The sequence below is a fragment of the Alteromonas sp. AWQ4_252 genome, assembly GCF_056158205.1.
Genome location: NZ_JBSWSV010000001.1, coordinates 1 through 57,671, shown reverse-complemented (window position 1 = coordinate 57,671; position 57,671 = coordinate 1). Strand labels below are relative to the sequence as shown.

The 57,671-nt window shown below is 43.2% G+C and carries 50 protein-coding genes, 2 tRNA genes and 3 rRNA genes (1 of these 55 running past the window's edge); 54 read left to right on the top strand and 1 reads right to left on the bottom strand.

Annotated features, from left to right (window positions below):
- The 49 genes from rnr to ACXACM_RS00035 form a co-directional block, all read left to right on the top strand.
- A protein-coding gene (rnr, locus tag ACXACM_RS00275) for a ribonuclease R (RefSeq protein ID WP_474819003.1) crosses the window boundary here: on the top strand, window positions 1-936 show its 3' portion. Its footprint begins 1,425 nt before the window's first position; 936 of the gene's 2,361 nt are visible here — the last part of the coding sequence; its start codon lies off the left edge, out of view; its stop codon occupies window positions 934-936.
- On the top strand, window positions 937-1,680 hold the full coding sequence (rlmB, locus tag ACXACM_RS00270) for a 23S rRNA (guanosine(2251)-2'-O)-methyltransferase RlmB (protein ID WP_474819001.1): 744 nt from the start codon (window positions 937-939) through the stop codon (window positions 1,678-1,680).
- An 8-nt stretch (window positions 1,681-1,688) separates the two neighbouring features.
- Entirely contained in the window at window positions 1,689-1,883 is a 195-nt protein-coding gene (locus ACXACM_RS00265; protein WP_474819000.1) for a hypothetical protein, read from the top strand.
- A gap of 221 nt (window positions 1,884-2,104) precedes the next feature.
- Window positions 2,105-3,487: a DUF4397 domain-containing protein gene (locus ACXACM_RS00260; RefSeq protein WP_474818999.1), complete on the top strand. Its 1,383-nt coding sequence runs from the start codon at window positions 2,105-2,107 to the stop codon at window positions 3,485-3,487.
- Between the two features lie 330 nt (window positions 3,488-3,817).
- Complete coding sequence (gene rplN / locus ACXACM_RS00255; RefSeq protein WP_474818998.1) at window positions 3,818-4,186, top strand: 50S ribosomal protein L14; 369 nt, start codon at window positions 3,818-3,820, stop codon at window positions 4,184-4,186.
- A gap of 12 nt (window positions 4,187-4,198) precedes the next feature.
- Window positions 4,199-4,513 carry a 50S ribosomal protein L24 gene (gene rplX / locus ACXACM_RS00250; protein WP_474818996.1) on the top strand — a complete coding sequence of 105 codons (315 nt, stop codon included), beginning with the start codon at window positions 4,199-4,201 and terminating at the stop codon, window positions 4,511-4,513.
- 16 nt (window positions 4,514-4,529) lie between these two features.
- Window positions 4,530-5,069 carry a 50S ribosomal protein L5 gene (rplE, locus tag ACXACM_RS00245; RefSeq protein WP_474818995.1) on the top strand — a complete coding sequence of 180 codons (540 nt, stop codon included), beginning with the start codon at window positions 4,530-4,532 and terminating at the stop codon, window positions 5,067-5,069.
- 13 nt (window positions 5,070-5,082) lie between these two features.
- Entirely contained in the window at window positions 5,083-5,388 is a 306-nt protein-coding gene (rpsN, locus tag ACXACM_RS00240) for a 30S ribosomal protein S14 (protein WP_216026981.1), read from the top strand.
- Window positions 5,389-5,401: 13 nt separating this feature from the next.
- Window positions 5,402-5,794 carry a 30S ribosomal protein S8 gene (gene rpsH / locus ACXACM_RS00235; protein ID WP_474818993.1) on the top strand — a complete coding sequence of 131 codons (393 nt, stop codon included), beginning with the start codon at window positions 5,402-5,404 and terminating at the stop codon, window positions 5,792-5,794.
- Window positions 5,795-5,808: 14 nt separating this feature from the next.
- On the top strand, window positions 5,809-6,342 hold the full coding sequence (gene rplF / locus ACXACM_RS00230; RefSeq protein WP_474818991.1) for a 50S ribosomal protein L6: 534 nt from the start codon (window positions 5,809-5,811) through the stop codon (window positions 6,340-6,342).
- A 12-nt stretch (window positions 6,343-6,354) separates the two neighbouring features.
- Window positions 6,355-6,708 carry a 50S ribosomal protein L18 gene (gene rplR, locus ACXACM_RS00225; protein ID WP_474818990.1) on the top strand — a complete coding sequence of 118 codons (354 nt, stop codon included), beginning with the start codon at window positions 6,355-6,357 and terminating at the stop codon, window positions 6,706-6,708.
- Between the two features lie 12 nt (window positions 6,709-6,720).
- On the top strand, window positions 6,721-7,221 hold the full coding sequence (gene rpsE / locus ACXACM_RS00220) for a 30S ribosomal protein S5 (protein WP_474818989.1): 501 nt from the start codon (window positions 6,721-6,723) through the stop codon (window positions 7,219-7,221).
- A gap of 6 nt (window positions 7,222-7,227) precedes the next feature.
- Window positions 7,228-7,407, top strand: coding sequence for a 50S ribosomal protein L30 (rpmD, locus tag ACXACM_RS00215; RefSeq protein WP_474818987.1), 180 nt, complete (start codon window positions 7,228-7,230; stop codon window positions 7,405-7,407).
- Window positions 7,408-7,410: 3 nt separating this feature from the next.
- Window positions 7,411-7,845, top strand: coding sequence for a 50S ribosomal protein L15 (rplO, locus tag ACXACM_RS00210; RefSeq protein WP_474818986.1), 435 nt, complete (start codon window positions 7,411-7,413; stop codon window positions 7,843-7,845).
- 5 nt (window positions 7,846-7,850) lie between these two features.
- Entirely contained in the window at window positions 7,851-9,170 is a 1,320-nt protein-coding gene (gene secY / locus ACXACM_RS00205; RefSeq protein WP_474818985.1) for a preprotein translocase subunit SecY, read from the top strand.
- Window positions 9,171-9,195: 25 nt separating this feature from the next.
- Window positions 9,196-9,312 (top strand): 50S ribosomal protein L36, encoded by a 117-nt coding sequence (rpmJ, locus tag ACXACM_RS00200; RefSeq protein ID WP_073325329.1) that lies wholly within the window; start codon window positions 9,196-9,198, stop codon window positions 9,310-9,312.
- Between the two features lie 161 nt (window positions 9,313-9,473).
- Window positions 9,474-9,830 carry a 30S ribosomal protein S13 gene (gene rpsM, locus ACXACM_RS00195; RefSeq protein WP_119499874.1) on the top strand — a complete coding sequence of 119 codons (357 nt, stop codon included), beginning with the start codon at window positions 9,474-9,476 and terminating at the stop codon, window positions 9,828-9,830.
- A 16-nt stretch (window positions 9,831-9,846) separates the two neighbouring features.
- Window positions 9,847-10,239 (top strand): 30S ribosomal protein S11, encoded by a 393-nt coding sequence (rpsK, locus tag ACXACM_RS00190; protein ID WP_216026974.1) that lies wholly within the window; start codon window positions 9,847-9,849, stop codon window positions 10,237-10,239.
- Window positions 10,240-10,263: 24 nt separating this feature from the next.
- Complete coding sequence (rpsD, locus tag ACXACM_RS00185) at window positions 10,264-10,884, top strand: 30S ribosomal protein S4 (RefSeq protein WP_349583631.1); 621 nt, start codon at window positions 10,264-10,266, stop codon at window positions 10,882-10,884.
- A gap of 19 nt (window positions 10,885-10,903) precedes the next feature.
- Window positions 10,904-11,893: a DNA-directed RNA polymerase subunit alpha gene (locus tag ACXACM_RS00180; RefSeq protein WP_216027050.1), complete on the top strand. Its 990-nt coding sequence runs from the start codon at window positions 10,904-10,906 to the stop codon at window positions 11,891-11,893.
- Between the two features lie 41 nt (window positions 11,894-11,934).
- Entirely contained in the window at window positions 11,935-12,333 is a 399-nt protein-coding gene (gene rplQ / locus ACXACM_RS00175) for a 50S ribosomal protein L17 (RefSeq protein WP_474818983.1), read from the top strand.
- A 316-nt stretch (window positions 12,334-12,649) separates the two neighbouring features.
- Entirely contained in the window at window positions 12,650-14,503 is a 1,854-nt protein-coding gene (locus tag ACXACM_RS00170; RefSeq protein WP_474818982.1) for a hypothetical protein, read from the top strand.
- The gene (locus tag ACXACM_RS00165) at window positions 14,504-16,525 is read left to right on the top strand and encodes a hypothetical protein (RefSeq protein WP_474818981.1); all 2,022 of its coding nucleotides are present in this window, start codon (window positions 14,504-14,506) and stop codon (window positions 16,523-16,525) included. It abuts the gene before it with no gap.
- Window positions 16,518-17,480 (top strand): hypothetical protein, encoded by a 963-nt coding sequence (locus ACXACM_RS00160; protein WP_474818979.1) that lies wholly within the window; start codon window positions 16,518-16,520, stop codon window positions 17,478-17,480. The genes ACXACM_RS00165 and ACXACM_RS00160 overlap by 8 nt, the downstream gene beginning before the upstream one ends.
- Window positions 17,473-19,506 carry a glycosyltransferase family 47 protein gene (locus ACXACM_RS00155; RefSeq protein ID WP_474818978.1) on the top strand — a complete coding sequence of 678 codons (2,034 nt, stop codon included), beginning with the start codon at window positions 17,473-17,475 and terminating at the stop codon, window positions 19,504-19,506. The genes ACXACM_RS00160 and ACXACM_RS00155 overlap by 8 nt, the downstream gene beginning before the upstream one ends.
- Window positions 19,507-19,532: 26 nt before the next feature.
- A complete protein-coding gene (locus ACXACM_RS00150) occupies window positions 19,533-20,504 on the top strand; it encodes a hypothetical protein (protein WP_474818977.1) in 972 nt (323 codons plus the stop codon).
- 1 nt (window position 20,505) lies between these two features.
- On the top strand, window positions 20,506-21,465 hold the full coding sequence (locus ACXACM_RS00145; RefSeq protein WP_474818976.1) for a glycosyltransferase: 960 nt from the start codon (window positions 20,506-20,508) through the stop codon (window positions 21,463-21,465).
- A complete protein-coding gene (locus tag ACXACM_RS00140) occupies window positions 21,465-22,475 on the top strand; it encodes a glycosyltransferase family 61 protein (protein ID WP_474818974.1) in 1,011 nt (336 codons plus the stop codon). The genes ACXACM_RS00145 and ACXACM_RS00140 overlap by 1 nt, the downstream gene beginning before the upstream one ends.
- Window positions 22,465-23,055, top strand: coding sequence for a sulfotransferase family 2 domain-containing protein (locus ACXACM_RS00135; protein WP_474818973.1), 591 nt, complete (start codon window positions 22,465-22,467; stop codon window positions 23,053-23,055). Before ACXACM_RS00140 ends, ACXACM_RS00135 begins: the two co-directional genes overlap by 11 nt.
- 5 nt (window positions 23,056-23,060) lie before the next feature.
- Window positions 23,061-23,714: an SGNH/GDSL hydrolase family protein gene (locus ACXACM_RS00130; protein ID WP_474818972.1), complete on the top strand. Its 654-nt coding sequence runs from the start codon at window positions 23,061-23,063 to the stop codon at window positions 23,712-23,714.
- An 11-nt stretch (window positions 23,715-23,725) separates the two neighbouring features.
- Window positions 23,726-25,309 (top strand): hypothetical protein, encoded by a 1,584-nt coding sequence (locus tag ACXACM_RS00125; RefSeq protein ID WP_474818970.1) that lies wholly within the window; start codon window positions 23,726-23,728, stop codon window positions 25,307-25,309.
- 41 nt (window positions 25,310-25,350) lie between these two features.
- On the top strand, window positions 25,351-26,040 hold the full coding sequence (locus ACXACM_RS00120) for a hypothetical protein (protein WP_474818969.1): 690 nt from the start codon (window positions 25,351-25,353) through the stop codon (window positions 26,038-26,040).
- A 96-nt stretch (window positions 26,041-26,136) separates the two neighbouring features.
- Window positions 26,137-27,183: a GSCFA domain-containing protein gene (locus ACXACM_RS00115; RefSeq protein WP_474818967.1), complete on the top strand. Its 1,047-nt coding sequence runs from the start codon at window positions 26,137-26,139 to the stop codon at window positions 27,181-27,183.
- A gap of 210 nt (window positions 27,184-27,393) precedes the next feature.
- Complete coding sequence (gene gmd, locus ACXACM_RS00110) at window positions 27,394-28,509, top strand: GDP-mannose 4,6-dehydratase (protein WP_474818965.1); 1,116 nt, start codon at window positions 27,394-27,396, stop codon at window positions 28,507-28,509.
- Between the two features lie 614 nt (window positions 28,510-29,123).
- Window positions 29,124-30,083, top strand: a complete 960-nt coding sequence (fcl, locus tag ACXACM_RS00105; protein ID WP_474818963.1) for a GDP-L-fucose synthase — start codon at window positions 29,124-29,126, stop codon at window positions 30,081-30,083.
- Between the two features lie 251 nt (window positions 30,084-30,334).
- Window positions 30,335-31,273 (top strand): hypothetical protein, encoded by a 939-nt coding sequence (locus ACXACM_RS00100; RefSeq protein WP_474818961.1) that lies wholly within the window; start codon window positions 30,335-30,337, stop codon window positions 31,271-31,273.
- Between the two features lie 160 nt (window positions 31,274-31,433).
- Entirely contained in the window at window positions 31,434-32,093 is a 660-nt protein-coding gene (locus ACXACM_RS00095) for a hypothetical protein (protein ID WP_474818959.1), read from the top strand.
- An 89-nt stretch (window positions 32,094-32,182) separates the two neighbouring features.
- Window positions 32,183-34,882, top strand: a complete 2,700-nt coding sequence (locus ACXACM_RS00090; protein ID WP_474818958.1) for a glycosyltransferase — start codon at window positions 32,183-32,185, stop codon at window positions 34,880-34,882.
- A gap of 52 nt (window positions 34,883-34,934) precedes the next feature.
- Window positions 34,935-36,539 (top strand): tetratricopeptide repeat protein, encoded by a 1,605-nt coding sequence (locus ACXACM_RS00085; RefSeq protein ID WP_474818957.1) that lies wholly within the window; start codon window positions 34,935-34,937, stop codon window positions 36,537-36,539.
- Window positions 36,540-36,608: 69 nt separating this feature from the next.
- On the top strand, window positions 36,609-39,395 hold the full coding sequence (locus tag ACXACM_RS00080; RefSeq protein WP_474818955.1) for a glycosyltransferase: 2,787 nt from the start codon (window positions 36,609-36,611) through the stop codon (window positions 39,393-39,395).
- Window positions 39,396-39,583: 188 nt separating this feature from the next.
- Window positions 39,584-41,248: a hypothetical protein gene (locus tag ACXACM_RS00075; protein ID WP_474818954.1), complete on the top strand. Its 1,665-nt coding sequence runs from the start codon at window positions 39,584-39,586 to the stop codon at window positions 41,246-41,248.
- A gap of 71 nt (window positions 41,249-41,319) precedes the next feature.
- Window positions 41,320-42,198, top strand: coding sequence for a glucose-1-phosphate thymidylyltransferase RfbA (gene rfbA / locus ACXACM_RS00070; protein WP_474818953.1), 879 nt, complete (start codon window positions 41,320-41,322; stop codon window positions 42,196-42,198).
- A 23-nt stretch (window positions 42,199-42,221) separates the two neighbouring features.
- Window positions 42,222-43,001 (top strand): polysaccharide lyase, encoded by a 780-nt coding sequence (locus tag ACXACM_RS00065; protein ID WP_474818951.1) that lies wholly within the window; start codon window positions 42,222-42,224, stop codon window positions 42,999-43,001.
- Between the two features lie 138 nt (window positions 43,002-43,139).
- Window positions 43,140-43,685 (top strand): dTDP-4-dehydrorhamnose 3,5-epimerase, encoded by a 546-nt coding sequence (gene rfbC, locus ACXACM_RS00060; RefSeq protein ID WP_474818949.1) that lies wholly within the window; start codon window positions 43,140-43,142, stop codon window positions 43,683-43,685.
- Between the two features lie 8 nt (window positions 43,686-43,693).
- A complete protein-coding gene (gene rfbD / locus ACXACM_RS00055) occupies window positions 43,694-44,554 on the top strand; it encodes a dTDP-4-dehydrorhamnose reductase (protein WP_474818948.1) in 861 nt (286 codons plus the stop codon).
- 15 nt (window positions 44,555-44,569) lie between these two features.
- Entirely contained in the window at window positions 44,570-45,652 is a 1,083-nt protein-coding gene (rfbB, locus tag ACXACM_RS00050) for a dTDP-glucose 4,6-dehydratase (RefSeq protein ID WP_474818947.1), read from the top strand.
- An 83-nt stretch (window positions 45,653-45,735) separates the two neighbouring features.
- The gene (locus ACXACM_RS00045) at window positions 45,736-47,439 is read left to right on the top strand and encodes a glycosyltransferase family 2 protein (RefSeq protein WP_474818945.1); all 1,704 of its coding nucleotides are present in this window, start codon (window positions 45,736-45,738) and stop codon (window positions 47,437-47,439) included.
- A gap of 108 nt (window positions 47,440-47,547) precedes the next feature.
- Window positions 47,548-48,735 (top strand): nucleotide sugar dehydrogenase, encoded by a 1,188-nt coding sequence (locus ACXACM_RS00040; RefSeq protein ID WP_474818944.1) that lies wholly within the window; start codon window positions 47,548-47,550, stop codon window positions 48,733-48,735.
- Window positions 48,736-48,869: 134 nt separating this feature from the next.
- Window positions 48,870-49,922, top strand: coding sequence for a GGDEF domain-containing protein (locus tag ACXACM_RS00035; RefSeq protein ID WP_474818943.1), 1,053 nt, complete (start codon window positions 48,870-48,872; stop codon window positions 49,920-49,922).
- Here the strand turns inward: ACXACM_RS00035 and ACXACM_RS00030 are convergent.
- Window positions 49,919-50,644: a hypothetical protein gene (locus ACXACM_RS00030; protein WP_474824170.1), complete on the bottom strand. Its 726-nt coding sequence runs from the start codon at window positions 50,642-50,644 to the stop codon at window positions 49,919-49,921. The two genes, ACXACM_RS00035 and ACXACM_RS00030, sit on opposite strands and share 4 nt — an antisense overlap.
- A 521-nt stretch (window positions 50,645-51,165) precedes the next feature.
- Between ACXACM_RS00030 and ACXACM_RS00025 the strand changes: the two genes are divergently transcribed.
- From ACXACM_RS00025 to rrf, 5 genes are all read left to right on the top strand, one after another.
- Window positions 51,166-52,699: ribosomal RNA gene (locus tag ACXACM_RS00025) — 16S ribosomal RNA — on the top strand.
- Between the two features lie 75 nt (window positions 52,700-52,774).
- A tRNA-Ala gene (locus ACXACM_RS00020) sits at window positions 52,775-52,850 on the top strand.
- Window positions 52,851-53,099: 249 nt separating this feature from the next.
- Window positions 53,100-53,176 (top strand) — tRNA-Ile (locus tag ACXACM_RS00015).
- A 590-nt stretch (window positions 53,177-53,766) separates the two neighbouring features.
- Window positions 53,767-56,753: ribosomal RNA gene (locus ACXACM_RS00010) — 23S ribosomal RNA — on the top strand.
- 151 nt (window positions 56,754-56,904) lie between these two features.
- Window positions 56,905-57,020, top strand: a 5S ribosomal RNA gene (rrf, locus tag ACXACM_RS00005).
- The 16S, 23S and 5S rRNA genes sit together here with 2 tRNA genes alongside, the layout of an rRNA operon.
- Window positions 57,021-57,671: the final 651 nt, after the last annotated feature.

Below are 57,671 nucleotides of genomic sequence, written 5' to 3'. Positions count from 1 at the left end.
CAGCACTCCATGCCGGCATTGTACCGGGTTCATGATAAGCCCGATGCTGATCGTCTCACAGCATTCACCTCATATTTGAGTGAGGTGGGTATTCCCCATCGTATTACCGAAGATGCCAGACCTGCAGATTTCACCGACGTGGTGTTAAAAACCCGTCAGCGACCTGATCAGGAACTGATTCAAACCATGTTGTTGCGCTCTATGAAACAAGCGGTGTACGACTGCGACAATGTAGGACACTTTGGCCTCGCGTTAGATGCATACGCCCATTTCACATCGCCTATTCGCCGCTACCCTGATTTGGTGGTACACCGCGCTATTAAAGCGATTTTGAAAAAGCAAAAACAAAAAGTCAAAGGTGCTAAAGCCTATACGGTAGAAGAAGTAGAGCAGTTAGGTGAACAATGTTCTATGACGGAGCGGCGAGCAGACGATGCTACCCGCGATGTGGCAGACTGGCTTAAATGTGAATTTATGCAAGATCATGTTGGCAGCAGCTTTGAAGGTGTTGTGGCTTCGGTGACAAACTTCGGCCTGTTCGTGCGAATTACCGATTACCACATCGATGGACTAGTACACATAACCTCATTAGATGACGACTACTACCGATACGATGACGTGAAACAAACCTTAAACGGGGAGTCGGGCGCGCGGCAGTTCAGATTGGGCGATACACTCACGGTTAAAGTAGCTGCAGTCAATTTAGATGAGCGAAAAATTGATTTAGTGCTGGACGGTTCTATGTTACGAGGGCCAGGTGGCAAAAAAGTGCAGGTGAGAACGGCATCCAAAAAAGACAGTGGCGCTGGTGATAAGCGCGGTAGGTCATCAGCTAAAGGCAAAGGTAAACACCGGGCAGATCCCAAAGGTAAAACAGAGCGGGGCCCGAAAGGTCCGAAATCGAAATCCCGCTCAAGTAAAGGCAGAAAGAAGTAAATGGCACAACAAGAGTGGTTATACGGTTTGCACGCCATGCAGGCTGTATTGGAAAACGAGCCAGAGCGCGTATTAGAAGTCTTGGTATTGAAAGGCCGGGACGACGACAGATTAAAGCAGGTTATCAACCAGGCCAGACGTTTTGGGATCAGTGTTCAATTTTGTCAGCGAAAAGTGCTCGACGATAAAGTAAACGGCGAACAACACCAAGGCGTAGTGGCACGAGCCAAGCCGGCAAGGGTGATGGATGAAGCTGACTTAGATGCCATACTCGACCGCAATGACGAACCTTTTATTCTGGTTCTCGATGGTGTAACCGACCCTCACAACATTGGTGCGTGTTTGCGAACGGCCGATGCTGCTGGCGTACAGGCATTAGTGGTGCCTAAAGATAAATCTGCCGGGCTTACCGCTACCGCCAGAAAAGTGGCCTGCGGGGCGGCTGAATCTGTGCCTCTTATTCAGGTAACGAACCTTTCCCGTACATTAAAACATCTGCAAGACAAGGGTGTGTGGGTAATTGGCACTGCCGGTGAAGCAGAGCAGCTCATTTACGATGTGAAACTCACCGGGCCAACTGCACTGGTAATGGGGGCGGAAGGTAAAGGCATGCGTCGCTTAACCAGGGAAAATTGCGACGAGTTAGTGAAACTACCTATGGCTGGGGCTGTTTCATCACTAAATGTTTCAGTAGCAACTGGCGTGTGTTTATACGAAATCGTTCGTCAGCGCAGTCAACGCTAATCTGTTTTATGTTTTTGGCAGGTGCAGAATACGCGCAGCAAGGTACTGATAACGCCCGTATGGACAAGGTTTTTGAGGCAAGTAATGATGATCAGTATGCGTTCTCATTCACCGAACCTCTGGTTATTCCTGCCCTTGTCGCTTACTACATCAGCACTGGCCAGCCGCTCAGCGCAAGATTGGGCGTTACTTACAAGTTCTAAAGTAAAATTAGCTACGAGACCACAAAAGGCCGACATTGTTCGGCCTTTTATGTTTTTAAAGTGTATCAATTTGTCAGAAAATTCAGCTAACTGTAAACAACGTAAAGGTTGCGTAAAGCCGTGAACTCAAGTGCCGTCGATCGAGACTTAACGAAGTAAACTAGCCCCGTTCCGTGGTTGGCCGGAACTCGACACATTACTTTTTAAGGATTTTGGTTTTTATGGTATCTCGAACTTTTACGTCGCTGATGAAGTTAACAGGTGTGCTGTTATTTGCGACCGGGCTTACTGCCTGCGGTGGCTCAGATGATAGCGATTCTGATTATACCTACTCGTATATTCAGTTCTACAATGCTTCACCTAATAGTGCCACCGTCACCATGCGTGAAGTGGATGGTGATTCTTACGGTTCTGCGCAATTTGGCGATTCAACGTCCCTGATTTCAACAGATTCCGGCGAGCTGGAACTGGAATTTATCCGCACAGACTCTGACGATCAGGAAGTGGTTGTTGAAGAGATGACAGTAGACCTGAGAGATGGCTACAAAACGCTGATCATCTTAACAGGTGACTTCACTCAGCCTGAATTTATCGAGTATCAGTTTGAGCGGGAATCATTAGATGATCACTTCCGATTGATGGTCACAAGCACAATGGTAGATGAAAGTCAGTTTGATTTTTATATGAGCGAAGATGGAGACCCTTTTGAAGCGGCCAATTTCCTAGGCACAATTTCATATCAGGAACTGTCTGAACTTACTTATTGGGATGGTGATGACGACAGCGACGATTTCGATTCCGGTGAGTACACTATTTACCTGACAAATCCGGGTGAAACCGACGTGGTATTCGAGTCACAAACACTGTCTTTCAGCTACGATACTGAATACGTGCTGGCATTGAGAGATATCAGTGGTGCAATCCAGACAGGTATGACCATTGATGCAGTATTGAACTCCTCTTATGTTACCAATGTGACCGACGTAGATGCCGATGCACAGTACCGCATTTACAACAGCTCAAACCTTGACACGCCACTCACCGTTACGTTCGGCGGCAATGATGGCGAAGACGACACTGTATTTACACTAAGTGCGGGTGAACTGTCTGATTTCACGGCTATCAAGTATGGCGACTATCGCGTAACCGTTGAAGCTGAAGGCGACGAAGTTGCGTCACTGAACAACAAGCTTATTACCCTCAACCAAGCTGAGAGTAAGGCTATTATGATCCATGTGGCTGACAACAAACTCGGCGCAGCAACATTTGTCGAAAGTGGTCTGCCTCAGTCTTATGATAAAACCGTTAGTTTCATCAATCTGGTAGGTGAATTCGAAGACGTAGACTTCTATCTGGTAAGAAGTGATGAAACCATTGATACCGCCGATTACTACACCCTGAATATGGAATTTGGTGAAAGTAATACGGTAGTGCTGCCATCTGATTACTATGAAGTTATCGCCGTTTACGAAGACGAAAACGATGAGCAGGTTCTACTCGACCGTACATCGCTTTACGGCTTTACAGAAGACGAAAACTATATCGTGACTGTTGAACCTGCTGAAGACAGCAGCACAGGGTATGAGATAAATATTTTATACTAAGTGCAATACAACCCGGCTAAGTATTAGCCAAGACAATCAAAAGGCGGCAGAAAATTTGAAGTGAATTTTCTGCCGCTTTTCGTTTTGTGTGGTATTATTCAACCCGTTCCAAATGCTGTGAACTTGTGCCTTATTAGCGCTATTTCTTTCGCCATCCTCTATTTTGCAAATCGCTTAAAATTAATTCACTTTTACGCTATCACTTCCCAATCTTTTCTGTTATCATTTCGCGCCCTTTTTATGGGGGTATGTATATAAAAGCAACAATATCTGTTGTTTTTAGCAGCTAAACGACTCGAAAGAGTCTTAATTATCGAGCGGAGCACTAACATGATCCAAATGCAAACTAACCTGGACGTTGCAGACAACAGCGGCGCTCGCAGGGTTCAGTGTATTAAGGTTCTTGGTGGCTCGCATCGCCGTTATGCACATATCGGTGACATCATCAAAGTTACTGTTAAGGAAGCAATTCCTCGCGGTAAAGTAAAAAAAGGTGACGTACTGAATGCAGTGGTGGTGCGTACTAGAAAAGGCGTTCGTCGCGCAGATGGTTCTACCATCCGTTTTGACGGTAACGCGGCTGTATTGTTAAACAACAATAAGCAACCTATTGGTACGCGTATCTTTGGACCGGTAACCCGTGAGTTGAGAAGTGATAACTTCATGAAAATCATCTCATTGGCCCCAGAGGTACTATAAGGAGTCACGATAATGGCTAGAAAAATTCGTCGTGATGATGAAGTAGTCGTATTGGCGGGTAAAGATAAAGGCAAACAAGGCAAAGTCCTGAAAGTGCTTGTATCTGAAGACCGTGTAGTTGTAGAAGGTGTAAACCTTGTCAAGAAACACCAGAAGCCTAACCCACAACTGGGCGAAGCTGGCGGTATTATTGAGAAAGAAGCATCTCTGCACGTTTCTAATGTAGCGGTAGTTAACCCGGCAACGGGCAAAGCTGATCGCGTTGGTTTCCGTGAAGAAGACGGTAAGAAAGTTCGTTTCTTTAAGTCTAACGGTGAACTTGTTTAATTAATTGGAGAGTACGATGGCGAAACTGCATGATTTCTATAAAGAAACGGTAGTAGCTGACCTTGCTAAGCAGTTCAGTTACCAAAGCGTCATGCAAGTCCCTCGGATTGAGAAAATCACCTTAAACATGGGTTTAGGTGAAGCTGTAGCAGACAAAAAGGTTCTGGAAAACGCAACTTCTGATATGGAAGCAATTGCGGGTCAAAAGCCTATTGTTACTGTTGCACGCAAATCTGTTGCGGGTTTTAAAATCCGTGAAGGTTATCCGATTGGCTGTAAAGTAACCCTGCGTGGCGAGCGTATGTGGGAATTCTTAGAGCGTTTGATTTCAATCGCAATTCCTCGTGTACGTGACTTCCGTGGCCTGAGCGCAAAGTCGTTTGACGGTCGTGGAAACTACAGCATGGGCGTTCGTGAGCAAATCATCTTCCCTGAAATCGATTTCGATAAAGTGGATAAGGTTCGCGGTATGGATATTACTATCACTACCAGCGCAAAAACTGATGATGAAGCACGAGCTCTGTTGTCCGCGTTCAACTTCCCATTCAAAAAATAAGGGGTGTAGGGTTATGGCAAAAGAATCAATGAAGGCACGTGAAGTAAAACGTACAAAGCTTGTTGCTAAGTACGCTGAAAAACGCGCCGCACTAAAAGCGATTATCAGCGATGTTAACGCCTCTGAAGAAGAGCGTTGGGATGCTGTTCTGAAGCTACAACAACTGCCACGTGACAGCAGTAAAGCCCGTCAGCAAAACCGCTGCCGTGTAACTGGTCGTCCACATGGTTACCTACGCAAATTCGGTCTGAGCCGTATCAAGCTTCGTGAAGCTGCGATGCGCGGTGAAGTCCCTGGCTTGAAAAAAGCCAGCTGGTAAGGAGTAGCTGAAAATGAGTATGCAAGATCCTATCGCGGATATGTTTACCCGCATTCGTAACGGCCAAATGGCAGAAAAAGTTTCTGTGACTATGCCTTCTTCAAAGCTTCGCGTTGCTATCTGTGAAGTATTGAAAGCTGAAGGTTATATCACTGACTTCGCTGCATCTGGTGACGTTAAGCCTACTTTAGAAGTTACTTTGAAGTACTTCGAAGGTAAGCAAGTAATCGACACAATTGAACGTGTGAGCCGTCCTGGTCTGCGCATCTATAAGAAAAAAGATGAGCTGCCAAAAGTAATGGGTGGTTTAGGCGTAGCTATCGTGTCAACTTCTAAAGGTGTGATGACTGACCGTGCTGCGCGTAAAGCAGGCATGGGCGGTGAGATCATCGGTTATGTAGCGTAATCGGAGGAGTTGAAATGTCACGAGTAGCAAAAGCCCCTGTAAATGTAGCGTCTGGCGTTGAGATTAAAATCAACGGTCAGGAAGTTACTGTTAAGGGAAGTAAAGGCACATTGGTACGTGTATTTAACGATGCCGTTGAAGTTGTACAAGAAGAGAATCAACTGAAAGCACTTCCTCGTGAAGGTTTTGCTGACGGATGGGCTCAGGCTGGTACAGCTCGCGCTTTGTTGAACAGCATGGTTCAAGGTGTGTCTGAAGGTTTCGAGAAAAAACTGCAGTTGCAAGGTGTTGGTTACCGTGCGCAAGCACAAGGTGCCAAACTGAACCTAACTTTAGGTTTCTCGCACCCTGTAGTTTATGAAATGCCAGCAGGCATTACAGTTGAAACTCCTACACAAACTGAAATCCTCGTTAAAGGCGCGGATAAGCAGGTAGTAGGTCAGGTTGCGGCGAACATCCGCGCGTACCGTCCACCAGAGCCTTACAAAGGTAAAGGTGTTCGTTATGCCGATGAACAAGTTCGTCGTAAAGAAGCTAAGAAAAAGTAGGTGGGTGATACGATGGATAAGAAAACATCACGCTTGCGTCGCGCAACTCGCGCACGCGCTAAAATTCGTGAATTGGCCGCGCATCGCCTGGTAGTAAACCGTACACCTCGCCACATTTATGCTCAGTTAATCGCGCCTAGCGGTTCTGAGGTGTTGGCAGCGGCTTCTACCGTTGAAAAAGATCTGGCCAAAGATCTGAAAGCAACTGGTAACGCTGAAGCAGCAGCTATTGTTGGTAAAGCAATCGCTGAAAGAGCTATCGAGAAAGGCATTAAAGTTGTCGCTTTCGATCGCAGCGGTTTCAAATACCACGGTCGCGTAAAAGCATTAGCTGATGCAGCTCGCGAAGCTGGTCTTCAGTTCTAGGAGTGAAGAATAATGGCTAAACAAGAAGCTCAAAACGGTGAATTTTTAGAGAAGTTGATTGCTGTAAACCGCGTATCTAAAGTGGTTAAAGGTGGTCGTATCTTTAGTTTCACTGCATTGACAGTAGTTGGTGACGGCAACGGCCGTGTTGGTTTTGGTTACGGTAAAGCACGTGAAGTGCCTGCTGCTATCCAAAAAGCGATGGAAAAAGCGCGTCGCAACATGGTTAACGTAGACCTTAACGGTCACACGTTGCAGCACCCAATCAAAGGTCGTCACTCTGGCTCTAAAGTTTACATGCAGCCTGCATCTGAAGGTACTGGTATTATTGCCGGTGGTGCGATGCGTGCAGTACTTGAAGTAGCTGGTGTGCAGAACGTACTTTCAAAATGCTACGGCTCTACAAACCCAATCAACGTTGTTCGTGCAACAGTAAACGCGCTGACTGAGATGAACTCTCCAGCGGGTATTGCAGCGAAACGTGGATTGTCTGTAGATGAAATTTTGGGGTAATCAGACATGGCAACGATTAAAGTAAAGCAAACTAAAAGTGCAATTGGCCGCTTGCCAAAGCACAAAGCGACGCTTAAAGGCTTAGGTCTTCGTAAAATCAACCATGTCCGTGAACTGGTAGACACCCCAGAAGTACGTGGCATGATCAACCGTGTTCATTACATGGTTGAGATAGTGGAGGAGTAAGACATGCGTTTAAATACAATTTCTCCAGCAGAAGGTTCAAAACCAGCAGCTAAGCGCGTAGGCCGTGGTATCGGTTCTGGTCTGGGTAAAACGGGTGGACGTGGTCACAAAGGCCAAACCAGTCGTTCAGGCGGTTCCATCAAGCCAGGCTTTGAAGGCGGTCAAATGCCAATTCAGCGCCGTCTGCCTAAATTTGGTTTCACGTCTCGTAAGAGCTTTGTTTCCGATGAGGTTACATTGACTGAAATCGCGAAGGTAGAAGGTGATACCGTTTCTCTGGACACTTTGAAAGCAGCCGGTCTTGTTAAGAAAGACGTACTGTTTGTAAAAGTAGTTAAGAGTGGCGAAGTATCGCGCGCTGTTACAGTTAGCGGGTTGAAGGTTACTAAAGGCGCTCTTGCAGCGATTGAAGCCGCCGGCGGTAAAGTAGAGGAATAAGCTAGATGGCTAAACCAGGATTGGATTCAGGCGCGAAAAGCGGCTTGAGTGAGCTGAAGTCAAGGTTGTTGTTCGTACTCGGTGCGATCGTCGTATTCAGACTGGGCTCTTATGTGCCTATTCCTGGCATCGACGCAGCAGTACTTGCTGAGTTGTTTGAGCAACAAAAAGGCACCATTGTAGAAATGTTCAACATGTTCTCTGGTGGTGCGCTTGAGCGTGCATCCGTTCTGGCTTTGGGCATTATGCCATACATTACTGCATCCATTATTATGCAGTTGCTCACGGTGGTTCATCCACCGATGATGGAGCTTAAAAAAGAAGGCGAAGCAGGCCGCAAAAAGATCAGTCAGTACACGCGTTATTTAACGTTGGTGCTGGCTACTTTCCAATCTATTGGTATTGCGACAAACCTGCCTAACCTGATTAATGGTTTGGTTATAGACCCTGGCTTCGGATTCTACTTTACAGCGGTGGTCAGCTTAGTCACGGGAACGATGTTCCTGATGTGGTTAGGTGAGCAAATTACCGAACGAGGTATTGGTAACGGTATCTCTATATTGATCTTTGCTGGTATTGTTGCCGGTTTGCCAACAGCGATTGGTCAGACTGCGGAACAAGCAAGACAGGGCGACATTAACTTGTTGTTCCTGATGTTGATTGGCGTTATTGTCATCGGCTTGATTTACCTGGTTGTGTTCGTAGAACGCGCCCAGCGTCGTATTGTTGTGAACTATGCGAAGCGTCAGCAAGGCCGTAAGGTTTATGCAGCGCAAAGCACACACTTACCGCTAAAGGTGAACATGGCTGGTGTTATTCCGCCTATCTTTGCATCCAGCATCATTTTGTTCCCATCAACCATTGCTGGTTGGTTTGGACAGAATGAATCAACAGCGTGGTTACAGGATATCGCATTAATGTTATCTCCTGGCCAGCCGTTGTACGTGATGTTGTACGCAACAGCGATTATCTTCTTCTGCTTCTTCTACACGGCGTTGGTTTTCAACCCACGTGAAACAGCAGATAACCTGAAGAAGTCTGGTGCGTTTATCCCTGGTATCCGTCCGGGTGAACAAACGTCGCGTTATATCGATAAGGTAATGACTCGTCTGACTCTGGCAGGCGCACTTTACATAACCTTTATTTGTTTGGTGCCTGAATTCATGTTGATTGCGTGGAATGTGCCGTTCTACTTCGGTGGTACGTCGCTTCTGATTATCGTAGTTGTAATCATGGACTTTATGGCACAGGTGCAGACCCACCTGATGAGTAGTCAGTATGAGTCTGTTCTGAAGAAAGCTAATCTGAAAGGCTACGGCCGCTAAGATTAGTGCACAACGGAGTGATGTAATGAAAGTTCGTGCATCAGTAAAGAAGATTTGCCGTAACTGCAAAATCATCAAGCGCAACGGTGTTGTGCGAGTAATTTGCAGCTCTGACCCTAAGCACAAACAGCGTCAAGGCTAATCGAAAACGCGGTTTAAATTCGAAATGTAAGCTGAACCTCATACTGGGTTCAGCTTGCTCTATTTCGATATTATGAACCTTATGTTGCAATTTTGTCGTCGGGTAAGTATCCTATCGGGCTTTTTAGGTCGTCGACATTAAATTTAAGAGGAGTGCTGTTAATGGCCCGTATCGCTGGCATTAACATTCCTGAACACAAGCACACTGTAATCGCGCTTCAGGCGATTTACGGTGTAGGCGCAACTCGTGCAAAAGAGATCTGTGCTAACGCTGGTGTTGCAGAATCAACAAAAGTAAAAGAACTTGACGAAGCAACTGTAGAGAAGCTTCGTGAAGAAGTGGCGAAGTTCACCGTTGAAGGTGATCTGCGTCGTGAAGTGTCTATGAGCATCAAACGTTTGATGGACCTGGGTTGCTTCCGTGGTATTCGCCACCGTCGTAGCTTGCCTCTACGTGGTCAGCGCACTAAAACTAATGCGCGTACCCGTAAAGGTCCTCGTAAGCCAATTAAGAAGTAAGCGGGGGAGATAAGTTATGGCAAAACAACCTACTCGTACTACGCGTAAACGCGCTAAACGTCAGGTTGCAGACGGTATGGCTCATATCCATGCGTCTTTCAACAACACAATTGTGACTATTACTGACCGTCAAGGCAATGCATTAGCATGGGCGACATCAGGTGGTTCTGGTTTCCGTGGTTCACGTAAATCTACCCCTTTTGCTGCACAGGTTGCTGCTGAGCGTGCTGGCGTAGCCGCACAAGACTACGGTCTGAAAAACCTTGAAGTTTTCGTTAAAGGTCCAGGTCCAGGCCGAGAGTCTGCGATCCGTGCACTTAACGCAACTGGTTACAAGATCACAAACATTACCGATGTGACGCCTATTCCTCACAACGGTTGTCGTCCACCGAAAAAACGTCGCGTTTAATCGCCGGACAGTTGGAGAAAGAACATGGCAAGATATTTGGGTCCAAAACTCAAACTTAGCCGTCGTGAAGGAACAGATTTGTTCCTGAAGAGCGGCGTTCGCGCAATCGATTCTAAATGTAAAATCGATAATGCGCCTGGTCAGCACGGTGCCCGTCGTGGCCGTTTGTCTGATTACGGTGTACAGCTGCGTGAAAAACAAAAAGTTCGTCGTATGTACGGCGTTCTGGAAAAGCAATTCCGCAACTACTATAAAGAAGCTGCACGTTTAAAAGGCAACACAGGTGAAAACCTGCTTCAGTTGCTTGAGCAGCGTCTGGATAACGTAGTTTACCGGATGGGATTCGCCAGCACACGTGCAGAAGCACGTCAGTTGGTTAGCCACAAGGCGATCATGGTAAATGGTCAAGTTGTGAACATTCCATCTTTTAACGTTTCTGCCGAAGACGTGGTTTCTGTTCGTGAAAAGGCTAAGAAGCAAGCGCGTATCGTTGCTGCTTTGGAACTGGCTGACCAACGTGAGAAGCCAACCTGGATTGAAGTAGACAGCTCTAAAATGGAAGGCACGTTCAAGCGTGTTCCTGAGAGAACTGATTTGTCTGCTGAAATTAACGAACAGTTGATCGTCGAACTTTACTCTAAGTAAAGATAACTAAAGAGGAAGCATTGTGGGTTCTGTGACTGAATTCCTGAAACCGAGATTAGTTGAGATCGAAAACGTTTCTCCTACTCGTGCCAAAGTAACTTTGGAACCACTGGAGCGCGGCTTTGGCCACACTCTGGGTAACGCCCTTCGCCGCATTTTGCTGTCATCCATGCCTGGATGTGCGGTAACAGAGGTTGAAATTGATGGCGTATTACACGAGTACAGCACCAAAGAGGGTGTGCAGGAAGATGTCATCGAGATTCTTCTGAATCTTAAAGGTTTAGCGGTTCGCCTTGAAGGTAAAACTGAGGCAACCCTGACAATAGTGAAATCTGGCGCTGGCCCTGTTGTTGCTGGTGATATACAGCATGACGGTGACGTAGAAATCGTCAACCCTGAGCATGTAATTTGTACTTTAACTGGCGAAACTGATATCAGTATGCGCATTAAAGTAGAAACTGCTCGTGGTTACGTTCCTGCTGCTACTCGTCGCTCCTCCGAGGAAGATGATCGTCCAATTGGTCGTTTGTTAGTTGATGCTTCATTCAGCCCAGTTGAACGTATTGCTTACTCTGTTGAGTCTGCTCGTGTTGAACAGCGTACAGACTTAGACAAGCTAATCATCGACATGGAAACGAATGGTACCTTGGATCCTGAAGAAGCGATCCGCCGCGCAGCCACTATTTTGGCTGAGCAATTAGATGCCTTCGTTGACTTGCGTGACGTTTCTGAACCTGTTCAGAAAGAAGAGAAGCCGGAATTCGATCCGATTCTGTTGCGCCCTGTTGATGACCTGGAACTGACAGTACGTTCTGCTAACTGCTTGAAAGCAGAAGCTATCCAGTATATTGGTGACCTGGTACAGCGCACCGAGGTTGAGCTACTTAAAACGCCAAACCTTGGTAAGAAATCGCTAACTGAAATCAAAGACGTGTTAGCCTCTCGCGGTCTTTCTCTGGGCATGCGCCTGGAAAATTGGCCACCAGAGAGCATCGCTGAGAAAGATTAATCAGGTTTTTATCAAACTGATTTGTAGAGAAGGATAAAACTATGCGCCATCGTAAGAGTGGTCGTCAGTTGAATCGCAACAGCAGCCATCGTCAAGCTATGTTCAAAAACATGGCCGGCTCTTTGGTCAAGCACGAAGTGATCAAAACGACGTTACCAAAAGCGAAAGAATTACGTCGCGTAATCGAGCCTCTAATCACATTGGCTAAGCAAGACAGCGTTGCAAACCGCCGTCTGGCTATGGTCCGTACAGGTGATAAAGAGGTTGTAGGTAAACTGTTCAACGAGCTTGGTCCTCGTTACGAAGCTCGCCCAGGCGGTTACACGCGCATTATGAAATGCGGTTTCCGTGCAGGTGACAACGCGCCTATGGCGTTTGTTGAACTGGTAGACCGTCCTGTTGAAGAAGTTTCTGAAGAAGCGGAAGCAGCAGAAGAGTAAAACATACTCTTAGCTCTGAGAAATCAGAGTTATTAAAAAACCCAGCGCAAGCTGGGTTTTTTGTTTTCATTGCCTGTGAAAAAATGGTGCTATAGTGGTAAAGTAACACATCCGTTTATAGCGACCTGTATACGGCTTTGTTTTTGAACGCATAATTTAATATGTAGAATAAAAGTGCGCAAAATAACGGCGAGTGATGGAATGATGCCTATTGATAAAAGATGTCCACTGATGAGTGAGAGGACACATGCATCTGTTACTTTCGTGAAATAGGTTTAAACAATCGCATCTTTTAGATGTGTTTTTAGGTTATGTAATGACAATTTTTCTTACGGTTTCAAAAATGGCGCAATGGAACAGTGCTATATCTAAAAGCGCAACTCCACAAATTACCAGTACTTTCGAAGAATCTTCTGAGCAGATCTCACAGGTTATCGAAAACTCAATCAGCCTGAATGAACTTGCGGAACTCTCAGGTTCTTCACAAAACATCGTCATATGTTATGAATCTCCTGTAAACTATTTATCTCGTCTCCTCGTTGAGTCTAACGAGCCTGATGCTGCAATTAAGGACTGTGTAAATTACATCAACTGCTTATTAAAAACTCATAGGCTGAATAGGTCACACCTTTCACTGGTGAATTTTTCTGATGTCGCAAACTCCGGAGATGAAGGACTACGTTTTCTTTCTGACCAGGGATGGACAATAAACAACTCAATAGACACTGAGCAACCAGACGCTTATGTCTTCATTGCTTATCGAATAATTGAACAAACAGACGAATTGCGATACGCAGTGGAAGCATTACAAGCAAGCAGTCTCGTTGTTACAGAAGAATTACTTAAGGTAGAAGTAGTTGATCTTCTTACTTCCTTAAAGGCTGATGCTAATGGATTTAAGGAGGCTAAAAGTAAAGTCGAGGCATCGAGAAGTGAAATCGCAGAGCTACAACGAGAAATCTCTGGCCTTAAAGCGGAACAGACTCTTACTACTTCAAGCTTAGCCTCATTGAATGAGAATATTGAATCAGATGCAAAATTAATTGGTGAGCTGAAATCTTTAAGAAATGACATCGAAGCTCGTAACGCCACATTGGAAGCTACTCTGGCAGAACGTGACGCGGAACTAGAACTTTCTCAAGAACGTTTCACCGAGTTACAGAGCGAACTGGATATCTCAAAAAGACAATGTGAAGAAACCACTAAAAATCTTGATGTCCTTCAAAATCAGCGACAAGCTGGCTTAACCCGTGAAGCAGAATTAGAAAGTGAAATCGAACTAGTTAATCAAAGACTACAACAACTTCAGGGTGAACTAGAAACATACCTTGCCCGTTTAGAACAAAGCGACACTGCCACGCGTTATTTAAAAGTTGATATTTCAAACACTGAGAGACGTCTTAAATTACAGTTGTCGGAAGTCACTGCTGAAAGAGATTTTCTACAGCATCAATCTGTAACGTATGCTGATGAGTTTATGCGTGCCCAAGCACTTGAAGAAGCTAACGCAGAGCTTAAAAATTCAGTCAACTCGCTCACAGTTAGTTTTGAAGGATTAGAAGAAAAGCTAAGAGACAAGCAATTCGAAATTGGAAAACTACAAACTAAGGTTCGCAAGTTAGAAAAAACAAATAATTCGATTGAACAAGAAAAAGCTGATCTTAAAAGCAGAAATATAAGAGAAGTTAAAAAGCTGGAAAGAGAGCTCTCCGGTGAGAAGTCTAAATATCGTCAGCTGACACATCAATTCATGGACGTTTCCGATAAGTTACGTGCAGCTGAGTACGAGCTCTCTATGATTAAGAAGTCTGCAGCTTGGAAAATAACTGCACCAGCGAGAGCTGTTTCTAAAAAGCTTCGTAAAGACGCCGCATCTAGCGAAGCGCTTCGACAAGACATGGGACTTTTGTACACCAGCGATTTATTCAACAGCAGCTGGTATCTGGATACCTACCCTGACATTGCTGAATCGGGAATGGATCCGGCAGAGCATTATCTCCTTCACGGAGCAAAGGAAGGGCGCTTCCCAAGCGTGTCTTTTGACGGTGACTGGTATCTTCAACAAAACCCCGATGTTGCCGAAGCGGGTCTGAATCCACTAATACACTATATTAAGTACGGACTCATAGAAAAGCGTTCAATTTCCCCCAAGTTGTTGGAGAAAAGATAGATGTCTAGTGACGCTAAAAAACCTGTTCTAATTTGGTTAGGCGCTGGAAGTGCAACCAATCCACGTGTAAATTTTGCAGACTATGAAAAGGTATACCTTTGTGAAGCGCTACCTGAACAAGCTAAAAAATTGTCTCATCAATTAGCAGACTTTGCTCACGTACACATTGAAAACATCTGTATTACTGCAAAACAAGATTCGCTAGAAAGTAATTTTTATATTCAAAACCTAAAAGAATATTCTGCTTTAAACAAGCCCACAGAAATGCTGCGACTTTATCCGGGCTTGAAAACGTTAAAAGTCATTCCAACAACTACGGTTAATATTGGATCATGGTTGAAGGTGGTGGAAGACGAAACCAACCTGCAATTAATTATTGATGTGCCGGATATAGCAGGAGCAATTTTGCAGCAGTTGGGTGAGTCGGACTTACTGAAAGACTTCAATGAAGTGAAAATATTCTGTGGTGAAGAGAGTTTGTTCAGCGGTGCCCACAACGCACAGGACGTTATAGAGTATATGAATTCTCAATTCTTTGAAGTTATTCATACTGATAGTTCTGACCCAGATATTCCTTTGATAACCTTCAAGTTTAACGAGTTGGCAAAAACCAATGCTGAATTACAAAAGGAATTAGATTGCCATCTGGCTAAGCTCGACTTCCTTACGAGCGAAAAGGATGAGGCGCGGCTTACAAACATCGCACATCAGGAAACCATCGAGGAGTTGGAAAAATCAATAGGGTCCTTACAGGCTGCGGCTACAGAACGGAATGATGAACTTAAGTCCCTTTTATCTCAATTAGATACAGCAAATTTTACGGCGGAAAAGTTAAACGCCGAAAAAAACGCGTTGGAAAATGAGCTTTCAGAAGCAAACATTGTGGTTGTAGAGCTTAGAGATGAAAACGCATCTTTGCAAAGTAAGTTAGCAGTATCTAATGAAGAGACTGAACAGGTGAGCGCCGAAAAAGCCACATTAGAAAAAGAGTTAGGTGAAGCAAGTAATTTGGTTGTTGAACTCAAAGATGAAAATGGCTCCCTGCAGACTAAGTTAGTAAGCTCTAACGAAGCGGTGGAAGAGTTAAGGGTTGAAAAAAACACACTAAAAAGTCAATTATCTGAAGCAAACAGCTTGGTGGTAGAACTCAGAAATGAAAACGCATCTTTACTAAGTAAGTTAGCCAGTGCTAAGGAAAAGTCAGAACAGCTTAGTAGTGAAAAAGGCGCGTTAAAGTCTGAGCTTGAAGAAGCGAGGCAAGAGATAGAAACACTCCGAAAAGAGATAGACACAGAAACTGTGCAAAATGCAGATCTTTCTCGAACTATCCATTCCATAACAGAGAAATTAGAAACGGAAGCAGCGGAGAATGAAAACCTTCGACGTCAAAATGAAGCATTATCTGACAATGTCGAGAACATTAAAATCGAACTGCAAGAACATGAAGACACGAATCAAAAATACAAACAAGCGCTCTCTGAATTAGAAGCTGCTTTGTCAACTTCCAAAAAACAAGCAGAAGAACTAGTGCAAGAGCTAGACACGGTTAAGTCCAGTTTTGCAGATCTACAAGAACAATTCATATTAGAAAAACAGCGAAAAGATGAGATCCAAAATGAGTTATCTGCGAAAATAGAACTTTTGGGTGAAAAGGATTCGCTAATATCTGAAATAGAGAAAAGTGTTGAAGAATTAAAAACAGAGCTACGTGCGGTCAAGGAAAATCGTGAGGCATTAAATCAACACTGCAAAGCGCTGAAAGAAAAACAGACTTCTATTGAAAATGAAGCTAAACAAGCTGGGTTGCAATATAGCCGGTCTCTGGATTTAGTCACTAAACAAAACATGAAGTTACACATCGACCTCGATAATTTGAGAAAAATGTACAGCGAGAAAGTAGAAAGTGAGTCTGCGTTGCGCTCTTTAATTGCAGAGCTTCACGAAAAGTTACAACAAGCGGCTAATTTCTATCGAAAACTTGAAAATAGTAACCCTGAGCTATTAGGCGGTACCAGTGAGTGATATACAAGAAGACCTGGCGATTGTTCACAAAGAGTTAGAACAAGCCTTGTCTTTGATTGAAGAGAAAAGTGCAGTTAGTCACTACAAAGTGCTCACTGACGATATGGAACTAAACGAAACACAAAGTTTACTTGAGCGCTGTCGAACAGTGGTGGACAGCACTGCAAATAAGCCGAAACTGCGAATTATTCATCATATGGCCTGCAGTGGGGGAACACTAGTTTCCAAGTGTTTTGCTGCCCTTCCAAATGTATTTTTATTAAGTGAGCTACACCCCACTACAACCTTGCATCAAGGTGGTGGCAAACCCAAGTTCCTGCCCGCAGATGTTACAACACAAGCGCGTTATGCAAACGTGCCAAACGTTAACGATCTGGCTTGGCGTATCTTCAAGTCGAACATTAAGTTAGCTAATGAACATGTTGAAAGCCAGTCTGGTTCCTTAGTTATTCGTGACCATTCCCATTCAGATTATTGTGTAGGCGAAACATTTAGCGCCCATTCGACCGTGGCGTCGCATTTAGGTTGCGATTTTGAGTTAAAAAGATTGGTTACACTTCGTGACCCCATCGATTCCTATTTGTCTTTGGTGAAGAATAACTGGGTGCACTTTGAGCCAAAAACATTTGATGAATATTGTAAGCGCGTCTGGGCTTTTTTGTCTGAGTACGAAGACGAACAAGTGTTTCGATATGAAGATTTTGTATTAGCACCAAAAGCTGAAATGCAAAAGATGTCGGCAGCACTGCATCTGAGTTATGATGACAGTTTTGAAGATATTTTTGACCTATTTAAAGTAACAGGCGACAGTGGTCGTTCTGGAAGTACAATTGCGCCACGCGAGCGCCGTGAATTAACGGAACAAGAAATCGAAGAGTTTCAGAATTCCGAATACTATAAGCTTATAGCCAAGCGATTTAAATATAACTCATTGGAGATGGATCAGAGTGATTAGTGTGTTTTTCCCCTATTATCAGTGCGGGGATCCTGCTCGGCAGAAGGAAATTGATTTATGCCTGAAGGAAAATGGTGAAAACCCGTTTATTGATAAGTTAATTGTAGTTATTGATGACGGATGCGATGTACCGTTTGTCACATCAAACATGACCGTTGTTCATGTCGATAAGCGAATGACTTATAACTTTTGGATTGAATTAACTTCTCAGTATTGCTCGCACGGTATTTCTATACTGTGTAACTCAGATATCTACTTTAATGACTCAATTACCCGGCTAAAAGAAGTACTAGCCCAACCAAAATCCTTTTTGGCTTTGTCTCGTTGGGAATTGTTGAATGGTGAAATAAGTAAGCACCCGAATCCACACTGGTCCCAGGACACGTGGGCGATGAACGTTGGAGAAGAGCTCTCATCAAGTTTTATGCACCAGCTTGCTTTCCCCATGGGTGTGCCTCGTTGCGATAATAAAATTGCATATTTATTCGCGGTACAAGGTTGGTCGGTACACAATCCTATTGATTTTGTAACAAGCATTCACGTGCATGAAACCCAAATGCGTACTTACAACAAAAAAATCGATGAGCGGATTTTGGGCGGTGTTGCTTATGTACATCCAGGTGAAGGAGTAGCAGCGCCAGCAAATCTCGATTTTGATGTTTGGGTGAAGGATTCATCCAGCAATATCAACGGTGTAAAAGTAAACAAAACCTTAGAGCGGTGGAGAAAGGAAGCGGCGGAAACGGCCCTGCCAGAAACTGTATCTTCACTTGCAATGGAACCTGTAAAAACGGCAAGTGCACAAGCGCTTTTGCAAGCTGTACGTGACGGTGAATCTAGCGAAATTAAGACTCCAAACTTTAGAATATCCAATTACAATCACAAAGTTTATTTCAACAACTTTTTTGCTTCCCAATACAGAGTAAGTGTACAAAAAACAGCATATGATGAGAATTCGTCACTTTATAATGTGTTGGGTCTCATCCCTCCCGTTTTAGACACCTATGTTAGTGAGATCAGTACCAAGCCTCGCTCTCCCTCTGATATCAATTTTTGGCAATATCCTTGCGCTACCGAAAAGCAAGCATACGAAAATCATTTGTCGATGAAGTTAGGGGACCATGTTGATATTACTACCCGTGTTGTAAACATCTATGTGCCTCTACCTTGGGCCACCTACGTGGATAAGAAACAGTTTCCGGAAGCGTATTTGCTTCGCGTTAAAGGCTTAATAAGTCAGTATCGTGAATTAGCAGAGAAGCACGGGTTCAAATTAAAAGTTCATAGTGTATGCCAACACATCCACTGGGTACGTATGCTGGAAAAAGCGGAATGGCTGGGCGTAACTGATTTTTATCTGTCTCATAAAGACTCAAAAAGTGATGCAGTTCAACGAGAAATGGGGACGTCACTTACCCTGCACGGTTGGACACTCATCGCTGTAAACTACGAAACCCCCGAGAGAAGCGAGGGAATGGAGCGCAAACCAGTGGAAGAAAAGCATTTATTAGCTTCTTTCATTGGCGCTCACATGAAGCATTACCGTGATGATAGCCGCATTCAGTTATTTGAGGCTGCTAAAGCGTGTGGCCGGGATGATGTGTTTGTTGACTTGGGCAATGAATGGCACTTCAATAAAGTGGTTTACGAAGAACAAGTACTCAACAAAGAAATTGAAGCACATCATATTGATGAGCATCATAAGCGAACATTCCGGTACAACAGTATTCTTTCAGACTCTAAATTTTCGCTTTGCCCCGAGGGAGCTGGTCCGAATACTTTAAGGTTTTGGGAGTCGATAGCTGTAGGATCTATACCAGTGCTCTTCACCAAGGATTTAAGCATTTTTATGGATCATCCGCTGGGTCGAGAACTGCTCAATCACGTTATCGTTTGGGAGTCAGATATTACAACTGAACTTTTTGATTCCTTACAACAGTATTCGGACAAAGTAGTGCAGACAAAAGCTGACTCCATAATCAAGATATATCATAAATTTATGAAAATAAGCGCGGTGACCAATTAATGAATATCGTATGCTACGGTGCTAGTGTGACGGCACAAAAAGAGCAAGCAGGTTACTACCACGCATTAAAGAAATTGTTCAGTCATCGGGAAGATATGAATTTTTTCCAAGTCAGCTTTGCTGCCAGTGTCTTTGATCAGGCGGGTTACGCATTTATGCGTAGTATTGAGCGCGAGGTGGTTGAACCACATATCTGTATAATCGATTGGTTAACGCCAGGTGCTATAAAATTTAATCAAAGTAAAATTGAAGCACTAACGGTGTATTTGCTCTCTAAAAGTTGTTTACCTGTTTGGGTGAACTTTCCTCGAACAGATGATTTGCAGAACAATCGAGAATGCTACCGTCAGGTAAAGAGTCACTGTGAACAACAGGGTCTCCCATTTATAGACATTTATGAATTTGATTCGGTTAACACTTTGCCTATAGAAGAAGTATTGCGTGACAAAGTTCACACTACTCCTCATGGTGCAAAACTTTATGCAGATATTCTTGCAAATGAGATAGATGCTATAGATTTTTCAAGTTATCAAGCATTGTTCGCACAACACAATGTAAATGAATTGGAGCAAGTCCCTTCGCTCTTAGATAAAGAGTTTACACTTACTACTGGAACAGAAATAACATTAAATTTTTCTGTTTCGGAGAAAAAAAGCTTCGAACTGTATTTTTTAGGCGAGATCGGTCCCTATACACCCTTGCTTAATCTAACCTTTCTCAATCTCGTAACCGATGAAGTTGAAGAGGTGGAGGTAAATTGTCTTGATATGTGGAGCCATTATAACCGCGAGAAATGTATAAAAATCTTGTGGAAGACCATTCCAGCCGGTGAATACAAGTTATCTATTAGTGCCAAAAACCAGAAAGCGATTTTAAATATAGATATCAAAAAACCAGTAGATATTACAAAATACCCTGAAGATGGGCGATTGGTTCTGCCTGTAAACCAAATTGCATGCAACGCTAATTTAACGCAGTTCAATATAACGGGAGATTAATATGTACAAGCCCTCATATGTTTGGCCTAATCCAGCATTTCCGTTTCGCGTCTATTTTGAGTCTGAAAATCTAAGAATATTTATCATTGAAAATATTCAGCATAACTGGACATGGTTAAAGGAATACCATAGTTATTTTAAAGATTCAGACTACTTTTTCGTGTACTGCGGATGGTATCATAGCGAATATTTCGCCAAAGAAGCTAACATTATATTTGATGAACTTAGCCTCGATAAAAACAACTTCTACTTTATGTATAATCAGCCCAGTGAAGAGGCTAATTTTGAAGCTAAGGGTTTCAAAGGTGAATTGCTCAACCAGAATTGCTGGTTAGATGAAAATCTTGTTATGAAACCGTTAGGGTTGCCAAAAGAATATGACGCTATCTATGTTGGAAGGTTTAGCGCATTTAAAAGACATCATCTGGCTAATAAAGTGTCTAACCTGGCATTGGTAGCGGGGAACAACCATGGAAACGCCATAGCTGATGGGATACCAGAGCATGTATACCTAAACGATAGTCCACTTACCCCAGACGAGGTCTGTAAAAAAATCAACCAGGCAAGATGTGGTTTAATATTGTCTGCAGAAGAGGGAGCTTGTTTTGCATCCAGCGAGTATTTACTATCTGGAATTCCTGTTGTTAGTACTCCAGAGTTAGGTGGTCGCTCTGTGTGGTATGATGATTACAATTCAATTATGTGTGAACCAACAGAAGATTCCGTTGCTGATGCAGTTCAACATTTTATAGATAATCCACGTGATCCTGAGGTTATTCGAGCTCGTCATATTACTAAAGCAAACTATTTCCGCGCTAGGTTTATATTGAAGTTCTCAGAATTGCTCGATAAGCATAAAGTAGTTGATATCGACCCTTTTGCATACTTCAAGGAACACTACATTCACAAACTCAGAAAATCATATAAACCAGATTTCAACAAGATCTTTTTGGGGCAATAATGGCTATTGACTTTTTATCCTCCCACTGGAATTTTACCGGTGTTGACAAATTATATTACTGCCTTGAGGACGTTTATGTAGAGACGAAGACTGGCTACATTTTCGATTCAAATCTTCAGCCTATCTTCAAGCTTTACTATGAATCACTATTTTGGGGCCCAGCCATACCCGCTAAAAACTTCCAAAATCAGGCATTGTTAACAGAAGCGTTGTGCAAGAAATATATAAAAATAAACAACAGCTTGGAAGAATTAAAGGAAGAGATACAGCAAGGTAAAGAGGTTCGTGAACTTGGTGAGTCAATATACCTTCTTCATCCATTCGGATGGTACGCATACGGTCATTTGCATGATTCGCTGATGCGACTCTACTCGATACCGAAAGAAGTAACAGCTGCTAGTTTATTATGCTGTGATTTTAGAAGGGTTGTTGAGTTTGAAAATCATATTGAAGCGCTTGGATACAAGAGAGAAAGTATAATCGATAGACGCGATTTACCGAGGTTTATTAAACTTAGCAAATTACATTATGGTGTAAACCCTGGTGTTCCAACGAATTATACAGAAAGCTCATACAACTGGATGCGCGAAGCGTATCTATCACATTTTATGGGCGAGAAAGTGCAGCCAAGAGTTAAGGGGCTGTACCTTTCTAGAAATAGTGTTAAAGCAGGGGCGCGCGGCGTCATTAATGATGATGCGGTTATCGAAAAACTATCTAAAGAAGGATTTGTAATCCTTGACGGCACTCAAGACCTTAGTGAAGTGGTATCTTTGTTCAGCCGTGCTGAAGTAATACTAGGACCTCATGGCTCGCTATTCGTGAATACGATTTTTGCGAACGAGGATGCTAAAATATATGAGTTTTGTCCAAAGAATAGACCTGACTTCTCTTTTAAAAATAAGCTCAAGTCTTGTGCTAATTACAATCACTATTTAGTTGAAGCAGACGATAACCATAATATTGAAATTGATATGAAATTGTTGGATGAAATTATTCATGCAGAATAAAGAATTATTATTTTTACACACGCCTAAAGTGGCTGGTTCTAGCATGAATGCTACGCCACTGGCGAAAAAAGTTAAATATAAAATACACTCCTTTAAAGGAGACGTTTTCGATAAAGTAATAGAGCTCGGTGCGCAAAATGCTTTTAAATATGGTTTCGTTAGAAATCCGTATTCTAGATTTGTGTCGCTCTATAACTACTTCTCAAAAATGGACGAAGCTCACCCTTTTTACAGATATAACGGGCCAATAGTAAACGTAGTAAAAAAGTATGAAGACATAAACGCGTTTTGTGAGTGTTTCGAGTCATTAAGGTTAAAAGGAAATTTTCATTTCAGACCTCAAATTGGCTATTACGTTTCCGAAAATCCAGATTACAAAGTTGACTTCATAGGTAAATACGAAAATCTTCAAAGTGATTTTGATGCCTTATGTGAAACCGTGGGTGTGGAACGCTCTAAATTGCCTGTGGCTAACTCGAGTGGTAGAGTGAAAGATTATATGACACTTTTTTCTAACAGCTCTCAAAAAGTTATTGAATCTTTTTATAAAGATGATTTTGATTATTTTAATTACGAGTGATTGCTTTGAAAAAGAAGATTTTAGTGCTGGGTGATTCTCATGCCCACGTTTTTAAAGCTGGTAAGTTTGCGATTAAATTTCCACAATATGAATGGTCTTTGTGCTACGTGATGGGGGCAACTTTGTTAGGTCTAGGTAACCCCAATTCAAAAACTAAGGCCATGGAGCAGTATACCGATAAGCTAACTGAAACTAAACCGGATCTAATAGTAACTCTGTTAGGCGAAATAGATATTGGATATCACGTTTGGTTTAGGAATAAAACTAAAGAAGAACCGATCGAGCAGACAATGAACAAAGCGCTACAGAGTTACAGTGACTTGTGGCGAAAAATAAAACAAGAGTCTAATGACATTATTTGTATTAGTGTTCCTCTACCAACTATACCCGATACCGATAAGGTCGGGGATGTTGCATTATCTAGAAAGTTCGTGGATGCAAGCCAGCTAGATAGGACAAAAGCGACTTTGCTGTTTAATCAGAAGTTGCGTGATCTTGCTATTTCCCAAGGTGTAAAGTATCTGGACTTGGATTCAGTGTCGGTAGGAGAAGATGGTCTGGTTAAGGATGAGCTTATGCATCCCAACAGATTTGACCATCATTATTTTGGATTGACATACTCAAACTTACTAGTTGAAAAGCTGGCAAATTTTTTATAGAGAGAATAGTTTTGTTTGTTCTTATCGTTTCTGAAAGCCCAAATTTGCTTAGTCATGTTTTAGAATCTTTGAAAGGCCAAAAACAAGGTGTTCAATATTTCGGCACAACGCTAATGCCTCCATCTGGTCCATTAGGTATGCCTCTGGCCGACCCTTTTGAAATTTTGCCTTCTTTTGACTTCTCAGATAAATTAATCTTTCCTAAGAATACCTTGGTCATATGCTTAAACGAGCTAAGCCAAAATAGTAACACTTATAGAAATAGTTTTGAGCCCAATCAATTGGGGGATATCTACTCGAAAGCATTTACAGATCTTTCTGGCCCTGTGGGTATTGTTCCATCAAAATATTTAAGTGAAATCAAAGAAAGAAAAGTAGAGATTAAGAAAAGCATTCTTCAATCAGTTGAAGTCCTTTCTGAAACGTTGAAGCTGCAAGATGGAGTTTTCAATCTCGCTTGGCAGAAGTATACAACTAATCAAGAAATTGAGTTCAAAGTATTTGATGTTGTTGCAGGGGAAGACGAGAGAATTGTTCTTTTACTAAAGTCTTGGATTGAAGCCAAAAAAACAGAACTGACAAGCAATAAACCAACGCGATTTATAGTACGAAAGTTGGAAAAGAGACTTTCTGAGAACGCATTTACAATGCCTTATTCGTCTATGGGGTTTGGTGATTTTTATCAACGTCTCGAAAAGTTATATAATTTTGTTAAAACAATTTCAGACTTTGCATTCATTGTAGAGCCTTATGTCAACCCTCACTCATCTGAACTTGACTTTAATACTCTAGTAAGTATCTCTGGTGATGACGATAGCAACCATTACGAAGTAGCTAAAACGTATGATATTGGAGATTTCTTTAGTTTTGTCTTGAGCTCTTTTTTCGCTGATACAGACGTTAAATTTAATGTTATTCTTGGGCCTGGTAGAGCTATTTTAAATAACATAAGCGAGTTGTTTGAAACGAACGAAAATTTTGTTAGAACACTAAAATTAGATATACCTCAGATTGATTTTGTACCCTTCTTCCAGAAGGACACAGTCAAGGTTGTCTATCATATGAGACGGCATGATACTGCACTCGCGCCATTTAAAGACATACTTCCCCAGACCATCAGGAAAAGACTTGGTGTAGAACGTCCCTTGTTAGACTTTGCTAGCTGTGATGTTGTTCTTAACTCTTATTTAAGAATGATTGGTAAGCTCAACAGCGATGTAGAAATTGTTGTTATTTCTGATGGAATCGAAGACCTAAAGTTGAAGTTTGATAAAGTGAAATCTTTCACGGATAAAACGATAAACGAAGTAGAAGTACAGGACAAGTTTAGAGAGCTTTCTGATGATTTGCTTACTGGATCTTCTTCCCTTCCCAACGCAGTTATATCTAGCAGAGTGATTGGTAGAGATACAGGCAAGACACTCGAGTCAATTAAAACAATTCAAGAGTCAGATTTCGTAATAACATCTAGTGGCTTTTCAATCTTTATGGCCAGAATTGTTGGATCAGATTTTGTGAATGGGTTTCAGGCATTGCCTCTTATACAAAAGGGTGAAACAAGTTTCGATAGTATTATACAGCGTAATGATTACTAGCTATCTTATCACGGACGAAAATTTTTCGGGTTTTACTATATATGAAAAAAATTACGATTATTGGAAACAGTCATGTAGCTTGCTTAAAAAAGGCTTGGGACCAAGTTGCTAGTAAGCCTTTTAGTGTTGATTTTTTTGCTCATCAAGGCCAAGGGATGAAAGGCTTAGTAGTAGAGGGTGAGCAATTAGTGCCTTCAAATAATAAATTGAGAGAGGCATTGGTACGTTCATCGGCGGGGAAGTCTTCTATAACACCTAATAATTACGATGTAATTGTTTTGGTAGGTCTTGGGTTGGAGGTTCTACACTTAAAGAGTCTTTCTAGGTATTCTGACGCAGTTACTAAAGCTGCATACCATGACTACGTGAGTCAAACTACGCTGTATAAATTACTGCTGGATTTGAGAGAAATATCAAGAAAACCAATTTACTTGATGCACGCACCAATGAAAACCAAAAACTCTCTCCCATCTGGCAACGAGATGTATTTAAAGTCCATACAAATGATGGAGTCGGTCTTTTGTACTTTACCTAATGTGACGATGCTACCACAGCCGTTAGAGACAATAGTAGAGGACCGGTTTACCGCTGAAAGATTCGGTAAATCTGCCTTGAAATTAGACGTTGGAAATGTAGCTAGCGGATATATTGAGGACGGAGCCCATATGAATGTTGATTTCGGCAATCTATGGTTAGCAGATCTTACTGCGTCAATAACTAATCATATATAGACAAGTAGAACCTAAGGCTGGATTACGCTCTTTTAGAGAGATGTTTTAAATATGAGCCGTTAGAACAGTTACTTAAACTTCGTAAAGGGAAACTATATGAATCCTTATCAGTTACTGGAAGACCGTTATTTTTGGAAAAAAGCAGTCGCTGCAAAGTCAATGTTTGATTTATGTGAACTATGGAGCCCGAAGTTTAAAGTAGATGCGAGCCAACTGGTATCAACTTATGGTTCATGCTTCGCTCAGCACTTTGGCAGGGCACTAAAGAAAAATGGACTTAATTGGTTTATAGCTGAGCAAGGCCCGTCTCAGCTGAGCCAAAAAAGTTTGGCTGAATTTAATTATGGGGTTTTTTCTTCGAGGACTGGGAATATTTATACCACGTCTCTATTGCTTCAATGGGTTCAATGGGCTTTAAAAATAGATACACCTAGCGAAGAGATATGGGAGAAAGACGGTCGCTACTATGACCCTTACCGTCCTCGAATTGAGCCGAATGGCTTTGCTTCAGCCAAAGAACTGTATGCCTCGAGAGAGTGTACTTTTCGCGCGTTTGAGCAAAGTTTCAAGGATGCAGATTTGTTTGTTTTTACACTTGGTTTAACTGAAAGTTGGACAAATACAGAATCTGGTGATGAATATCCAATGTGTCCGGGTACAGTCGCAGGAGAATTCGACGAGACCATCCATAAATTTGACAATCAATCATACGCTGAGATAAAAGCTTCGTTGGTGGAAGCGATTCGGCTCATGAGGTCGGTTAATCCACGCCTTAAATTTTTGTTAACCGTTTCACCAGTTCCGTTAACTGCTACAAAATCAGAAATGCATGTTATGGTTGCAACAATGCATTCTAAGTCCATCTTAAGGGCTGTCGCTGGAGAAGTCGCAAGTTCCGAAAATGAGGTGGATTACTTTCCTTCTTACGAGATAATTAACAGTCCAGTCACTAAAGGTGCGTTTTTTGAGCCAAATCTTCGTAACGTTAATCCGTATGGGGTAGATTTCGTCATGAAGCAGTTTTTTGACTGCCAAGAACACAAATTTGGTAAACTTGTAGAAGACCAGATAAGTGCGCTTGGGACTGACTCAAGCCAATTTGACGAAGTATGTGAAGAGGAACTTTTAAACGCTTTTAGGTAGCAAGAGAAGCACTTTGAAGGCAATGATTAAAGTAAGCAATTTTAATCAATACTGATGTAAGTTTGCTTCTCCGGGCATTAGACTGAGACAAAGTTTTTAAAACCTATTAGTTGATAATAGAATAAGTCTTAACAAACACAGTGTTGAAATAATCAAGATGAATGTTTAACACGAAATTTGTTTTAAGAGTGCAAAGACATGGGGATTAAAATGAAAAAAGCACTTATTACCGGTGTAACCGGCCAGGACGGCTCTTATTTAGCCGAATTTTTATTAGAAAAGGGATACGAAGTACACGGTATTAAGCGTCGTGCCTCTTTGTTCAACACCGAGCGTGTTGATCACATATACGAAGATCCGCACAACGAAAACCCTAAGTTTCACCTGCACTACGGTGATTTAACGGATACCTCTAACCTGACTCGTATTCTTCAAGAAGTACAGCCGGACGAAGTGTATAATTTAGGTGCACAATCTCATGTTGCGGTATCATTCGAAGCGCCAGAATATACTGCTGATGTGGATGCAATTGGTACGCTTCGTTTGCTGGAAGCTATTCGCTTCTTAGGCCTCGAAAAGAAAACCCGTTTTTACCAGGCTTCTACCTCTGAGTTGTATGGTTTGGTGCAGGAAATTCCGCAGAAAGAAACTACGCCTTTCTATCCGCGCTCACCTTACGCAGTAGCTAAGATGTACGCTTACTGGATTACCGTAAACTACCGTGAATCTTATGGCATGTATGCGTGTAACGGTATTTTGTTTAACCATGAATCACCACGCCGTGGCGAAACCTTTGTAACTCGTAAAATCACTCGCGCTGTGGCTAATATCGCCCAGGGGCTGGAGCAGTGTTTGTATCTAGGAAATATGGATGCACTACGTGACTGGGGCCATGCAAAAGACTACGTACGTATGCAGTGGATGATGTTGCAGCAGGACAGCGCTGAAGATTTCGTTATTGCTACAGGTAAACAAATCTCTGTACGTGAGTTCGTGCGAATGAGCTGCAAGGAAGCGGGTATCACCGTAGAGTTTACTGGCGAAGGGGTAGATGAAATTGCCACCGTTACTGCTATTGAAGGTGACAATGCACCAGGTGTAAGCGTTGGCGATGTAATAGTTAAAGTAGATCCACGCTATTTCCGTCCGGCAGAGGTTGAAACTCTACTTGGCGACCCGGCAAAAGCGAAAGAAAAGCTTGGTTGGGTACCAGAAATCACTGTTGAAGAAATGTGTGCTGAAATGGTGGAAGGCGACCTGCAAAAAGCCAAACAACATGCTCTATTAAAACAGCATGGTTACTCTGTAGCTGTCGCGAAGGAGTAAATTCTACTTCTAGTATTCTTACAAGGGCGGCGTTTGCTGCCTTTTTAGTTTTTAGAAACAGACTCAACAGGTACATTGTCTTAAAAAACTTGGTGATAGCTTTCACATGTGGTACGCAAGTACGCAATACTGGATTGAGGATGCGAAACCATCAATTGAATACTGTTATGTTATAAAGCACGCAGTATCCAGAGATCTTAAAAGTTGGGAAAGGTCACCAGTAGTTGCAATTGACTTTACGTCGCAAAAGGAAGGCGGTATTACAAGACCATGCGTAGCAACGTCCGGGACTGTTTACGAAATGTGGTATTGTTATCGAGGACACTTTTCAATGGAATCACCAGCCTCCCGAAATTATTTGATGGAGTATGCAACCTCCAAGGATTTAGTAACGTGGGAGAGGAAGGATAATGCCCATACTTGGGTCAATCCTCCTAAGCCACGTGACTGGGATTATCAAATGCAGTGTTATCCATATGTGATAGACTACCAAGGTAGACAACTCATGTTTTATTGTGGCAATAACTACAGCCAAGGTGGTTTCGGTGTCGCAGAGAGAGTGACGTGAAATATAGTGGACAGTATTAGCAATTTAAATGGCCAAAAGGGAAAAGATGAAAAACATATTCGTAGCTGGTCACCGAGGAATGGTGGGCGCAGCAATCGTAAAAAACTTAGAAGCCCGTGGTGATGTAAATATCATTACCCGCACCCGAAGCGAGCTTGACTTAACCAGCCAGGCCGATGTGTCAGCGTTCTTTGCTGAAAATAATATTGATGAAGTTTACTTAGCGGCTGCCAAAGTAGGTGGTATTCATGCGAACAATACGTATCCTGCTGAGTTCATTTACGAAAATCTGATGATTGAAGCTAACATCATTCACTCAGCTCACGCAAATGATGTACAAAAGCTGTTGTTCTTAGGGTCGAGCTGTATTTACCCGAAACTGGCCGAGCAGCCTATGACAGAAAAGGCATTGCTTACTGGTACACTTGAAGAAACTAATGAACCATATGCCATCGCAAAAATTGCTGGTATAAAGTTGTGTGAAAGCTATAACCGTCAATATGCTCGTGATTATCGGTCGGTAATGCCTACTAATTTGTATGGTCCTAACGATAATTTTCACCCCGAGAATTCACACGTTATTCCTGCTTTGTTACGTCGTTTCCACGAAGCGGCTCAGCGCGGCGATGCCGAAGTAGTAGCCTGGGGCAGCGGTAAACCCATGCGCGAGTTTTTACACGTAGATGACATGGCAGCGGCCAGCGTGCATGTTATGAACCTTGATGACGAAACTTATGCGGCCAATACTCAACCTATGCTTAGCCACATAAACGTAGGCACAGGTGAAGATTGTACTATCCGTGAGTTGGTTGAAACCGTCGCGAAAGTTACCGGCTTTAAGGGCGAGATAAAGTGGGATACCAGTAAACCTGACGGCGCACCTCGTAAACTGATGGATGTATCGCGTTTGCATGCTTTGGGTTGGAAGCACACTTACAACCTGGAAGATGGCTTACGTCACGCTTTCGATTGGTTTTTGGATAATCAGGAAAACTTTCGGGGTTAGTAAGTCGGCCCGTTTGTTAAGTTGAAGCTCTAAATAACTCATCATTTAGGTTTCTCCAGTGAAGTTGTTCTGCCAACCTAAAAAGTTCGGATATTATAACGTGAAAACAAAATGTTGAAAAAATTAGCTGAAAGTATTCGTCAGCTTTTTTTCGGAGTTCTGACAATGACAAATTAACTTCTATAGGCGTTCTGGGTGCATCGCTTAGTGCACAAACGGTCAATCACAAAACGGGTGAACTCACCGGTTATGTGGAGGCGCTCCGCCGTAGTTATGCTGATGCACTAGGCGTTGTACCTGAAAATATTCAACAATTTGCTTATGGCGGGAATCGTTTATCGGATGCCGGTCTCATATTGTTGGATGAAGTTATTGATGCAAAGCCCGATATTTGTATTCTTGAACCAGTAGTAGAAGATGTTTCACGAGGCAAAGAAATAACGAGTGCTGATTTTCTATATGTCATTAGGAAACTGACAGAAAACGGAATTCTCCCTATTGTTTTTCGAGTGCCATTACCTTTAGAAACAAATGTCGCTTCTTCAGACAGATATGTTCTGAGCGGCGAAATTTGTGAAAGGTACGCTATCCCGTTAATAACTGCTGATTTGTCTAAAGCAATCGAGGCTGGGATGGAATTTAATGGGTTGCATACATTGAAGGATACTGCGCAATTTTTAGCAGAAGAGCTCGGTAAATACTTATTGTCACTTAACCTTAAGGATGCATGGAAGAGTTTCGGTGCACAAAATCGCTTACCAGTATCTAAAATCAAAGTGGTAAAGTTGAACGATGTTGGAACAACGCAATGGTCAACTTTGTCGTTTCAATTCAGTGCTTCACAGGAAAGTCATTTAGTTTTGCTCCAAAAACAAAATATCGGGCCTTTTTCTCCCGTATTACAAATAACTGTTAAAGGATCTGATGGTCAAGAAGTAGCGCATTCGCTTCAGTCAGTGTGGGATAGGTTTTGCTATTATCAACGTTCATCGTATGTGACTCTTTGTGGTGTAGATTTACCAAAAGGAAATGGACTATTAACTATTCAAATATCCAAAGAGCATGTCCCAAATTACAATGTCTGTAAAAAGTATCAAGGGGAGTGGCCTAGTGCCAGTGAGCGTAAAATTGACCCAATAGATATGATTCATTGCATAACTCAAAACGGCACTACGCTCCGTCCAATGTAAATAAATTCTTTAGTCGCGCGCGGTGCTAGCATAGGTTGCACGAGTCTATAAGGGCAGTTATCCTGCGAAGTTTCATACGCTATTGAAGTGGTCGCCGAGAACAATTGTTCTGTCGAGTGTGTTTTATTCGAGTTAACAACAAAAGACCAGTAGGAAATTTATGTCTAACGTTAACGTAAGTAATCTCTTCTATATCAACTTGGATTTTAGAAAAGATAGAAAAGAAAATATTGAGCGTCAGCTTAAAAAATGTAAATGGAAAGCAACAAGAGTCTCGGCAGTTAGGTTAGAGAAAGACGCTAGTGAAATAGGCCTTAAGTTGCAGCCACATTTAGTTGAGAAGATTCATGTGGCAGGCATCTGGCAATCTCATAAAGTGGTGCTTCAAAAATCTCTCGAATCTCAAAAAGAAGGCGTTACTATCTTACTGGAAGACGATGTCCGGGTTGACGAAGGTTTTTGGTCGGAAAAATTAAACTTGCCGGAGGAACTGCCTAACGACTGGGAAATCATTCTTTTTAGCCCGCGATACAGGGTTAATCGGAACGGCCCTCTGAAAGATTACAAAGGCAAGAAATGGTTAGACGCACCCACAGGAGCCAAACCTGCATTATTAAAAAAATTACGTGGAAAATACATCATGACGGGGGCGCACTTTGTTGTGTTTAATGGCAATGATGTTATTCAAAAAGTTCTTACTCAAATGAATCAAGTAGATGAAGTATACGATGTTGACAGATTCTACCTTGGAGAATTTAATACTTACGGTATAGACGAAAAGAAAATAGGGACTGGGCCATTTGGTTCTGACCACGAATAATTCGTACATCGTTCATAGTACACTGGAAGTATCTCGATATTTTTCAGCTTGTTTTAATCAATCTTAGTCGTATTAGTCGGACAACATTAATGCTCAAACTCTCATCTCTTTCATCACGTTTAAAAGGCCGCTCTAGCCGCTATCAGGCATCAATAGTTAGAGAATCCGGAATATTCGATGAAACCTGGTATTTAAATCAATATCCCGATGTTAAAGAGTCTGGTATTGATCCAATCCTGCACTATTTCAAATTCGGCGCTGCAGAAGGGCGTTGGCCAACCCGTGATTTTGATACCTTATGGTATCTGGCGCAAAATGACGATGTGAGAAAGTCTGGTATTAATCCCTTTCTTCATTTCATTCAGTACGGCAAGAGTGAAGAGCGACCTACCAAGGCTGCAACCTCAAACCAGAATAAAAAGGTGACTAAATCGGTAGTCGGTGATCTGAGTGTCAAACTCTGGGGTGGGTTTAGCCAATACGCATTGGCAGAACTTGAAGCGTTTGTGAAAGATAAAAGTCACACTTCGAAAGAGCGCACTCAGGCACTGTATACATTAGCGCGCTGGTACGCGTCTAACGGAGACTGGGAGCGGGTAACAGAAACGATAAAGTTCATTAGGCAAATAGATATCAAGTTCTATAGAGCTAAACGGACAAAACTACTATTAGTAGAGAGCTTCATACAACAAAAATTATATGACAAGGCGAAAGATTTCATTGAACCATCTTTAGAGTATAATTTCGATAGCGATCTAGTTTGTGCCTTAAGTAATATTAACGCTGGCGATGAGTCACGTTTGGCTACCTTGAATCGAATTTACGAACACTATGGGCTCGCCACTTTATCGTTTTTAAAACCTGAACTCGGTATGACATTCGGTAATGTGGATGTTCAATCCTCATTAATTAGAATCAGCGACGGACCGAAGATAAGTATCTTGGTACCTGTATACAAAGCAGAAGAGTTTATCGCTGTCGCAATTAATTCACTTCTTGCGCAAACATGGTCGAACATCGAAGTTATTGCTGTCGATGATTGTAGCCCGGATAAATCACTTTCTATTTTACAAGATATTGCGCAAAAGGATGCTCGCTTAAAAGTATTCCAGAACGAGGAAAACCTCGGTGCATATGGAACTCGTAACAAAGCCTTGAGTCTTGCAACTGGTGATTTTATTACTGTTCATGACAGCGATGACTGGTCGCACCCTCAGATGCTAGAGATACAAATGGGGGCTATGATGAGTGACCCCCGGCTTAAAGTTACGTGCTCCATGATGGCAAGGGTTATGCCCGATATGCGTCTATTACTCCGCCCGCAGCGAAACAATCTTGATTATGTCCACCGAAGTTATCCTTCTGTGCTCATCAGACGTCGGGATTTAACCGCCCTTGGTGAGTGGGACGGTGTATCCGCAAATGCAGATGACGAGTTTGTACAACGCGCAAGAATTCTATGGGGCAATAATTCAGTAAAAGATATTTTAACGGGTGTGCCGTTGTCTTTCTTTTTAGTTCATGAAAACTCGCTTACACAAAACAAAAAGACCAGTTTGAATAGTCTTACCTTTGGCATTCGTCAAGAGTATTCGCGGCAGGCAAAATATTGGAAAGAAAATAAAGTAAGCAAAGACGCAGATACCATTGTCACGAACAGACGTTCTTTGAAAGAACCATTCCCAATACCAGCAGGCTTAGCTCCAAATAACTGGCCCATTAACAAAAACTATGACTTGATCATCATCTCTGATCTGAGTTTACTGGGGGGAACGAGACGATGTAACGAAGGTTATATCAGAGCGGCCTTGTCGGCAGGCCTGAGAGTTGGTCTGTTCCACTGGCCACGTTACGATTTGAAAATTGCAGAAATTGCGAAGGAGTATACAGAACTCACTTATCACGACAACGTTGATATGTTAGTTCATGAAGATGAAATATCTGCTAATTTAGTTGTTATTCATCACCCTCCTATTTTGAAATACGAGCTTGATGCGGTACCTAAAATCGACTGTAAGAAGTTGGCAATTCTCGTTAATCAGTCTCCTATGCAGTTGCGCTCTGAAAAGCCGCATTACTATGATGAAGATGAAGTAAACGAGCAGTGTCTTCGTCTATTTAACCAGTCGCCAATTTGGATAGCAATCTCATCTGTAGTGGAAGAAACACTCAAGCTGGCAGGCGGGGGGAAACGTTTGCATAACGAAATTTGGTTCCCACCCTTTAGTGGAGAATTACCTGCTACAAAACCGCCCCTAGCGCCAGATTTTGGTACCGCTACCAGGCGTATTGCTATCGGTAGACACAGCAGAGACCATTGGACTAAATGGCCAGCCACTGCTAAAGGCATTAAAGAGGCATACTGTGCAAACAGCAAAGGTATTGAGGTTAAGATTCTTGGTGGTGCAAGAACGCCTCGTAAACTTATGAGCCGAATTCCTGAAAATTGGACGATCTGCGAATTTGACACTGTTGGTGTGCAAGAGTTTATAAGCGGATTGGACTTCTTCCTGCATTTTACTCACGCGGACTACATTGAAGAGTTTGGTAGAAACATAATGGAAGCAATGGCTGCAGGAAAAGTCGCTATATTACCAAACGACTATAAGCCGGTCTTCGGAGATGCTGCTGTCTACTGTGAAGAGAAGCAGGTAGAACGCACAGTTTTGGAATACTGGGCAGATAAAGAGAAGTATGAGGCTCAGGCTAAAAGAGGGTTCAATTTTGTTAAACTGAACTGCAGTCAGCCTGTGGTAATGCAGAAATTGAATAGGATGTTAGACGTATAACTGTAGTTTTCAATAGACTAGTACAATTTTACGTCCTAAAGATTAGCTTCAAATGAAAATTATTAAAAAAATCCTTTCACTGAGTTCTTTAAGTGCATCTGACTTTAAGAAGTACGGTGAAATAATCACTGAATCAGAGTTCTTTGATGAAAAGTTTTACGTCGAGAGCTATTTAAGTGAAAAAACATTTGGTAACGGGAGTTTCAGCAAGAAAGATGCCGTTGAGCACTATCTGTATAAAGGTGCTGAGGCGGGCTATGACCCGTCAAGCTACTTTAGTACCTCGTGGTATCTAGGCCGCTATAAGGATGTTAGAACGAGTGGGATGAACCCCCTTGTACACTATGTGCTGTATGGAGAGCAAGAAGGGCGGCTTCCCAAACCACCTTTGTTGGAACAAATTGAGAAGCTTCCACTATTAAATAATCAACTGAACATTACATTTTATTCCACAAGAACAGATGGATTTGGCGAGAGATTGAAGTCACTCCTGAATGCTATCGTATTAGCTGATTATTTTAAAAGTAGCTTTAAATTCACATGGGCTAAATCAAACTATTTGGGAAATACTCACGCCATAGCGAGTCCTGAAGAAACTTTTTCTGAATCATTTCGCCAAGCTTACATGGTGAAGGATGTTCCTAGTAACATTGTTAATATAGAAAGTGTGGAGGATGTTGGGACCCTAAATAACCAAAATGCTGCAGTCAGAGTATCCCAGGCAAACTTGATTCACCAATACCCTGATTTAAACACTAAACTTGAGCGCGATGTTTTTGCTCGGGCGTTTAAGACTATTCAATTTTCTGAAGATATAAATACAGCTATTGAATTTGCAAATCGGATTAATATTCCTTCATCTTGTATTTCAATTCACTTGCGGAGTGGCGATATTGTCTACGGACGATACCGGTATGACGACAGGTACACCAACAAAGTAATTTCTTACGCACAAGCTGATTATATGATGAGTTGTTTGGCCAAACAAAATGTAAAAGTCATTCTATTTGGGCAAACGAGTTCAATTTGTCGTTATCTTGCTGATAAATATAGTGGCTTGTTTTTTAATGATGACAAGCGATTTGCGAAGATGTCATCATTACAAAAAGCAATTTTCGACATGGTATTGATGTCCAGAACTAGCAAAATTTATGCAGGAAATAGTGGCTTTTCACAATTAGCGGAGCTTATCGGGAATGCTAATATAAGTGTCCCTGAGGAAGATTTTGATCATGAAGCTATGGCTAGACATATCATCGATATCTTAGCGCAGACTGAGAATTCTGACATTGATCAGTACCAGCGAGCTTTTGGTTGCTGGCATCTGGTTTTTCACTTCAAAGATGTAATCGGATTAGAACAAGCTATTTATCATGTTGAAAAGGCTCTGGAGTATACAGAAGATTGTTTGTTTTACAGGGTGGTGTTAGCAACCATGTATCACGAGGCTGGAGAGTCTGAAAAAGCGCGGTTGCAAATGGAAAAAGTACTTGAGTCAAAGGAACAAAATACGGATATGTTGGGTGATTACAGATACTTAAGTAAGTTCAGGTACTCGGATGGTAAGAGTCCGATCCATAAATATAGAGGACAGCTTCTTCAAATGAGTAAGTCTGGGATTGAAGGTGCCGCAGATCTGTTTAGAGCTATTCGTTAGTTAATGAAGCTTCTTTCTTACATAATAAAAGGGGGGCGCTTACTTAAAGCCCATCTTTTGATGAGAACCGTGAATCCTAAAACGTTTGTAGATGGTGAGTGGTATCTTAGAAATTATCCAGATGTAGCGGCTGCTGGTGCTGATCCAAAAGTTCATTATGAGTTATACGGCAGGAGTGAGGGGCGGCTACCCTATTATTTGCCTTCTATTCCTTTAGAAAGAGATCTCTGGGCAAATGCTTTTATACCAGAAAAAACATTAGCAGAACTTTATGTATTCCTTAAGAATAGTGACACTAATAGTGTTTATACGAAGAAGGTTTTAGCTGAGTTTTTTCTTTTTCAAGGTGAATATAAACAGTCCTTGTCGTTTGCACGAGAAGCTATCGCAGAATTAGATAATGTTGCTGGGCTGGTAAATGAAAGCTCACTTTTTCTAACAGCTTTTGAGGCAGCGTACAGGCTCGGAAATGAGGCAGTTGCAGTTCACCTTTTAAGAAACAAGTATTGGAAAAAATCGAACGCTAAATTACTTGCCTATCAGATGCTGTCGCTTAGTAAAGACCTCCTTTTTGTAAATCGAATATACTCAAAGAATCGCCTGTTAGAGATAAATTCTGCAGACAATGAAAACTATTTGGACAACTTGTACGCGAAACCTGCGAAGCGGCTTTGGAAAAATGCATTGTATTCCAGAAGACACAAGCCTGTTCAAAGAGTATCTGTGATAGTGCCACTTTATAACGCTGAAGATACTATCTCTAATGCCCTTGAGTCGCTTTTGTCTCAAACATGGCCTGAGGTTGAAATAATTGTTGTCGATGACTGTTCTACTGATACATCCTTAAATGTCGCCAATTCGTTTACTAAGTATCCGAATGTAAGAGTACTCAGTAACACTAAAAACATGGGGGCTTACCCAACCAGGAACATAGGGGCTAAGCAAGCAAGTGGCGATTTTGTCACTGTAATGGATGCTGACGACTGGGCTCATCCGCAGAAAATTGAACGGCAAGTATTGCCGTTAATTTCAGGCCAAGGGCTTATCGGTACTGTGTCTCACTGGGTTCGTTGCAATGAAAAGCTGGAATTTACCCGGTTGAGAAATGACGGTTCATGGATTTATCGCAATGTATCTTCTCTGATGGTTTCTAGAGATATTTTTGACACGATCGGGTATTGGGACGAGTTAAAAGCGGGGGCTGACACGGAATTCTACCTTCGGCTATTGGCAAACTTTGGTGAAAGTAGCATCCATGAAGTACTTCCAGACGTCCCCTTGTCTTTTGGGCGAGTCCATAGCGCTTCCTTGACACAGACTTCAAAAACGCACTTAGTTACGCAGTTTGGTGGCGTCAGGCAAGAGCATCTTGGTTATGCGAAGTGCTGGCACAAAAACGCCGAACTGCCAATCAAGCTAGAAAATCAAGCCTGCTATTTCCCTGTCCCTTCTGAGTTATGCGCTAGCGCATTGTCCAGAGGGCTTTCAGACCAAGAAATTCATCGATGGCGTAGAGCGCTCGATAACTCATGGTATCTTGAGCGCTACTCTGACGTTAATAGGATGGGTGGGACGTTGTACGATCATTTTTGGGCTTCTGGCGAAGCATTGGATTATGCGCCCTCACCACTCTTTGTTCCAAGTGCCTTTCGATATAAGAAAAAATTGAATTCAACCATATCCCCAACCTGGAATGCATTAACACATGGTTGGAACTTTTCTGAGCCGGTGACATGCGATGGAACAGCTGGTTCTGATGGGGCACATATTCTTCTTGTTGCTCATAGCGTATCTCAGCAACTATTCGGTGCTGAATTAAGCTTCGAAGATTTAGTTGATGCCGCCCATGTTTCTGGATTCAAAGTTACGCTTGTACTTCCAAACGCAACTAATACAGAGTATGTAAGCAGATTGCTTCCAAAATCACATCGAATCATTTTTTTGCCTTTGCAATGGTTTACGAGCTGCAAAACCGCTTCATCAATCATTGAAAGTTATTTAACTTCTTACATACAAAGCAATTCGGTTGCACTCGTTTATATAAACACAATAATGATGCATGAGCCTTACCGAGCCGCAAAGAACGCCAAAGTCCCGGTTGTGACACATGTAAGAGAGCTTCCCGAACAAGATGAGCATATTCGCAGCTTACTGCAGGAAACAGCGAAACAAACCGCTGAACGACTGAGCGGATGGACAGACTATTTTGTAGCCAACTCACACTTTACTGCGGAATGGTTAGATTTAGAAGATCGTGTTTTTGTTTTACATAATCAGGTTGAGCAGCCTGAGAGAGTGAGGCCGATTGATCTATATTCTCCCCTGAAAGTGTGCCTGATTGGCAGTAATATACAAAAAAAGGGAGTAGAAGACTTTTTCTATATTGCCCACGCTTGCATAGCTACAGATATCCAGTTTTCGCTTTATGGGCCAATTACCAACGACGTCAAATGTGCTGAAAAAAAATATCCGACAAAAAATATTGTTTATGGAGGATATAAACAGAATGTCGAAGAAGCGATACAAACTAGCGATATTGTCTTAAGTCTGTCTTGGTTTCAGGAATCCTTCGGTAGAACAGTTGCTGAAGCAATGAGCAATGGAAGGGTTGTTTTGGGATATGATTATGGAGCAATCTTGGAAACAGTAGGTGAGCACAGTGGTATGTTGTTTCCATTTAAAAGACCGGATCTTATTGCAGACGCATTAAAGGAAATTGCAAAAAATAAATCTATGCTATTACCTCTAGGGAACGCTGCATTACAAAAAGCACGTCTGGAATATTCGCAAGAGATCTATAATACAAAATTTAAGAAAATTGTTGACGGAATACTAGCGTCGCATTCTAAGAAGTAGAGATAAATGTCAACAATGTTAGGGCAGTATCACCAGACATGAAGTTTTATGTACATATAGGACCTCCTAAAACAGGCACTTCTGCCATACAAAAGTGGTGTGTGGAGAATAGGAAATATCTGTTAAATCATAATATCTATTATCCTGAGCACGATATTGACCCCAATGGAATCAGTTCAGGAAATCTCATGAGTATTTTCGAAAGAAATACTATGGGGGAATTAAGCTTTAGCGCTGAGAGGTTTGACAAGTTATGTGATGAAGCAGAGTCGCTCGGGGCAGAGTGCATACTGTTATCATCAGAGTTCTTTTTTAAGAAAGTCGCGTTATTAGCTGAGGTTTTACCAAATCTAAAGTTTCTTGCTTACATACGATTTGAATTAAGTTTAATAGAGTCTGGCTATAATCAATCAGTGAAAAGGCATGGGCAGTCTGGTGTTATAGATATTTCGGGAAAAGAGAGTTCTAATACACTCAATCTATTACGCAAAAAAATATGCGATATAGGTCATGACAAGTTTATTCTGCGGGCTTACTCAGAAAATGCCTTTAGTGGCGGGAGCATTGTTTCAGATATGCTTAATTCACTAGACGTCCATGTCAACCACCATGTGCTTCAGAAAACAAACTATCGTGTTAACACAGGCTACTCATTTGAGGGGTTAGAATATAAAAGGTGGTTCAATAGATTTGAAGCTGATTTCCTGTACTCGTCCCTAGATACATTTCTACAGCATCAGGCTAATACGTCTGATTTAAACTATTCAATCCTTTCAGGATCGACTTTCTGGCAACTAAAAAAAGTCTTAATTAAACAACTAGTTTTTTTCTGTAATGATTTTCACGTTGGTAATAGTGAGGTGCTAATTAAAGATGCTGAAAATCTAGAGCAAAAAAAGGTGAGAGTTCAGAGGCTAGGGATTAAAAGTTTTGAACAGCTCACGTCAGAATTTATAAATTTTGATGATAAGGCTGGTTTGTTGATTGCGAAGTTCGTAATAGAAAAAAAAGATACATGCTCAGATGAGAACGATGCTCTTAAATTTAAAGTATTGGAAAGAAGCATTAAATCCGTAAAAAAGCGAGGTTACTTTTTAGATTTTATTTCTGGAAGGGTAAAGCACTCTTTACTGACAGTTAAAGGTTTTTTCTCTCATCCAGAATCAGAGAACAAACAGGCACCTTTGATCTATAATAGCAACACGAAAAGTGAAAGTACTGTAACGTTGTTGTCCCATCAAATACCCTTTGTTTCTGAGTATTTAACCCTTAGCACTTTGAAAGCTTCATATGGAAAAACTGAAGTTTTCTGTATTAGAAAACCACCAGGTTGCATCACCTCATTGGGAAGCGAACGTTTACCACTTACCTCGAAAGTAAAGGTTATCCACGGTGTCTTACAACCCTCCCGAGAGGCGAAGCTTATATATCCATCTGCGTCTTCAATCTGCTGGATAGCAGATCCCCTAGAAAGATTGTGGAGGCAGTTCAATTGGATATTGGACCATGAAGAACCGGTTCCGTTGTATCAAAAGCTCCTTGAGTTGGCAGAGAGAAGAAAGCTGAATAATGCGAAGTATCTTTTTGTGGCTATGATGGAAGAGAGTGGCTTTGAAGAGCTAACAAAAGTATATAGTCGATTTTTCAGCGAGTTTTTACCCCAAGACTTTAATTTTATAGGTTCTGAAATGAACTGGAAGCGCGATATTGCAAGGCTGGAAGATCTACTTTCAAGAAAACTACCTTCGGGTTTTGAGAATAGCATCAGGATTCGTTCTACTTTACCAAAGGATCTGCAAAAATTTGCCCATCTTTTGTCTGATGAATATGAGTTACTAGATTCCTATCTATGAAAACAGTTATCCATGTGGTAAGAATTAAAAAGATATTTACCTAAACTTTAAACAGTTTCAATGAGGCAGCCATGCGAAAAGGAATAATACTAGCCGGTGGATCGGGCACACGATTACATCCACTTACTAAAGTGGTAAGTAAGCAGCTTATGCCCGTTTACGACAAACCTATGATCTTCTACCCGTTAGCTACGCTGATGATGTCGGGTATCCGTGACATCTTGATCATCACCACCCCAGAAGAACAACACCGCTTTATTGAACTAATCGGCGATGGCAGTGAGCTAGGTATCAATGTCCAGTACGCAGTGCAACCTTCCCCTGATGGCTTGGCCCAAGCCTTCTTGATCGGTGAGAATTTTATCGGTAACGACGCTTGTACCCTTATTCTGGGTGATAACATTTATTATGGTCATGATCTTCGACAGTCTCTAAAAAATGCCTACGGACAAGAGCACGGCGCTACAGTTTTTGGCTACCATGTCACTGACCCTGAGCGTTATGGCGTAGTGGATTTTGATAACGACTGGAATGCCTTATCAATTGAAGAGAAGCCTGCTATTCCTAAGTCAAATTATGCAGTAACAGGCCTTTATTACTATGATAATCGCGTTGTCGATTTCGCCAAAGATGTAAAACCTTCACACCGGGGAGAGCTTGAGATTACCGATCTTAATAATCTCTACCTTCAGGATGGCTCATTAAAAGTGGAACTTATGGGGCGAGGGTCAGCTTGGTTAGATACGGGCACGCTTGACTCTTTGCTCGATGCAGCCAACTTCGTGGCTGCCATTGAAAAGCGGCAAGGCCTTAAAATTTGTTGTCCAGAAGAGGTTGCATTTCGTATGGGTTATATTGACGCAGCCCAATTGGAAAAACTGGCAGCGTCACTGGTTAAAAGTGGTTATGGTACATATCTACTAAAAGTGATTAAAGATAGAGTAAAATAACAAAGTCCAAGGGTACAGGCGCAGTGCTTTCCAAACTTATAAAGCTCACAATTTTATCGTTTATTATTGTTGGGCTAGTTTTTCTAAGAGGTTTATTTCCAGGTGATAAGGAAAATGCCTCTTTTTTATTTTACGAAGACTTCGAAAACATGCAACAACAGCACTGGTTTTCTGATGGTTTGCAAATAAAAAAAGAGTCTGATGACATCGAGAGTGGTTTAGTCGTTCGTCAGATATATCAACCATCTCCAACCGGAACTCCTTTTATTGGAAAGCGATTCAAACTAACTAACAGTGTGACCGAAGCAACTCTCTCGTTTGATATGAGAATAGGCTCTCAGTTTGAGTTTGTAAAAGGAGGAAAGATACACGGTTTAGGGGGAGGAAAAGCTACAACGGGGTGTAAACCTATAGACCCTAATGGTTGGTCTGTCCGGTTAATGTGGCGGCATGAGGGTAAGCCTGTTTTGTATATTTACCACCAGGATCGGAAAAACCGGTGTGGTGATGATGTAACCCCTTCAGGTGACTTTACCTTTGCGAAAGGTGAGTGGCACAAAATATCAATATATGTGAAATTGAATTCTGGGATCGGAAGCGCTGATGGCGTCGCAGCTCTGTTTGTTGATGGTAATAAATTGGTTGAAAAGACGGGCTTAAATTTAACAGGTAACATGTCCTCCCAAATTGATTATTTCATGTATAGCTCATTTTATGGTGGGAACGATCCATCTTGGAGTCCTTCCAAAGTAACGTTTATAGAGTTTGATAATTTTAAAGTTACGAAGGGATTAGATGAGTAGCGTATAAGTCGTTGTCATGATGGTTACTCAAGGTTTAGGTAAGATTCATGTAACGCAATGATGAATAGCTATGATTGCGTTGTTACTCTAAAAATTAACCAAATGATGTTTCTGGTACATCATTAGTGGAACAAATTTATGCAGGTTATTAAAACCGACATCCCGGATGTCAAAATTATCGAGCCAAAAGTATTTGGCGACGAGCGCGGTTTCTTTTTAGAAACCTTCCGCACCGATTGGTTTAAGAAAGAGTGCGCAGACGTTGATTTTGTGCAAGACAATCACTCCAAATCCAAACAGGGCATTTTACGTGGCCTTCATTATCAGCTGCAGCAAACCCAGGGCAAGCTGGTACGTGTGGTGTCGGGTGAAGTATTCGACGTGGCTGTGGACATGCGCAAAAACTCCGATACCTTTGGTAAATGGGTAGGCGTGTATCTGTCTGCAGAAAACAAGCGCCAACTATGGGTACCGGCTGGTTTTGCCCACGGTTTCTACGTAACCAGTGAATCTGCTGAGTTCGTGTATAAATGTACTGACTATTATCACCCGGAATCTGAAGTGTCGGTAAAGTATGACGACCCAACCATTGGCATTCAATGGCCACTGGTTAATGGTGAAGCGCCATCGCTGTCTGGCAAAGATGCCGACGGTACAGCGTTTGTTAACGCTCCCACATTCTGAGGCTTACCATGAGTATTGTGGTTATTGGAAAATCCGGGCAGTTGTCATTTGAACTCATGCGCATTTTAGGCAGTAATGCTGAGTGCTTAGGTCGTGATGATATTGATATTACGCAGCCTGACGCCTTAGCAGAAAAGCTAGATAGTATTAAACCTACCGCAGTAATTAACGCTTCGGCGTATACAGCCGTTGACAAAGCTGAAACGGATGAAGCCGCTGCTGCACTTATTAACACCACCGGTGTGCAAAACCTGGCAAATTATTGCAAAAATAACGGTTTATTCTTGGTGCACGTATCTACCGATTATGTGTTTAACGGCCAGAAGGGCACGCCCTACACCGTAGATGATGCTATTGAGCCTCAGGGTGTTTACGGTAAAACCAAAGCAGAGGGTGAAAAGGCACTGTTGTCTACTTTGCCAGATGCAAGCTGCTTAATTCGCACTGCCTGGGTGTATTCTTCCCATGGCAGTAATTTTGTAAAAACCATGCTGCGCCTGATGGCAGAAAAGCCACAGCTTGGCGTGATTGACGACCAGGTGGGAACTCCCACCTGGGCGCAAGGGTTGGCAGAAGCGTGTGTGTTCGCCGCGCAAAATAAAACCCAGGGTGTGTATCACTGGACAGATGAAGGCGTATGTAGCTGGTATGATTTTGCCTTAGCCATTCAAGAGTTGGGTATTGAAAAAGGCTTGCTTGAAAAAGCTGTACCTGTGAACCCCATTCCGTCATCCCAATATCCTACACCGGCGAAGCGACCCCATTACAGCGTGTTAGATAAAACCCTGACCCGCGACACCTTTTCTTCACTGCATCCTACTCACTGGCGCAAGCAATTGTCGGCCATGATGGATGAGCTGAAAGCGTAAAGTAGAGTATCTTTCATGAGCAAAACCATTTTAGTAACAGGCGGTGCGGGCTTTATTGGCTCTGCGGTAGTTCGCCATTTAATTAACGATACCGACCATACGGTAATTAACCTCGACAAGTTAACCTACGCGGGGAACTTAGAATCACTAAAAAAAGTGGATGACAGTGAGCGCTATCACTTCGAAAAAGTGGATATTTGTGATGGTGCAGAGGTAAAGCGCGTATTCGATACTCATCAGCCCGACATCATTATGCATCTGGCTGCGGAATCTCACGTCGACCGTTCTATTGATGGGCCGGGTGAATTTATTCAAACCAACGTAGTGGGTACGTACACCTTGCTTGAGCAAGCTCGTGCCTATTGGTCGGCTCTTGAAGGCGACAAAAAAGCCGGGTTCAAGTTCCATCATATATCAACCGATGAAGTATACGGTGACCTTCCTCACCCGGATGAAGTTGAACCAGGAACAGAGCTTCCATTGTTTACGGAAACTACACCTTATGCGCCAAGTTCACCGTATTCTGCCAGTAAAGCCAGCTCTGATCAGTTAGTGCGTTCCTGGCTTCGCACCTATAAGTTGCCTACCTTGGTGACTAACTGCTCGAACAACTACGGCCCTTATCACTTCCCTGAAAAGCTCATTCCATTAGTTATTTTGAATGCCTTGGCCGGTAAGCCATTGCCTGTTTACGGTAAGGGCAATCAAATTCGCGATTGGTTGTATGTGGAAGATCATGCCCGTGCATTGGTGCTGGTGGCGCTGAAGGGCAAAATTGGCGAAACCTACAACATTGGCGGCCATAACGAAAAGCAAAACATTGATGTGGTGAAAACCATTTGCACCATTTTGGATGACGTTAAGCCCAAAGATGCACCATACGCTGAGCAAATCACTTACGTGCAAGATCGTCCAGGGCACGATATGCGCTACGCCATCGACGCCGGTAAAATTCAGCGTGAGCTGGGTTGGTCTCCACAGGAAACCTTTGAAAGTGGTATTCGCAAAACCGTTGAATGGTACCTGAATAACGAAGCCTGGTGGAAAGCCGTACAAGATGGTAGCTATCAGGGTGAGCGATTAGGAACTGGTGACTAAACTTATACCTTAGTCATATGTTAGACTGCAAAGCCGTTTTCTTTTAAAACGGCTTTTTAATTTCGCAGACAAAAAACGCCTAAATGAAAAAAATACTAATGCGCTCAGTGCGTGCGGGTTTACAGCTAATTCCAACCTCATTTAAAGCAAAATTAAAACAGAATGAACGCTTGACTGGGTTTTACATTCGCTCAGTGAGAAAAGCGGGGCTTTTTTATGATGCGCCAACCGCTAAGCAAACACAGCAACTCTATGACAGTTGGCTTGCTTTTCAAAAAGCACAACGCAAAGGTGAAGCGGATAAACCTGTGGCTAAGTGGCAAGCCATAATTTTTGGAGAAAAGGATTTGTCGGCGACGGTGGCTCACGTCAACGAATTGGGAGCCTTAAACTGCCTTTGCTTGGCACTTGCCAATGAAGCCGAGTTATCGCTCAATCCTTATGACTTCACGATACCAACCCTATTTATACAAGGGGGAGACAGAATACATCCCGAAAGTATATCCGAATTTTCGTGCGGTTTGGTCGGCGCAGATCTCGTTTACAGCGACACGGACACTATAAATGTCAAAGGTAAAAGGGCCGCACCGAGATTTTTACCTGACTGGAATCCGGATTTACATTTTTCCACGGCTTATATTAGAACAGGCGTTTTTCTTGAATCGGAATTACTGAAGTCTATTTCCTTAACGGTGGACTCCGCAATTTCTAGCGTGTTGACCGAACTAGTGATGTGTTGCAAGTCACTTACGATTAAACATTTACCAACTCCGCTAATACAACATGCCGTTGAAGCGAATGGGGTCACAAATATGCTTCAAACTGTGAAGGCGAGTTTGGAGAAATATACACAAGCGAGTGTAGTCGTTGACGAAGCTAAAATGCTTAACCGAATCATGTGGCCGAATACCGCTCCTTTGGTTAGCCTTATTATCCCAACGAAAAATGGGAAATCGCTCGTCAAAGCATGTATTGAATCTATTCGTGAAAAAACTACTTATAGAAACTACGAAATACTGCTAATCGACAACGGTTCTGATGACCCAGAGAGCTTAACCTATTTTGAATATCTTGCTTCACTGGACAATATTCGGGTATTGCAATACCCATTTCCATTCAATTATTCAGCGATAAACAACTTTGGTGTGGAATATGCCAGAGGCAGTATTATCGGCCTTATTAATAACGACATTGAAGTTATTTCGCCAGAATGGCTTAACTTTATGGTAGGGCATGTAGAACGAAAAGATGTGGGATGTGTAGGGGCGAAATTGCTTTATTCCGATACGAGAATTCAGCACGCCGGAGTCGTTTTAGGTTACGGTGGAGGTGCGGGACATGCACACAAGAACTTTCCCAGGCTGCACACCGGCTATTTAAACCGCATTAACGCTACCAGCAACTATAGTGCTGTGACGGCAGCGTGCTTGCTTGTAAAGAAAACGGATTTTGCAAAAGTGGGTGGGTTAAATGAAAAAGATCTTGCTGTTGCATTTAACGATGTCGACTTTTGTTTGAAAATAAGAGAGTTAGGCCTTAACAACGTTTACTGCGCCGAAGCCGAACTTTTTCACCATGAATCTGTAAGCAGAGGGTTAGATATTTCGCCTGAAAAGGCAATGCGGTTTAATCGTGAACTAAGTTATTTACAGGATAAATGGGCTTCCTATATTAGTCTCGACCCATGCTACAGCCCTAACTTGACCTTGAAACGAGAGAACTTTGCAATTAAAGCTGTGGAAGAATGCATGGTAGCTTTCGACAAGAGAGCACAAATACAAGAATGAAAGCGCTTATTGTCAGTGGCATGAATATAGCATTGGCTTTCATCATTATTTAAAATTACTATGGAATGATAGTGGTTTATGAATTACCAAAAATTGGAGATAGATTAAATGGAAGGTACAAAAAATATGCGGAAAATAGCCGTAGCGGGTACAGGATACGTGGGGTTATCGAACGCAGTATTACTCGCGCAGCACAATGAAGTGGTCGCTGTGGATCTTGTGCCTGAAAAAGTCGAGTTGCTAAATGCAAGAAAGTCGCCCATTGAAGACAAAGAAATCTCGCAGTATTTATCAGAGAAAGAGCTCAATCTGAAAGCGACCCTGGACGCTGAAGAAGCCTATAAAGATGCTGATTTCGTGGTAATTGCCACTCCCACAGATTACGACCCACAAACCAATTACTTCAATACAGGTAGTGTTGATGCGGTAATTAAGTCGGTGATGGCAGTTAACCCTAACGCTGTGATGGTGGTGAAATCTACCGTACCTGTTGGTTTTACCCAGCAAGCCAAAGAAGAACACGGCACTGAAAACCTCATTTTCTCTCCGGAGTTTCTGCGTGAAGGCAAAGCGCTGTACGATAACCTTTATCCAAGCCGAATCGTTATCGGTGAGCAGAGCGAGCGGGCGAAAACATTTGCTGCACTGTTGCAACAAGGCGCCATTAAAGAAGATGTTGAGGTATTATTTACCGACAGCACTGAAGCAGAAGCCATCAAGTTGTTCGCTAATACTTACCTTGCTATGCGTGTGGCGTACTTTAACGAGTTGGATAGCTACGCAGAAGCTCACGGCTTAAATACCAAGCAAATTATTGAAGGTGTTGGTTTAGACCCACGTATTGGCAAGCATTACAACAATCCAAGCTTTGGTTATGGCGGATATTGCCTGCCGAAAGATACCAAGCAGTTGTTGGCAAACTACAGTAATGTGCCTAACAACATGATTCAGGCCATTGTTGATGCAAACCGAACCCGCAAGGATTTCATAGCCGATTCCATCATTAATCGCAAACCGAAAATTGTAGGCGTGTATCGCCTCATTATGAAAACCGGTTCTGATAACTTCCGTGCCAGTGCAATTCAGGGGATCATGAAGCGTATCAAAGCCAAAGGTATCGAGGTTGTGGTTTACGAGCCAGTGCTCACTGAAGATGAGTTCTTTAACTCACGAGTGGTTAACGACTTGGATGCCTTCAAGGAAATGTCTGATGTCATTGTGGCTAACCGTATAACTGACGACATCAATGATGTGCTCGACAAGGTGTATACCCGCGATTTGTTTGGTGCAGACTAAATAATAAGACGCGTAACCTTAATTTAAGAGGGCCATCATCATGATGGCCTTTTTTCTGCGGCTTTTTCAGTGCAAAAATAGAGAAATACTATGGAATGACTACACTTAAAAAATGATACGGTTCAGAAAGCCACATGCGATTCAATCTAGTAAAAACCTTTTCAGCTTATCAGGTTCATGAAAGAGACTTCTGGCGGGTAAGGTTAATTTTCCAGGCATTGCTGCTGATCATCATTATTTTTTCGATTCTAAGTTTTACTAACTGGTTTATTTTCGAAAACAGAACCATCGCGGCATTGGATATTACCGGTGTCGTAATATCAACTGCCCTGTATGTGTGGTTCAGAAAGTCGGGGAATGTGCGCGTGTGTACGTGGGTAGTCGCTACCTATGTCACTGTTCTATTGTCGGCATATTTGCTTTTGAGCAATGGGCTTCACTATTCGATACTATGGGCAACCGTTATACCGCCACTCACATTTTTTTTGTTAGGGCGGGGCGGAGGTTCATTATTTTCCTTATATATATTTGCGCTTACAACCTACATATGTTGGCAGCAGTATACATTAGAAACCGTACATACCTTTTCGTTTAATGCGTTGATGAATATAGTTGAAGTGGCTGTGGTTCAGGTGCTCATCTTTCGATTATACGAACGTACCCGTGAATCGGCATACCGACAAATTCAAATACAACAAGACAGGTTGTCGTTGCTGGCGCTAACTGATCAGCTAACAGGGCTGTATAACAGAAGCAAATTCGAATCAGCGTTCAATGATATGATGAAACTTCATCACGAGGAGGTTTGCACTCTTGTTATTTTGGATATTGACCACTTTAAATCAGTCAATGACACATACGGACACAATATTGGCGACAAAGTATTAAAGAGCTTTGGCGATATTATTCTGGCAGATATTCGGCATTCTGATGTACTGGCCAGATGGGGTGGGGAGGAGTTTGTAGCTTTACTACCCTTTACATCTATTGAAAGCGCTTATGTGTTGGTTGAGCGTTGGCGGGAAAGAGTCGAGCAGGAAGCAATTGAAGGGGTGGACATTACGATGAGTGCGGGGATAACAGCTTGTTATAAAAATGAATCGCTTACCGCTATAATAGAGCGGGCAGATGCCGCGCTCTATTCAGCAAAAGGAAAGGGCAGAAATCAGGTTGAAATTGCTGTTTAATTATTAATAACCTGAGCGATCTGCTCAGTTGTTAATCCAGCAGACAGCCCATATTCTTCGAGTTTTTCGTCTGTCACACCATAACTCTGCGCTGTTTCCAGAATACGTATAGCCTGTTCTTTTTCGGAAGACGTTTCATGTAAAGCTGTAGAGATAACTTCATCACTTTGTGCGGGGAAAACCGCAAGTAGTGCGTCAACCACATACTCGCCAACATATGGAACGGTATCGAGAGCAGTTGTTAATATCTCTATGACTTTGTTTGGATGCTCTTTAGATAGTGTTTGTACAATACGGTCGGCCGAGTCTGGTTCGGTTTGTACTGCAACCCGTACGATCTCATCTAATTCGTCAGGTGTAGCCAATGCCGCGGCTTGTACAACGAAGTCGACGTAGCTTGGTTCTGCTTTTATAGCCAACTTAACAATGTTTGGACACGAAGCGACTTCTTTTTCTATTGCCATTTGCACTATATCTTCGGTAGAAGCAGGTTGTGCAGAGATAGCAGCAAAAATGATTTCACGGTATTTATCAGGGTAAGTATCCAATGCTACATCAACAATAGACACAACGTCCTGGGGATAATGGCTGGCAATAGATCGAATAGCACGACCAATAGACATGTTTTGATCAACCTGACGCTTCAGGAATTTTACCTGAAATTCATCCACCGGTTTTTCCTCGGTTACCGGCGATGCGAAACTCAATGCAGGGAAACACATTGCTACCACTAATACACGCAAACTGTTTTTAGGAGACATCAGCTCCCCCTTTTATTTGACTTATGGTTTATCAGATTAAGCATTATGATTACTTTATATGAACAACTGTATACGCAATTAGTTCAAATTGTACAAAAAATGTATGTTTAGTTCGTAAAGTAACCACTTAAATCAATAAACGCAATTATTTTTGTTATAGGTGTTGACGTTCTTTTAGAAATCCATACAATGCGCACCACTTCGACGGGGAACGTCAAACGGGACACGAAGAAGTAGTTATAACAGATGTTGCAAACAATTGTTATAACAAGTTTTTAGAGCTAACAACGCTTCGAAATAAATTTCAAAAAGTTGTTGACACTGAAAACGAAACGCGTAGAATGCGCGTCCCGCTTCAGGGGAAACCACTGAGGCTGCTAACGAAGTTAGCAACAATGTTCTTTAACAATTTATAACAAGACAATCTGTGTGGGCACTCGTTAAGAGTGTCAACCGACGATTCATAAATAGTTTTTCGATTTTAATTGAAGAGTTTGATCATGGCTCAGATTGAACGCTGGCGGCAGGCCTAACACATGCAAGTCGAACGGTAACAGGAATAGCTTGCTATTTGCTGACGAGTGGCGGACGGGTGAGTAATGCTTGGGAACTTGCCTTTGGGAGGGGGATAACAGTTGGAAACGACTGCTAATACCGCATAACGTCTACGGACCAAAGGGGGCTTTTAGCTCCTACCTGAAGAGAGGCCCAAGTGAGATTAGCTAGTTGGTGAGGTAAAGGCTCACCAAGGCGACGATCTCTAGCTGTTCTGAGAGGAAGATCAGCCACACTGGGACTGAGACACGGCCCAGACTCCTACGGGAGGCAGCAGTGGGGAATATTGCACAATGGGGGAAACCCTGATGCAGCCATGCCGCGTGTGTGAAGAAGGCCTTCGGGTTGTAAAGCACTTTCAGTTGTGAGGAAAGGTTGGTAGTTAATACCTGCCAGCTGTGACGTTAACAACAGAAGAAGCACCGGCTAACTCCGTGCCAGCAGCCGCGGTAATACGGAGGGTGCGAGCGTTAATCGGAATTACTGGGCGTAAAGCGGACGCAGGCGGTTTGTTAAGCTAGATGTGAAAGCCCCGGGCTCAACCTGGGATGGTCATTTAGAACTGGCAGACTAGAGTCTTGGAGAGGGGAGTGGAATTCCAGGTGTAGCGGTGAAATGCGTAGATATCTGGAGGAACATCAGTGGCGAAGGCGACTCCCTGGCCAAAGACTGACGCTCATGTCCGAAAGTGTGGGTAGCGAACAGGATTAGATACCCTGGTAGTCCACACCGTAAACGCTGTCTACTAGCTGTGTGTGAATTTAATTCGTGCGTAGCGAAGCTAACGCGCTAAGTAGACCGCCTGGGGAGTACGGCCGCAAGGTTAAAACTCAAATGAATTGACGGGGGCCCGCACAAGCGGTGGAGCATGTGGTTTAATTCGAAGCAACGCGAAGAACCTTACCTACACTTGACATGCAGAGAATTTTCCAGAGATGGATTAGTGCCTTCGGGAACTCTGACACAGGTGCTGCATGGCTGTCGTCAGCTCGTGTCGTGAGATGTTGGGTTAAGTCCCGCAACGAGCGCAACCCTTGTCCTTAGTTGCCAGCATTAAGTTGGGCACTTTAAGGAGACTGCCGGTGACAAACCGGAGGAAGGTGGGGACGACGTCAAGTCATCATGGCCCTTACGTGTAGGGCTACACACGTGCTACAATGGTATTTACAGAGGGAAGCGAGACAGCGATGTGGAGCGGACCCCTTAAAGAATATCGTAGTCCGGATCGGAGTCTGCAACTCGACTCCGTGAAGTCGGAATCGCTAGTAATCGCAGGTCAGCATACTGCGGTGAATACGTTCCCGGGCCTTGTACACACCGCCCGTCACACCATGGGAGTGGGATGCAAAAGAAGTAGTTAGTCTAACCTTCGGGAGGACGATTACCACTTTGTGTTTCATGACTGGGGTGAAGTCGTAACAAGGTAACCCTAGGGGAACCTGGGGTTGGATCACCTCCTTACCTTAAAAATCGTCAACTGCCTTTTAGCGCAGTGTTCACACAGATTGTTTTGTTATTAAAAGAACGACCAATTATGGGGCTATAGCTCAGCTGGGAGAGCGCCTGATTTGCATTCAGGAGGTCAGCAGTTCGATCCTGCTTAGCTCCACCAGTTGCTTTTATACTTGCTTCGCAAGTGTCGCGGTAAATAGCTTAACCGTCGATGTAAAATCGACTGGCCATTTACCAGCTCGCTAAAGTAGCAAGTGTGCTTGACTCATCAAAATAACGCGAGTTATTGCGATGAATTGGTTTGTAGTGGTGCGCGACTTGAGGAGCGATGAAGGAGCATACATAAAGTATGTGACTGAAGAGCGACGAAACCAAGCGCGGCAATACGAGCCAAGGCAGAAGCAAGAACAGGCTTGTAGCTCAGCTGGTTAGAGCGCACCCCTGATAAGGGTGAGGTCGGCAGTTCAAGTCTGCCCAAGCCTACCATTTCTCCCGCACTCGGCGTCAGAGAAAATCTCTTGTGCTACTTGCACACTACGATTTCCTCTTCCTTGATTGCGAAAGAAATAAGCGTTTTTATGGTCGTGAAGAGGAACTGAAATCCTAATGAATAACCGCTTATTAAGTGAGTATTGATTAGGGTTTTTTACTCTAAACCTGTTCTTTAACAATTTGGAAAGCTGATATTAGTAATCAATCAAATTGAGTAACTGAGAATATCGAAAAGATGTTCTTTCACGCTACTCTATCTGACAAACGGCGCAGCGTAAGCTGCAATGTAATTGATTAGACAGTCATGCATACAACAGAGATAACATCTCACCTAACCCTGGACAAAAAGGCGGGGTTGGCGCTTTATCTTCCATCCTTTTAGGTTGTCGCAACCTTTGGAAGTTGAGGTAATAGCTATTAACTCTATCCCTTACTCATGTGGATAAGAGGAAATAGCGATGATTTGGTTTCTGGATGAGCGAAACGACGAGCGAGCGAAGGAGCATACATATCGTATGTGACTGAGTAAGCGAGGACGAGCCGCGAAATACAGGAAGCAAAGCAGAAGCTATTTAGGGTTGTATGGTTAAGTGACTAAGCGTATACGGTGGATGCCTTGGCAGTAAGAGGCGATGAAGGACGTGTAAGTCTGCGAAAAGCGGTGGCGAGTTGACAAAACGCATTTGAGCCATCGATGTCCGAATGGGGAAACCCACCCGCTTGCGGGTATCTGCATGTGAATACATAGCATGTAGAGGCAAACCCGGGGAACTGAAACATCTAAGTACCCGGAGGAAAAGAAATCAACCGAGATTCCCTTAGTAGCGGCGAGCGAAAGGGGACTAGCCGATGTTAGTTGTCATAGTGGAATATTCTGGAAAGTTTAACGGTACAGGGTGATAGTCCCGTACACGAAGTGGCAATTAGCACATATTAAGTAGGTCGGGACACGTGTTATCTTGACTGAAGATGGGGGGACCATCCTCCAAGGCTAAATACTCCTTACTGACCGATAGTGAACCAGTACCGTGAGGGAAAGGCGAAAAGAACCCCTGTGAGGGGAGTGAAATAGAACCTGAAACCGTATACGTACAAGCAGTGGGAGCCCCATCACTAAGCGCCTTAGTGATGAGACTCACAAAGTGCAAACAGCCTGATTGAGCGTAACGTTGACCTGCGAGGCAGCCAACGGTAAACCGCGCCAAATCAAGCAGGGTGCTTAGTGATGGGGTGACTGCGTACCTTTTGTATAATGGGTCAGCGACTTATATTTAGTAGCAAGGTTAACCGTTTAGGGGAGCCGTAGCGAAAGCGAGTGTTAACTGCGCGTCTAGTTGCTAGGTATAGACCCGAAACCCGGTGATCTAGCCATGGGCAGGTTGAAGGTTGAGTAACATCAACTGGAGGACCGAACTCACACCTGTTGAAAAAGGTGGAGATGACCTGTGGCTGGGGGTGAAAGGCCAATCAAACCGGGAGATAGCTGGTTCTCCCCGAAATCTATTTAGGTAGAGCCTCGGACGAATTCCTTTGGGGGTAGAGCACTGTTAAGGCTAGGGGGTCATCCCGACTTACCAACCCTTTGCAAACTCCGAATACCAAAGAGAACTATCCGGGAGACACACGGCGGGTGCTAACGTCCGTCGTGAAGAGGGAAACAACCCAGACCGCCAGCTAAGGTCCCAAAATATTGCTAAGTGGGAAACGATGTGGGAAGGCTAAGACAGCTAGGAGGTTGGCTTAGAAGCAGCCACCCTTTAAAGAAAGCGTAATAGCTCACTAGTCGAGTCGGCCTGCGCGGAAGATGTAACGGGGCTAAGCAATACACCGAAGCTGCGGCAGCAAGTTTACTTGCTGGGTAGGGGAGCGTTCTGTAAGCCGTTGAAGGTGAACTGTGAAGTTTGCTGGAGGTATCAGAAGTGCGAATGCTGACATGAGTAACGATAATGGGGGTGAAAAACCCCCACGCCGGAAGACCAAGGTTTCCTGTCCCATGCTAATCAGGGCAGGGTAAGTCGGCCCCTAAGGCGAGGCAGAGATGCGTAGTCGATGGGAAACGGGTTAATATTCCCGTACTTATATAATCAGTGATGGAGGGACGGAGAAGGCTAGGCAAGCTTGGCGTTGGTTGTCCAAGTGAAAGTGAGTAGGCTGGAATTTTAGGTAAATCCGGAATTCTAAGGCCGAGACACGAGACGAGCCACCAAGGTGGTGAAGTTGTTGATGCCCTGCTTCCAGGAAAAGCTTCTAAACTTATGATTATGTGAACCGTACCCCAAACCGACACAGGTGGTCAGGTAGAGAATACTAAGGCGCTTGAGAGAACTCGGGTGAAGGAACTCGGCAAAATTGTACCGTAACTTCGGGAGAAGGTACGCCCTTGTTTGTGATGGAACTTGCTTCCTGAGCAGATGAGGGCCGCAGTGACCAGGTGGCTGGGACTGTTTATTAAAAACACAGCACTGTGCTAAATCGTAAGATGACGTATACGGTGTGACACCTGCCCGGTGCCGGAAGGTTAATTGATGGGGTTAGCTTAGGCGAAGCTCTTGATCGAAGCCCCGGTAAACGGCGGCCGTAACTATAACGGTCCTAAGGTAGCGAAATTCCTTGTCGGGTAAGTTCCGACCTGCACGAATGGTGTAACCATGGCCACGCTGTCTCCACCCGAGACTCAGTGAAATTGAAATCGCAGTGAAGATGCTGTGTACCCGCACCTAGACGGAAAGACCCCGTGAACCTTTACTACAGCTTGGCACTGAACATTGAACCTACTTGTGTAGGATAGGTGGGAGGCTTTGAAATGCAGACGCTAGTTTGCATGGAGCCGTCCTTGAAATACCACCCTGGTATGTTTGATGTTCTAACATAGGTCCCTAATCGGGATTGTGGACAGTGTCTGGTGGGTAGTTTGACTGGGGCGGTCTCCTCCCAAATAGTAACGGAGGAGCACGAAGGTTAGCTAATCACGGTCGGACATCGTGAGGTTAGTGCAATGGCATAAGCTAGCTTAACTGCGAGACAGACACGTCGAGCAGGTACGAAAGTAGGTCATAGTGATCCGGTGGTTCTGTATGGAAGGGCCATCGCTCAACGGATAAAAGGTACTCCGGGGATAACAGGCTGATACCGCCCAAGAGTTCATATCGACGGCGGTGTTTGGCACCTCGATGTCGGCTCATCACATCCTGGGGCTGAAGTCGGTCCCAAGGGTATGGCTGTTCGCCATTTAAAGTGGTACGCGAGCTGGGTTTAGAACGTCGTGAGACAGTTCGGTCCCTATCTGGTGTGGGCGTTGGATGATTGAGGGGAGCTGCTCCTAGTACGAGAGGACCGGAGTGGACGAACCGCTGGTGTTCGGGTTGTTTTGCCAAAGGCATTGCCCGGTAGCTACGTTCGGAATCGATAACCGCTGAAAGCATCTAAGCGGGAAGCGAGCCCCAAGATGAGTCATCCCTGAGGTTTAACCTCTCTGAAGGGTTGTTGTAGACTACAACGTTGATAGGCAGGGTGTGGAAGTGTTGCAAGGCATTAAGCTAACCTGTACTAATTGCCCGTGAGGCTTAACCATACAACGCCTAAATGGCTTCGACATTTAGTGTTGTGAGTTAAATGACTGACTAATTAAGTAAGTTAGAGTAGTGAGTTACTCTGATTGAAGACGATATCACGCTTTCCAGAATTGTTAAGTTACTGACGATGTCGGTAACAACCAGTTTTTGCCTGGCGGCAATAGCGACGTGGTACCACCTGATCCCATTCCGAACTCAGAAGTGAAACGCGTTAGCGGCGATGGTAGTGTGGGGTTTCCCCATGTGAGAGTAGCACACCGCCAGGCTCCTAATTACACGAAAAAGCCCACTCAAACGAGTGGGCTTTTTTCGTATAAGCGCAGCAAAGCTGCGCCTATTATCAACGGCAAACCCAACCCATCGGTAGGGATTTACCTATGTAGATCTGCTTAACAGACAAGTAGCATCCCTTCCCTGGTGCAACGTCCACGGCAGCCTCCTTGCTGCCGGTTCTTCACTCTCGGCGTGCCACTGGCACCCCTCGTTCGCTGCGCTCACCGTTCATCACCCCCATGTGAGAGGTGTTCTCGTCACGAAGTGAACCGCCAGGCTCCCAATTACACGAAAAAGCCCACTCAAACGAGTGGGCTTTTTTCGTATAAGCGCAGCAAAGAGCGCCTATTATCAACGGCAAACCCAACCCATCGGTAGGGATTTACCTATGTAGATCTGCTCAACAGACAAGTAGCATCCCTTCCCTGGTGCAACGTCCACGGCAGCTTCCTTGCTGCCGGTTCTTCACTCTCGACGTGCCACTGGCACCCCTCGTTCGCTGCGCTCACCGTTCATCACCCCCATGTGAGAGTACTTCTCGTCACGAAGTGAACCGCCAGGCTCCCAATTGCACGAAAAAGCCCACTCAAACGCGTGGGCTTTTTTCGTTTTAATCTCAGCAAAGCTGCGCCTATTATCAACGG

Coding starts and splice junctions, on each gene's coding strand:
- rfbA (WP_474818953.1), top strand. CDS start 41,320: ATGCGAAAAGGAATAATACTAGCCGGTGGATCGGGCACACGATTACAT.
- ACXACM_RS00115 (WP_474818967.1), top strand. CDS start 26,137: ATGAATCCTTATCAGTTACTGGAAGACCGTTATTTTTGGAAAAAAGCA.
- rplQ (WP_474818983.1), top strand. CDS start 11,935: ATGCGCCATCGTAAGAGTGGTCGTCAGTTGAATCGCAACAGCAGCCAT.
- rpsM (WP_119499874.1), top strand. CDS start 9,474: ATGGCCCGTATCGCTGGCATTAACATTCCTGAACACAAGCACACTGTA.
- ACXACM_RS00165 (WP_474818981.1), top strand. CDS start 14,504: ATGTCTAGTGACGCTAAAAAACCTGTTCTAATTTGGTTAGGCGCTGGA.
- rpsE (WP_474818989.1), top strand. CDS start 6,721: ATGGCTAAACAAGAAGCTCAAAACGGTGAATTTTTAGAGAAGTTGATT.
- rpmD (WP_474818987.1), top strand. CDS start 7,228: ATGGCAACGATTAAAGTAAAGCAAACTAAAAGTGCAATTGGCCGCTTG.
- rplN (WP_474818998.1), top strand. CDS start 3,818: ATGATCCAAATGCAAACTAACCTGGACGTTGCAGACAACAGCGGCGCT.
- ACXACM_RS00085 (WP_474818957.1), top strand. CDS start 34,935: ATGAAAATTATTAAAAAAATCCTTTCACTGAGTTCTTTAAGTGCATCT.
- ACXACM_RS00090 (WP_474818958.1), top strand. CDS start 32,183: ATGCTCAAACTCTCATCTCTTTCATCACGTTTAAAAGGCCGCTCTAGC.
- rfbC (WP_474818949.1), top strand. CDS start 43,140: ATGCAGGTTATTAAAACCGACATCCCGGATGTCAAAATTATCGAGCCA.
- gmd (WP_474818965.1), top strand. CDS start 27,394: ATGAAAAAAGCACTTATTACCGGTGTAACCGGCCAGGACGGCTCTTAT.
- ACXACM_RS00135 (WP_474818973.1), top strand. CDS start 22,465: ATGCAGAATAAAGAATTATTATTTTTACACACGCCTAAAGTGGCTGGT.
- ACXACM_RS00035 (WP_474818943.1), top strand. CDS start 48,870: ATGCGATTCAATCTAGTAAAAACCTTTTCAGCTTATCAGGTTCATGAA.
- fcl (WP_474818963.1), top strand. CDS start 29,124: ATGAAAAACATATTCGTAGCTGGTCACCGAGGAATGGTGGGCGCAGCA.
- ACXACM_RS00075 (WP_474818954.1), top strand. CDS start 39,584: ATGAGTATTTTCGAAAGAAATACTATGGGGGAATTAAGCTTTAGCGCT.
- rplX (WP_474818996.1), top strand. CDS start 4,199: ATGGCTAGAAAAATTCGTCGTGATGATGAAGTAGTCGTATTGGCGGGT.
- rfbB (WP_474818947.1), top strand. CDS start 44,570: ATGAGCAAAACCATTTTAGTAACAGGCGGTGCGGGCTTTATTGGCTCT.
- ACXACM_RS00030 (WP_474824170.1), bottom strand. CDS start 50,644: ATGTGTTTCCCTGCATTGAGTTTCGCATCGCCGGTAACCGAGGAAAAA.
- ACXACM_RS00040 (WP_474818944.1), top strand. CDS start 47,548: ATGGAAGGTACAAAAAATATGCGGAAAATAGCCGTAGCGGGTACAGGA.
- ACXACM_RS00095 (WP_474818959.1), top strand. CDS start 31,434: ATGTCTAACGTTAACGTAAGTAATCTCTTCTATATCAACTTGGATTTT.
- ACXACM_RS00045 (WP_474818945.1), top strand. CDS start 45,736: ATGAAAAAAATACTAATGCGCTCAGTGCGTGCGGGTTTACAGCTAATT.
- rlmB (WP_474819001.1), top strand. CDS start 937: ATGGCACAACAAGAGTGGTTATACGGTTTGCACGCCATGCAGGCTGTA.
- secY (WP_474818985.1), top strand. CDS start 7,851: ATGGCTAAACCAGGATTGGATTCAGGCGCGAAAAGCGGCTTGAGTGAG.
- rplR (WP_474818990.1), top strand. CDS start 6,355: ATGGATAAGAAAACATCACGCTTGCGTCGCGCAACTCGCGCACGCGCT.
- ACXACM_RS00120 (WP_474818969.1), top strand. CDS start 25,351: ATGAAAAAAATTACGATTATTGGAAACAGTCATGTAGCTTGCTTAAAA.
- rplE (WP_474818995.1), top strand. CDS start 4,530: ATGGCGAAACTGCATGATTTCTATAAAGAAACGGTAGTAGCTGACCTT.
- rpmJ (WP_073325329.1), top strand. CDS start 9,196: ATGAAAGTTCGTGCATCAGTAAAGAAGATTTGCCGTAACTGCAAAATC.
- ACXACM_RS00140 (WP_474818974.1), top strand. CDS start 21,465: ATGGCTATTGACTTTTTATCCTCCCACTGGAATTTTACCGGTGTTGAC.
- ACXACM_RS00145 (WP_474818976.1), top strand. CDS start 20,506: ATGTACAAGCCCTCATATGTTTGGCCTAATCCAGCATTTCCGTTTCGC.
- rpsN (WP_216026981.1), top strand. CDS start 5,083: ATGGCAAAAGAATCAATGAAGGCACGTGAAGTAAAACGTACAAAGCTT.
- rplO (WP_474818986.1), top strand. CDS start 7,411: ATGCGTTTAAATACAATTTCTCCAGCAGAAGGTTCAAAACCAGCAGCT.
- rplF (WP_474818991.1), top strand. CDS start 5,809: ATGTCACGAGTAGCAAAAGCCCCTGTAAATGTAGCGTCTGGCGTTGAG.
- rfbD (WP_474818948.1), top strand. CDS start 43,694: ATGAGTATTGTGGTTATTGGAAAATCCGGGCAGTTGTCATTTGAACTC.
- rpsK (WP_216026974.1), top strand. CDS start 9,847: ATGGCAAAACAACCTACTCGTACTACGCGTAAACGCGCTAAACGTCAG.
- ACXACM_RS00170 (WP_474818982.1), top strand. CDS start 12,650: ATGACAATTTTTCTTACGGTTTCAAAAATGGCGCAATGGAACAGTGCT.
- rpsH (WP_474818993.1), top strand. CDS start 5,402: ATGAGTATGCAAGATCCTATCGCGGATATGTTTACCCGCATTCGTAAC.
- ACXACM_RS00260 (WP_474818999.1), top strand. CDS start 2,105: ATGGTATCTCGAACTTTTACGTCGCTGATGAAGTTAACAGGTGTGCTG.
- ACXACM_RS00265 (WP_474819000.1), top strand. CDS start 1,689: ATGTTTTTGGCAGGTGCAGAATACGCGCAGCAAGGTACTGATAACGCC.
- rpsD (WP_349583631.1), top strand. CDS start 10,264: ATGGCAAGATATTTGGGTCCAAAACTCAAACTTAGCCGTCGTGAAGGA.